The 57,671-nt window shown below is 73.1% G+C and carries 43 protein-coding genes, 1 tRNA gene, 2 pseudogenes and 1 riboswitch (1 of these 47 only partly in view); of the genes and pseudogenes, 25 read left to right on the top strand and 21 right to left on the bottom strand.

From position 1 onward, the window contains the following. Nucleotides 1–26, bottom strand: the beginning of a protein-coding gene (locus ABEA77_RS11340) for a hypothetical protein (protein ID WP_345644831.1). The gene continues 166 nt to the left of window position 1, outside the view; the window shows 26 of its 192 coding nt (coding positions 1–26); the start codon lies at nt 24–26; the stop codon falls past the left edge of the window. Then, nucleotides 23–1,915 carry an amidase gene (locus tag ABEA77_RS11335; RefSeq protein WP_345644830.1) on the bottom strand — a complete coding sequence of 631 codons (1,893 nt, stop codon included), beginning with the start codon at nt 1,913–1,915 and terminating at the stop codon, nt 23–25. Before ABEA77_RS11335 ends, ABEA77_RS11340 begins: the two co-directional genes overlap by 4 nt. A 434-nt stretch (nt 1,916–2,349) precedes the next feature. On the opposite strand from ABEA77_RS11335, the gene ABEA77_RS11330 reads away from it, so the two are divergent. The 7 genes and pseudogenes from ABEA77_RS11330 (at nt 2,350) to ABEA77_RS11300 (ending at nt 10,351) form a co-directional block, all read left to right on the top strand. Next, nucleotides 2,350–3,597 carry a cytochrome P450 family protein gene (locus ABEA77_RS11330; RefSeq protein WP_345644829.1) on the top strand — a complete coding sequence of 416 codons (1,248 nt, stop codon included), beginning with the start codon at nt 2,350–2,352 and terminating at the stop codon, nt 3,595–3,597. A gap of 181 nt (nt 3,598–3,778) precedes the next feature. Next, nucleotides 3,779–5,017, top strand: a complete 1,239-nt coding sequence (locus ABEA77_RS11325) for a transglycosylase family protein (protein ID WP_345644828.1) — start codon at nt 3,779–3,781, stop codon at nt 5,015–5,017. A gap of 322 nt (nt 5,018–5,339) precedes the next feature. After that, nucleotides 5,340–5,567: riboswitch (cyclic di-AMP (ydaO/yuaA leader) on the top strand. Between the two features lie 3 nt (nt 5,568–5,570). Continuing rightward, complete coding sequence (locus tag ABEA77_RS11320; RefSeq protein WP_345644827.1) at nt 5,571–6,257, top strand: transglycosylase family protein; 687 nt, start codon at nt 5,571–5,573, stop codon at nt 6,255–6,257. Nucleotides 6,258–6,664: 407 nt separating this feature from the next. Further along, nucleotides 6,665–7,960: a phosphopyruvate hydratase gene (gene eno / locus ABEA77_RS11315; protein ID WP_345644826.1), complete on the top strand. Its 1,296-nt coding sequence runs from the start codon at nt 6,665–6,667 to the stop codon at nt 7,958–7,960. 319 nt (nt 7,961–8,279) lie between these two features. Continuing rightward, nucleotides 8,280–8,789 (top strand): annotated as a pseudogene (locus tag ABEA77_RS11310) (FtsB family cell division protein); the annotation flags it as partial. 63 nt (nt 8,790–8,852) lie between these two features. Further along, nucleotides 8,853–9,425, top strand: a complete 573-nt coding sequence (locus ABEA77_RS11305; RefSeq protein ID WP_345644824.1) for a DUF501 domain-containing protein — start codon at nt 8,853–8,855, stop codon at nt 9,423–9,425. Then, entirely contained in the window at nt 9,422–10,351 is a 930-nt protein-coding gene (locus tag ABEA77_RS11300; protein WP_345644822.1) for a Ppx/GppA phosphatase family protein, read from the top strand. The genes ABEA77_RS11305 and ABEA77_RS11300 overlap by 4 nt, the downstream gene beginning before the upstream one ends. 5 nt (nt 10,352–10,356) lie before the next feature. Here the strand turns inward: ABEA77_RS11300 and ABEA77_RS11295 are convergent, their stop codons facing one another. Both ABEA77_RS11295 and ABEA77_RS11290 read right to left on the bottom strand, forming a co-directional pair. Beyond that, nucleotides 10,357–10,626: a type II toxin-antitoxin system RelE family toxin gene (locus ABEA77_RS11295; protein ID WP_345644820.1), complete on the bottom strand. Its 270-nt coding sequence runs from the start codon at nt 10,624–10,626 to the stop codon at nt 10,357–10,359. After that, complete coding sequence (locus ABEA77_RS11290) at nt 10,623–10,895, bottom strand: type II toxin-antitoxin system Phd/YefM family antitoxin (RefSeq protein WP_345644818.1); 273 nt, start codon at nt 10,893–10,895, stop codon at nt 10,623–10,625. The genes ABEA77_RS11295 and ABEA77_RS11290 overlap by 4 nt, the downstream gene beginning before the upstream one ends. Nucleotides 10,896–11,276: 381 nt before the next feature. Here ABEA77_RS11290 and ABEA77_RS11285 point away from each other — a divergent pair, with 381 nt between their 5' ends. Then, complete coding sequence (locus ABEA77_RS11285; RefSeq protein WP_345644816.1) at nt 11,277–12,665, top strand: NAD(P)/FAD-dependent oxidoreductase; 1,389 nt, start codon at nt 11,277–11,279, stop codon at nt 12,663–12,665. Between the two features lie 325 nt (nt 12,666–12,990). Further along, complete coding sequence (locus ABEA77_RS11280; protein WP_345644888.1) at nt 12,991–14,283, top strand: class I SAM-dependent methyltransferase; 1,293 nt, start codon at nt 12,991–12,993, stop codon at nt 14,281–14,283. A 53-nt stretch (nt 14,284–14,336) separates the two neighbouring features. Here ABEA77_RS11280 and ABEA77_RS11275 read toward each other — a convergent pair whose 3' ends face one another. Together ABEA77_RS11275 and ABEA77_RS11270 are read right to left on the bottom strand one after the other, a co-directional pair. Then, complete coding sequence (locus ABEA77_RS11275) at nt 14,337–16,871, bottom strand: ABC transporter permease (RefSeq protein ID WP_345644814.1); 2,535 nt, start codon at nt 16,869–16,871, stop codon at nt 14,337–14,339. 61 nt (nt 16,872–16,932) lie between these two features. Next, a complete protein-coding gene (locus ABEA77_RS11270; RefSeq protein ID WP_345644811.1) occupies nt 16,933–17,703 on the bottom strand; it encodes an ABC transporter ATP-binding protein in 771 nt (256 codons plus the stop codon). An 875-nt stretch (nt 17,704–18,578) separates the two neighbouring features. Between ABEA77_RS11270 and ABEA77_RS11265 the strand changes: the two genes are divergently transcribed. Further along, nucleotides 18,579–18,665 (top strand) — tRNA-Leu (locus tag ABEA77_RS11265). A gap of 30 nt (nt 18,666–18,695) precedes the next feature. Here ABEA77_RS11265 and ABEA77_RS11260 read toward each other — a convergent pair. Together ABEA77_RS11260 and ABEA77_RS11255 are read right to left on the bottom strand one after the other, a co-directional pair. After that, the gene (locus ABEA77_RS11260; RefSeq protein WP_345644809.1) at nt 18,696–19,235 is read right to left on the bottom strand and encodes an aldo/keto reductase; all 540 of its coding nucleotides are present in this window, start codon (nt 19,233–19,235) and stop codon (nt 18,696–18,698) included. Between the two features lie 191 nt (nt 19,236–19,426). Next, on the bottom strand, nt 19,427–20,320 hold the full coding sequence (locus ABEA77_RS11255) for a helix-turn-helix transcriptional regulator (protein WP_345644807.1): 894 nt from the start codon (nt 20,318–20,320) through the stop codon (nt 19,427–19,429). Between the two features lie 191 nt (nt 20,321–20,511). Here ABEA77_RS11255 and ABEA77_RS11250 point away from each other — a divergent pair, with 191 nt between their 5' ends. Together ABEA77_RS11250 and ABEA77_RS11245 are read left to right on the top strand one after the other, a co-directional pair. Further along, entirely contained in the window at nt 20,512–21,285 is a 774-nt protein-coding gene (locus ABEA77_RS11250) for an SAM-dependent methyltransferase (protein ID WP_345644805.1), read from the top strand. Between the two features lie 730 nt (nt 21,286–22,015). Beyond that, nucleotides 22,016–22,876 (top strand): Bax inhibitor-1/YccA family protein, encoded by an 861-nt coding sequence (locus ABEA77_RS11245; protein WP_345644802.1) that lies wholly within the window; start codon nt 22,016–22,018, stop codon nt 22,874–22,876. Nucleotides 22,877–23,001: 125 nt separating this feature from the next. Here ABEA77_RS11245 and ABEA77_RS11240 read toward each other — a convergent pair whose 3' ends face one another. Further along, nucleotides 23,002–23,232, bottom strand: a complete 231-nt coding sequence (locus ABEA77_RS11240) for a DUF4287 domain-containing protein (RefSeq protein WP_345644799.1) — start codon at nt 23,230–23,232, stop codon at nt 23,002–23,004. Nucleotides 23,233–23,381: 149 nt separating this feature from the next. On the opposite strand from ABEA77_RS11240, the gene ABEA77_RS11235 reads away from it, so the two are divergent. Beyond that, nucleotides 23,382–23,702 carry a hypothetical protein gene (locus ABEA77_RS11235; protein WP_345644796.1) on the top strand — a complete coding sequence of 107 codons (321 nt, stop codon included), beginning with the start codon at nt 23,382–23,384 and terminating at the stop codon, nt 23,700–23,702. 38 nt (nt 23,703–23,740) lie between these two features. On the opposite strand, the gene ABEA77_RS11230 is transcribed toward ABEA77_RS11235, so the two are convergent. From ABEA77_RS11230 to ABEA77_RS11220, 3 genes are all read right to left on the bottom strand, one after another. After that, the gene (locus ABEA77_RS11230; RefSeq protein ID WP_425588257.1) at nt 23,741–24,808 is read right to left on the bottom strand and encodes a hypothetical protein; all 1,068 of its coding nucleotides are present in this window, start codon (nt 24,806–24,808) and stop codon (nt 23,741–23,743) included. Between the two features lie 370 nt (nt 24,809–25,178). Next, complete coding sequence (locus tag ABEA77_RS11225; RefSeq protein ID WP_345644791.1) at nt 25,179–26,399, bottom strand: acetyl-CoA C-acetyltransferase; 1,221 nt, start codon at nt 26,397–26,399, stop codon at nt 25,179–25,181. A gap of 315 nt (nt 26,400–26,714) precedes the next feature. Beyond that, nucleotides 26,715–27,701 carry an SGNH/GDSL hydrolase family protein gene (locus ABEA77_RS11220; protein WP_345644885.1) on the bottom strand — a complete coding sequence of 329 codons (987 nt, stop codon included), beginning with the start codon at nt 27,699–27,701 and terminating at the stop codon, nt 26,715–26,717. Nucleotides 27,702–27,941: 240 nt separating this feature from the next. Here ABEA77_RS11220 and ABEA77_RS11215 point away from each other — a divergent pair, with 240 nt between their 5' ends. Continuing rightward, nucleotides 27,942–29,354 carry a cystathionine beta-synthase gene (locus ABEA77_RS11215; protein WP_345644789.1) on the top strand — a complete coding sequence of 471 codons (1,413 nt, stop codon included), beginning with the start codon at nt 27,942–27,944 and terminating at the stop codon, nt 29,352–29,354. Here ABEA77_RS11215 and ABEA77_RS11210 read toward each other — a convergent pair. Then, nucleotides 29,308–29,868, bottom strand: coding sequence for a polysaccharide deacetylase family protein (locus tag ABEA77_RS11210; RefSeq protein ID WP_345644883.1), 561 nt, complete (start codon nt 29,866–29,868; stop codon nt 29,308–29,310). The genes ABEA77_RS11215 and ABEA77_RS11210 overlap by 47 nt on opposite strands. Nucleotides 29,869–30,429: 561 nt before the next feature. On the opposite strand from ABEA77_RS11210, the pseudogene ABEA77_RS11205 reads away from it, so the two are divergent. The 3 genes and pseudogenes from ABEA77_RS11205 to ABEA77_RS11195 form a co-directional block, all read left to right on the top strand. Then, a pseudogene (locus ABEA77_RS11205) lies at nt 30,430–30,839 on the top strand (hypothetical protein); the annotation flags it as partial. A gap of 492 nt (nt 30,840–31,331) precedes the next feature. Next, complete coding sequence (locus ABEA77_RS11200) at nt 31,332–31,799, top strand: hypothetical protein (protein WP_345644786.1); 468 nt, start codon at nt 31,332–31,334, stop codon at nt 31,797–31,799. Nucleotides 31,800–32,342: 543 nt separating this feature from the next. Continuing rightward, complete coding sequence (locus ABEA77_RS11195) at nt 32,343–33,455, top strand: winged helix DNA-binding domain-containing protein (protein ID WP_345644783.1); 1,113 nt, start codon at nt 32,343–32,345, stop codon at nt 33,453–33,455. Between the two features lie 45 nt (nt 33,456–33,500). Here ABEA77_RS11195 and ABEA77_RS11190 read toward each other — a convergent pair whose 3' ends face one another. Then, nucleotides 33,501–37,103 (bottom strand): condensation domain-containing protein, encoded by a 3,603-nt coding sequence (locus tag ABEA77_RS11190; protein ID WP_345644780.1) that lies wholly within the window; start codon nt 37,101–37,103, stop codon nt 33,501–33,503. A 233-nt stretch (nt 37,104–37,336) separates the two neighbouring features. Between ABEA77_RS11190 and ABEA77_RS11185 the strand changes: the two genes are divergently transcribed. From ABEA77_RS11185 to ABEA77_RS11165, 5 genes are all read left to right on the top strand, one after another. Further along, a complete protein-coding gene (locus ABEA77_RS11185; RefSeq protein WP_345644777.1) occupies nt 37,337–38,659 on the top strand; it encodes an MFS transporter in 1,323 nt (440 codons plus the stop codon). Between the two features lie 99 nt (nt 38,660–38,758). Continuing rightward, nucleotides 38,759–40,645, top strand: coding sequence for a non-ribosomal peptide synthetase (locus ABEA77_RS11180; RefSeq protein ID WP_345644775.1), 1,887 nt, complete (start codon nt 38,759–38,761; stop codon nt 40,643–40,645). Nucleotides 40,646–40,672: 27 nt separating this feature from the next. Beyond that, nucleotides 40,673–41,902 (top strand): cytochrome P450, encoded by a 1,230-nt coding sequence (locus ABEA77_RS11175; RefSeq protein WP_345644772.1) that lies wholly within the window; start codon nt 40,673–40,675, stop codon nt 41,900–41,902. A 3-nt stretch (nt 41,903–41,905) separates the two neighbouring features. Next, nucleotides 41,906–42,946 carry a methyltransferase gene (locus tag ABEA77_RS11170; protein ID WP_345644770.1) on the top strand — a complete coding sequence of 347 codons (1,041 nt, stop codon included), beginning with the start codon at nt 41,906–41,908 and terminating at the stop codon, nt 42,944–42,946. 19 nt (nt 42,947–42,965) lie between these two features. Then, on the top strand, nt 42,966–43,697 hold the full coding sequence (locus ABEA77_RS11165; protein ID WP_345644767.1) for a thioesterase II family protein: 732 nt from the start codon (nt 42,966–42,968) through the stop codon (nt 43,695–43,697). 46 nt (nt 43,698–43,743) lie between these two features. On the opposite strand, the gene ABEA77_RS11160 is transcribed toward ABEA77_RS11165, so the two are convergent. Further along, nucleotides 43,744–44,769 carry an acyl-CoA dehydrogenase family protein gene (locus tag ABEA77_RS11160; RefSeq protein WP_345644764.1) on the bottom strand — a complete coding sequence of 342 codons (1,026 nt, stop codon included), beginning with the start codon at nt 44,767–44,769 and terminating at the stop codon, nt 43,744–43,746. Between the two features lie 2 nt (nt 44,770–44,771). After that, a complete protein-coding gene (locus ABEA77_RS11155; RefSeq protein WP_345644761.1) occupies nt 44,772–45,938 on the bottom strand; it encodes an acyl-CoA dehydrogenase family protein in 1,167 nt (388 codons plus the stop codon). 100 nt (nt 45,939–46,038) lie between these two features. Between ABEA77_RS11155 and ABEA77_RS11150 the strand changes: the two genes are divergently transcribed. From ABEA77_RS11150 to ABEA77_RS11140, 3 genes are read left to right on the top strand one after another with little or no spacing between them, the layout of a single operon-like run. Further along, nucleotides 46,039–49,344 (top strand): non-ribosomal peptide synthetase, encoded by a 3,306-nt coding sequence (locus ABEA77_RS11150; protein ID WP_345644758.1) that lies wholly within the window; start codon nt 46,039–46,041, stop codon nt 49,342–49,344. A 2-nt stretch (nt 49,345–49,346) separates the two neighbouring features. Then, the gene (locus tag ABEA77_RS11145; protein WP_345644880.1) at nt 49,347–50,261 is read left to right on the top strand and encodes a thioesterase II family protein; all 915 of its coding nucleotides are present in this window, start codon (nt 49,347–49,349) and stop codon (nt 50,259–50,261) included. A 28-nt stretch (nt 50,262–50,289) separates the two neighbouring features. Continuing rightward, complete coding sequence (locus ABEA77_RS11140; protein WP_345644755.1) at nt 50,290–54,066, top strand: SDR family NAD(P)-dependent oxidoreductase; 3,777 nt, start codon at nt 50,290–50,292, stop codon at nt 54,064–54,066. 58 nt (nt 54,067–54,124) lie between these two features. Here ABEA77_RS11140 and ABEA77_RS11135 read toward each other — a convergent pair whose 3' ends face one another. The 5 genes from ABEA77_RS11135 to ABEA77_RS11115 all read right to left on the bottom strand — a co-directional run. Further along, the gene (locus ABEA77_RS11135; protein ID WP_345644752.1) at nt 54,125–54,892 is read right to left on the bottom strand and encodes a sulfotransferase-like domain-containing protein; all 768 of its coding nucleotides are present in this window, start codon (nt 54,890–54,892) and stop codon (nt 54,125–54,127) included. After that, nucleotides 54,879–55,646 carry a thioesterase II family protein gene (locus ABEA77_RS11130; protein ID WP_345644749.1) on the bottom strand — a complete coding sequence of 256 codons (768 nt, stop codon included), beginning with the start codon at nt 55,644–55,646 and terminating at the stop codon, nt 54,879–54,881. The genes ABEA77_RS11135 and ABEA77_RS11130 overlap by 14 nt, the downstream gene beginning before the upstream one ends. Beyond that, on the bottom strand, nt 55,643–56,923 hold the full coding sequence (locus tag ABEA77_RS11125; RefSeq protein ID WP_345644746.1) for a cytochrome P450: 1,281 nt from the start codon (nt 56,921–56,923) through the stop codon (nt 55,643–55,645). The genes ABEA77_RS11130 and ABEA77_RS11125 overlap by 4 nt, the downstream gene beginning before the upstream one ends. Nucleotide 56,924: 1 nt before the next feature. After that, nucleotides 56,925–57,212: a phosphopantetheine-binding protein gene (locus ABEA77_RS11120; protein ID WP_345644743.1), complete on the bottom strand. Its 288-nt coding sequence runs from the start codon at nt 57,210–57,212 to the stop codon at nt 56,925–56,927. A gap of 5 nt (nt 57,213–57,217) precedes the next feature. Then, a partial coding sequence (locus ABEA77_RS11115) for a transketolase C-terminal domain-containing protein (protein WP_345644741.1) occupies nt 57,218–57,671 on the bottom strand: 454 nt, incomplete at its 5' end.

Raw genomic sequence — 57,671 nt, 5'->3', positions numbered from 1 at the left:
GGCGCGGGCGCGGGCGACGAGCTCATCGGAGGGCCTCCTGCGCCACCAGCGGATCGTTGGACAGCTCGGGCGGTGTCGGGTCCTTCCGTACGACCAGGGTGTGCGGCCTGGTCGTCGCGGTGCGCGGCTTCGGGTCGGGCGGGGCCGCGTTGTGGTACTCGGGGTAGTGCTCCTGGTAGTCGATGGCCGCCTGGACGATCTCGGGTTCGCTGAAGCGCGGGCCCCAGAACTGCGCGGTGATGGGCAGGCCCGCCTCGGTCGAGTCGTAGCCGACGGGGAAGGAGACCATCGGCCAGGCCAGCGCGTTGGGCAGCTGGTAGTAGGCGCGGTAGACGGGGAAGCCGCCGCCCTGGCGCAGGCCGATCTGCGCGCCGAGGCTCATCACCAGCATGAAGTCGACGCCCGCCGCGTCCAGCGCGGCCTGGTAGTTGGCCTGGAGGGTGCGCCTGCGGCGCTCGCCCTCCACCCGGGCCGACGCGGGCACGCCGCCGCCGAGGCGGGCCGCGGACTCGAAGGAGGCCGTGGTGTCGTTCGGGCCCTTGCGGCCGTACTGGGCGAGCAGCGCGGCCGCCTGGTCGGCCGGTCTGGTCGCCGCGAACTCCCCGACCGCCTGCCAGTAGTCGATCTCGTAGCGGTTGGGGCTGAGTACGGCGGACGACGGCGAGACGGCGGAGCCGTCGACCGTGGCGAGGACGTCGCCGCTGCTGAAGTACGGGTCGTTCTCGGGTTTCGTCACGTCCAGGCCCTCGAACTCCTTGACCTTCGCGCCGAGCGCGGCGAGCTGGCGCCGCAGCCGCTCGAAGGCGGCGCGGTGGTCGGCGTCGTAGGCCTGCTGCGGCGGGGTGCCCACCTGGACGCCCTGGGCGGTGCGCATCCAGTCGGTCTGCGGGATGCCGATGGTGATCCCGGCCAGTGGCCGCTTCCCCTTGCGGGCCGTCAGCGGCAGGGCGGGAAACGGGTCGGGTGCCGAGAGCGTCAGCGGGTCGTTCGCCGGGTCGGGCCCGTGGATGACGGAGAGGATCAGCGAGGCGTCGCGCATGGAGCGGGCGATCGGGCCGAGCACGTCGTAGCCGGGCGACAGCGGCATCAGGCCCGCGACGGACGAGGTGCCGAGCGACGGCTTGATGCCGCTCGCGCCGTTCGCCGCCGAGGGCATCACGATGGAGCCGCCGGTCTCCTCGCCGATGCAGGCGGCGGCGAGCCGCGCGACCGCCGCGACCCCGCTGCCCTGGCTCGACCCGCCCGGCACGTACGGCAGCCCCCACGCGTTGCCCGCGAACGTCCCGGTGATGGAGCCGGAGAACGCCGAGCACACGGTGTGCCCGAGGATCACCGCGCCCGCGTCGCGCAGCCGCGCCACGACGGTCGCGTCGCGCAGCGCCTTGTTGCCGTCGAAGGCGTGGCTTCCGTCCTTGGCCTCAAGGCCCTTGACGGCAACGGAGTCCTTGATGCCCATCGGGATGCCGAGGAGCGGCGGCAGCGCGTCCTGCTCCCTCTTGGTGCGCGCCCGCGTGAACCGCGCGTCCGCCGCCCGTGCCGCGGCGAGCGCGCCGTCCCTGTCGAGGCGGACGAACGCGTTGTAGAGGCCGTTGTCGCCGTACGTCTCGAAGGGGCCGTTGAGGCGGTCGATGCGGTCGAGATACGCCTTGGTGACGGCGACGGCGGTGGTGCGCCCGGCCCGCAGCAGGGCGGCGAGCTCGACCACCTCGTAGTCGACGAGCCGGCGTCTCTTCCGTATCGCGGACACCTCGGGGAGGGCTTGGGCTGCGGTCCCCGGCGCGGGGGCGGCGGTCGCGGGGGCGGCGGCCGTGGCGGACAGGGCGGCCGCGCCCGTCACGGCCGCGGCGCCGCCGAGGAGGGTGCGGCGGCTGGGGCCGTGGTGGACGGGCGGGGTGTGACTGGCTGGTGAGGGCATGCTGGCGAACTCCCGAGAGGAGCGGAATGTCCCGTACCGGACAAGCATATGAACGGGCTTGTTTCCGTCAGGTGCCGCTCATATGACGTCAGTTGGTGTGACCTGGGGTGTTCGCGGCGTCCTTGTGGGCGGGGCCCGCGGCGTCCCGGCGGGGCGCGCGACGTCTGCCCTCGTGCCCGTCCTTTCTCTAAGGGGCCCTCTGTCAGAGGCCCCCGCGGAGAGGGATGCCTCGCCCCCCCGTACAGAGGGGACACCCCTCCGGACGGGGCGCTTCCGCTCCATGGCGGAGGCCCCTCCGTAGAGGGGCCCCTATATACGGGGCCCGTCGTGATATGCGGGGGCCCTCGTGCAGGGGTGTCCCCGTATACGCGGGGCACCGGGCAGGGCACGCCTCCCGTACGGGCGGGGCGCGCGTCGCGCCGTACGGTGTGCGCATGTCCGATCCCGCCGCGCCGTCCCCCGACCTCTTCTCCTGGGAGTTCGCCACCGACCCGTACCCGGCGTACGCCTGGCTGCGGGAGCACGCGCCGGTGCGCTGGACCCGGCTGCCGAGCGGGGTGGAGGCGTGGCTCGTCACCCGGTACGCGGACGCGCGCGCCACGCTCGCAGACCCGCGGCTCTCGAAGAACCCGGTGCACCACGCGGAACCCGCGCACGCCCGCGGCAAGACGGGCATCCCGGGTGAGCGCGGCGCCGACCTGATGACGCATCTGCTCAACATCGACCCGCCCGACCACACCCGGCTGCGCCGACTCGTGTCGAAGGCGTTCACCCCGCGCCGGGTCGCGGAGTTCGCGCCCCGCGTACAGGAACTCGCGGACCGGCTCATCGACCGGTTCGCGGCCACGGGCTCCGCCGACCTCATCCACGAGTTCGCCTTCCCGCTGCCGATCTACGCCATCTGCGACCTGCTGGGCGTGCCCGCCGAGGACCAGGACGACTTCAGGGACTGGGCCGGCATGATGATCCGCCACGGTGGCGGGCCGCGCGGCGGCGTCGCCCGCGCGGTGAAGAAGATCCGCGCCTATCTCGCCGACCTCATCCACCGCAAGCGGCTCGATCTCGGTGACGACCTCATCTCCGGCCTCATCCGCGCCAGCGACCACGCGGAGCAGCTCACCGAGAACGAGGTGGCCGCGATGTGCTTCGTGCTGCTGTTCGCCGGGTTCGAGACGACGGTGAACCTGATCGGCAACGGCACGTACGCGCTGCTCACCCACCCCGCCGAGCGGGCGCGGCTGCAGGACGCGCTGCGCGCGGGCGACGACTCGCTCCTCGTCACCGGCATCGAGGAACTGCTCCGCTACGACGGGCCCGTCGAGCTCGCCACCTGGCGCTACGCCACCGAGCCGCTGACGATCGGCGGCCGGCGCGTGGCGGTGGGGGACCCGGTGCTCGTGGTGCTCGCCGCCGCCGACCGCGACCCGGAGCGGTTCGCCGCACCCGACACCCTCGACCTCGCACGGCGTGACAATCAACACCTCGGCTACGGCCACGGGATCCACTACTGCCTCGGCGCCCCGCTCGCCCGCCTCGAAGGGCGGACCGCGCTCACCTCGCTGCTGACCCGGCTGCCCGACCTGCGCCTCGCGGCCGACCCGGCCGAACTGCGGTGGCGCGGGGGACTCATCATGCGCGGTCTGCGCACGCTTCCGGTCCGCTTCGCGCCCCTGCGTGACTGAGGTCGTGTCAAGTCTGTGATATTCGCGTGATCTCCACTGGACCGACTTGTGACAGGCGTTCGACTGACGCTACGTTGCCGAGCGACCCACCGGCCCCAGTGGGCGCGTTGAGCCCCAGGGCGGCGGATCACCTCGCGCGTCGCGCATTCCATGCGCGACCACGTACACGGAAGGTAATCGCATGTCCGGGAACGGCCGACATCGTCGACCCCGCCAGGCGCCCGCGATCGTCGTGGCCGCCGGGGTGACCGGCTCCGCCCTCGCCATCCCGCTGCTCGCCTCCGCGAGCGCGAGCGCCGCGTCCACCTCGACCTGGGACAAGGTGGCCGCGTGCGAGAGCGGCGGACAGTGGGACGCCAACCTCAGCAACGGCTACTACGGCGGCCTCCAGATCAGCCAGGACACCTGGGACCAGTACGGCGGCAGCCAGTACGCGAGCCGTCCCGACCTCGCGAGCAAGGCGCAGCAGATCTCCGTCGCCGAGAAGATCCTCACGGACCAGGGCTCCCAGACGTGGGCCGACTGCGCCGACAGTGCGGGCCTGCCGCAGACGACGCCGTCCGGCGGCGACGACGACGGCGGCACCCTGGGCGACGTGGTCGGCGGCCTGCTCGGCGGCTCGGACGACTCCGCCACGCCGGACCCCTCCGCCAGCCCCACCACGGGCGACACGGCCACTCCCGACCCCTCGGCGAGCACGGACCCGGGCGACGCGCCCGCCGCCTCCGACGACGCGCCCGACCCCTCCGCCACGCCCTCGGACGGCGCGAGCCCCGACGCCCCGGCGCACGGCAGCACGCCGTCGCACGCCACCCCGTCGTCCGGCGGCAAGCACCGCGCCACACCCCCGGCTGAGCAGGGCGACGACGACGGCCTCCCTTCGGGCGTCAGCCGCGACAACGACGGCGGCGTCCTCCCGCCCACCGGTGGTGTCGGCTCCGTGGGCAACGCCGACAGACCCGGTGTCGTGCGGGACGTCATCCGCATCCCGTTCGCGCCGCGGTACACCGGCGGCGACGCCCAGGCCCTGTGGCAGCTCCCTTCCCAGGACCCGGCCCGGGCCACCGGGGAGCCGGCGGACAGTGCGAGCCCCGCGGCCACCGGGGCGCCGGCCCCGGGCGCGACCGCGGGAAAGCACCGCGGCGCGCCACCCGCCACCCACGCGTCGGGCACCTCAGCCCAGAAGTCCAAGGCCGGGCGACACGCCGCATCGGGTGACACCTCGTCAGCGGACTCCGCCACCGCGCACCGCCCCGGGGCCCGCTACACGGTCCACGCGGGCGACAGCCTCTCGGGGATCGCGGCGAGCCAGGGCGTGAAGGGCGGCTGGCACGCGCTCTACGAGGCGAACAAGACGGCGCTCGGGTCCGATCCGAACCACATCGTCCCTGGCCAGACCCTGGAGCTCGGAGCCAACTGACGTCGGTACGCGGACCGTCGCACAGCGCACGGGTGGCCATGAAGTGGCCCCCGTGCGCTGTCAGTTCGGCACCGTATGTCCGACTCTGTGAAAGTGAGACAAGCGTCTCTTCGGGGCGTTTGGTCGAAATGGGCCGCCAGATTCGCCTGTTTCGGGGTTCACCTGGGGAAATGGGTCCATGCGGGTGAACGATTTGGGCTTTACCGCCCGTATGTCCGTCTTTGAAGATCTGACAGTCGTATGTTTACGGTCTTCACCGCTCGCACCGCGGGCCCTGTCGACCGAAACGCCGAATCCTGCCGTCGGTCGACGGGAACAGTCGTCGCGTCAAGCGCCGAAGGCAGGAGCGGGGGACCCAAGGTTCCGCCGCCGGACCGGGAAGGCCGTCCGTGGATGGACGGCCCAGCGGCCCGGCTAGGGGTTAAGCCGCGAGCGGCGCGCACAGCCGGTGCGCACCGCACGGACCACGCACCACGTGGTCCATCGCGACCGGGCAACTCACTGCGCCCGAACCCGACAGCTGACCTCGCAGGCGTCGGTGAGGAGATGCTCCATGCTGCGTTCCAGCAAGGCCCACAAGCACCGTCGCCCGTCCAAGGCCGTCCGTTACGCCACGCTCGCCGGTGTCACCGGCGCCGCAGTCGCGGTGCCGCTGCTCTCCGCCACGTCGGCGTCCGCCGCCTCCGTCTCCGAGTGGGACCAGGTCGCCCAGTGCGAGTCCGGCGGCAACTGGTCGATCAACACCGGCAACGGCTTCTACGGCGGCCTCCAGTTCACGAACTCCACCTGGGCCGCGTACGGCGGCACCGCGTACGCGCCGCAGGCCAACCAGGCCAGCAAGTCGCAGCAGATCGCCGTCGCCGAGAAGGTCCTCGCGGGCCAGGGCAAGGGCGCCTGGCCGGTCTGCGGCACGGGCCTCTCCGGCCCCGGCGGCTCCGGCGCCGCGCAGGCCGAGACGACCCACACCACCTCGACCCCGCAGGCCCCCGCGCAGCCGAAGGCGCAGCAGCGCCCCGTGCAGCAGCACAGCGCCTCGCAGCCCGCGAGCCGCGGCACCGCCCGACCCACCGTGATCAAGAAGGGTGACGGCGAGTACAAGGTCGCGTCCGGCGACACCCTCTCGAAGATCGCGTCCGCGCACCACGTCAAGGGCGGCTGGAAGAAGCTGTTCGACCTGAACAAGGACATCGTGAAGGACGCGAACGTGATCTTCCCTGGCCAGCAGCTGCACCTGCACTGACGGTCCGCGCGCCCCGCACGCGGACCCCGCGGGGCCGCTCGGCCACGGCCCGCCCGCCGCGGGCCCCGGCCGGCCTCCCTGCGGCCGGGCGGCAGGAGCCGCGCGAACGGGGAGGCGCACACCACGGCGCACCGGCCGACACCGGCCGGCACGAGCGGCCCGGCCCGCACGGGGACGGGCCGCTCGGGCGTGCGGGGCCCGGCGGGCCCCGGGCCGCCCGGCCCGGACCCGGGGCCACCCCCACGGCCCCGGGTCCGGGACGGCGGCCACTCGTCCGGCCGTGCCGCGCGCCGCCGCCCGGCGTGGGGACTGCCCGGAGCACCCGGCGGCGCCCGCGCCGGTTAGGCTCTTGGCGCAAGGACTACAGACGCAGACCCTGCGCTCCCCACGTCACTTCCCAGAAGGAGATGCTCGTGCCGTCGATCGACGTCGTCGTAGCCCGGGAAATCCTCGACTCCCGAGGCAACCCCACCGTCGAGGTCGAGGTCGGCCTCGACGACGGCAGCACCGGCCGTGCGGCCGTCCCCTCCGGCGCCTCCACCGGCGCCTTCGAAGCCCTTGAGCTGCGGGACGGTGACCAGAACCGCTACCAGGGCAAGGGCGTGGAGAAGGCCGTGCTCGCGGTGATCGAGCAGATCGGCCCCGAGCTCGTCGGCTACGACGCCACCGAGCAGCGCCTCATCGACCAGGCGATGTTCGACCTGGACGCCACCCCCGACAAGTCGTCGCTCGGCGCCAACGCCATCCTCGGCGTGTCGCTCGCCGTGGCGCACGCCGCCTCCGAGGCGTCCGACCTGCCGCTGTTCCGCTACCTCGGCGGCCCCAACGCGCACCTCCTGCCGGTGCCGATGATGAACATCCTGAACGGCGGCGCGCACGCCGACTCGAACGTCGACATCCAGGAGTTCATGATCGCGCCGATCGGCGCCGAGTCCTTCTCCGAGGCCCTGCGCTGGGGCGCGGAGGTCTACCACACCCTGAAGAAGGTCCTCAAGAACAAGGGCCTGTCCACGGGCCTCGGCGACGAGGGCGGCTTCGCGCCGAACCTGGAGTCGAACCGCGCCGCGCTCGACCTCATCCTGGAGGCCGTCACCGAGGCCGGCTACGTGCCGGGCCGCGACATCGCGCTCGCGCTCGACGTCGCCGCCTCCGAGTTCTACCAGGACGGCAGCTACGAGTTCGAGGGCAAGACCCGCTCCGCCGAGGAGATGACGGCGTACTACGCGGAGCTCGTCGACGCGTACCCGCTGGTCTCCATCGAGGACCCGCTGCACGAGGAGGACTGGGCCGGCTGGAAGACCATCACCGACCAGCTCGGCGCCAAGGTGCAGATCGTCGGCGACGACCTGTTCGTCACCAACCCCGAGCGCCTCTCGCGCGGCATCGAGGAGGGCGCGGCCAACGCCCTGCTGGTCAAGGTCAACCAGATCGGCTCGCTCACCGAGACGCTCGACGCCGTCGAGCTGGCCCAGCGCAACGGCTTCAAGTGCATGATGTCCCACCGCTCGGGCGAGACCGAGGACGTCACCATCGCCGACCTCGCCGTCGCGGTGAACTGCGGCCAGATCAAGACCGGCGCCCCGGCCCGCTCGGACCGCGTCGCCAAGTACAACCAGCTGCTGCGCATCGAGGAGATCCTCGACGACGCCGCCGTGTACGCGGGCCGCAGCGCCTTCCCGCGTTTCCGCGGCACGGAGAGCTGAGACCCGCCCGTGTCACACCGTCCCCGGCCGCGGTCCCGTACCGTGTCCGGGGACGCGCACGTGCGCGGGAGCGCGCCGGGCGTACGACAGGTGACAGGGGAGTGTGGCCATGGCACGGACCGGAGACCGGGACGGAGCGCGTGACGGCGCCGGCGACCGCCGCCCCCGTGACCGCGCCCCTGGCCGGGCGCCGACCGGTGCGGCGGGTGTCCCGCGTGGCCGCGGACCCGCCGCGGGTGGGCGCGCGCCGTCCGCGCACCCCAGTCCCGCGCCCGCCCGTGCGGCGTCGGCGGGCGCCGGACGGCCGCCGCGCGGCGGCCGGGGCGAGGAGCGCTTCTCCACGGCCACCCGGCTCCGCGTCCTCGGCGAGCAGACCGCGGCGCGCGTCTACCGCTCGCAGAGCCGCAGGCAGGCGCACCGCTCCCGGCTGACCGGGCGCGCCGCCTTCCTCGCCCTCGTGCTGTGCACCCTCGTCGTCGCGCTCGCCTACCCGATGCGGCAGTACGTGTCGCAGCAGGGCGACATCGCGGACCAGCAGCGCACCGCGCGCGACGCCAAGGCGCAGGTCGAGAAGTTGCGGGACGAGAAGGCGCGGCTCCAGGACGACGCGTACATCGAGCGGCTCGCACGCGAGCGGCTGCACTTCGTCATGCCGGGGGAGAAGGGGTACACGATGAACGCCCCTACCGCGGTCAAACAGGAGCAGCAGGCGGTCGGGCCCGCCAACAGGCCCTGGTACGCGAACATGTGGGACGACGTCGACCACGCGGACGCGGCGGGCGCACCCCGGCCCCGCACCAGCGGCGCGGGCGGCGGCGCGGGACACTGAGGCCGCACACCGGCCCGCGCCGCGCGGCCCCCACCACGAGCAGCAAGGCAGCACACAGCAGTCATGGACACCCCTCCTCCGCAGACCGAACGCACCGAGCCGCCCACGGCGGACGACACCGCCGCCTTCGAGGCGCAGCTCGGGCGCCCGCCGCGCGGTCTGCGCGCGATCGCGCACCGCTGCCCCTGCGGGCTGCCCGACGTGGTCGAGACCGCGCCGCGGCTGCCTGACGGGACGCCCTTCCCGACCACGTACTACCTGACGTGCCCGCGCGCCGCGTCCGCCATCGGCACGCTCGAAGCCAACGGCGTCATGAAGGAGATGACCGAACGCCTCGGCACCGACCCGGAGTTGGCGGCTGCCTACCGGGCCGCGCACGAGGACTACCTGGCGCGGCGCGACGCGATCGAGGTGCTGGCGGGCTTCCCCAGCGCCGGCGGCATGCCCGACCGGGTCAAGTGCCTGCACGTGCTGGTGGCGCACTCGCTCGCCGCGGGGCCCGGCGTCAACCCGCTGGGCGACGAGGCGATCGCGCTGCTGCCCGAGTGGTGGCTCAAGGGCCCGTGCGTGACGGCACCCGGCGCGGGCGCAGGGTGCGGGCGGGAAGCGACGACGGAGACGGAGAAGGGCGCATGACCAAGGTCGCGGCGATCGACTGCGGGACCAACTCGATCAGGCTGCTGGTGGCGGACGTCGACCCGGCGACCGGTTCGCTGACCGACCTGGACCGGCGGATGACCATCGTCAGGCTCGGGCAGGGCGTGGACCGCACGGGCCGGCTCGCGCCGGAGGCGCTGGAGCGCACGTTCGCCGCGTGCCGCGCGTACGCGGAGGTGATCGCGGCCCACGGGGTCTCGCGCACCCGCTTCGTCGCCACCTCGGCCTCGCGCGACGCCTCCAACAGGGACGACTTCGTCCGCGGCGTGGTGGACATCCTGGGCGTGGAGCCCGAGGTGATCACCGGCGACGAGGAGGCGGCGCTCTCCTTCACCGGCGCCACCCGGGAGCTGGCAGCGGCCGAGACGGCGCTCGTCGTCGACATCGGCGGCGGCTCCACCGAGTTCGTGCTCGGCGACACGCGGGTGCGGGCGGCACGCTCCGTCGACATCGGCTGCGTCCGCCTCACCGAGCGCCACCTGCTGCGCGACGGCGAGCTGACCGACCCGCCCACCGCCGAACAGGTCGCAGCGGTACGCGCCGACATCGAGCGCGCCCTCGACCTGGCGGCCGAGACCGTCCCGCTGCGCGAGGCGGCCACGCTGGTCGGTCTCGCCGGCTCGGTGACCACGATCGGCGCGATCGCGCTCGGCCTGACCGAGTACGACTCGACGGTGATCCACCGCTCCCGCGTGCCGTACGAGCGGGTCAGGGAGATCACCGCGGACCTGCTCGCCGCGACCCACGCGCAGCGCGCCGCCAGCCCCGTCGTCCACCCGGGCCGCGTCGACGTGATCGGCGTCGGCGCCCTCATCCTCCAGACGATCATGGAGCGCGCGGCGGCCTCCGAGGTCACCGTCAGCGAACACGACATCCTCGACGGCATCGCCTGGTCCCTGACCTGACCGGCCTACAGGGTGCGGTACACGTCCCGCCGGTCGCCCACCTTGACGACGAGGACGACGAGTTCGCCGTCGTCGATCTGGTAGGCGACCCGGTAGGGACCCACGCGGAGCCGGTAGAGGCCCGAGTGGCCGGTGAGCTTCTTGATGTCGGCGTCCTCGCGGTAGGGATCGTCGCCGAGAGCCGTCAGCGCGGTGAGGACGCGCATCGCGGCGGGCCGGTCGATGGCCCTGAGCTGCCGCTGTGCCGCCGCGGTGAACCGGAACGCGTACGTCACGCCGCGCCTTCGGCCCGCTCGGTGAACAGATCGGCCAGCAGCTCCGCCATCGTCACGGTGGGGCCGCCCTCGGCCAGGACCGCCTCGGCCTCGCGCGCCAGCAGGACGTCGGCCGCTTCCTCCAGAGCCTCGAAGTCCGCGATCGGGACCACGGCCGCCACGGGGGCGCCGTTGCGCGTGATGACGGTCGGAACGCCCTGCTCTGCCTGGTTGATGTGGTCGGCGAGATGTGCGCGGGCTTCGCGTACGTTCGCGGTGTTCTCGGTCATGCGGCCAGTGTACGCGCCGGCGTGTACACGCGGTGGGGCGTGGGGCGGGGCAAAGGTTCGTGAAGTTCTTCACAAGGAAATTTGCGGCGACAGGCCCGGCGTGTACGCCAAGGGGGTGGAGGCGCTCACCCCGGAGCGGGGGGCTTCACGAACGAGCGCTTCGGGCAGGCGTCGGGACGCCGGCCCGCGCGGGGCCCCGGCGGCCGGGCGTGTGGCCAAGTGGCAGCTCAGAGCGGGTGCGGAGGGGGCGCGTACCGTCCGGTAGGGATGTGGGGGCTGTGTGCCCCTCGGTGAGGTGCCGGGCAGGGTAACACACCACGCACCCGTTCTTGTGAAGGGGCTCACGAGTGCCCCCCTGGGGGCAGGTGGATACTCGATGCCATGAGCACCACGGAGCGTCCCAGGATCCTCGTTGTAGGCGGTGGGTACGTTGGCTTGTACGCGGCTCGTCGCATTCTGAAGAAGATGCGCTACGGGGAGGCGACCGTCACGGTCGTGGACCCGCGCTCGTACATGACGTACCAGCCCTTTCTTCCCGAAGCCGCGGCCGGGAACATCTCGCCTCGGCACGTCGTCGTCCCGCTGCGACGCGTGCTGCCCAAGGCTGAGGTACTGACAGGCCGCGTCACCACCATCGACCAGGACCGCAAGGTCGCCACGGTCGCGCCGCTCGTCGGCGAGGCCTACGAGCTGCCCTTCGACTACCTGGTGATCGCGCTCGGCGCCGTCTCCCGCACCTTCCCGATCCCCGGCCTCGCCGAGCAGGGCATCGGCATGAAGGGCATCGAGGAGGCCATCGGCCTGCGCAACCACGTGCTCGAACAGCTCGACAAGGCCGACTCCACGACCGACGAGGAGATCCGCCGCAAGGCGCTCACCTTCGTCTTCGTCGGCGGCGGCTTCGCCGGTGCCGAGACGGTCGGCGAGGTGGAGGACATGGCCCGCGACGCGGCCAAGTACTACACCAACGTCAAGCGCGAGGACATGCGCTTCATCCTCGTCGACGTCGCCGACAAGATCCTCCCCGAGGTCGGCCCGAAGCTGGGCGCCTGGGGCAAGGAGCACCTGGAGAGCCGGGGCGTCGAGGTCTACCTCAAGACCGGCATGGACTCCTGCGTCGACGGCCACGTGGTCCTCAACAACGGCCTTGAGGTCGACGCGAGCACCATCGTGTGGACCGCGGGCGTCAAGCCCAACCCGGCGCTGGCCCGCTACGGCCTGCCGCTCGGCCCCCGCGGCCACGTCGACACCGCCGCCACGCTCCAGGTGCAGGGCACCGACTACATCTGGGCCGCGGGCGACAACGCCCAGGTGCCCGACATGGTCGGCCGCAAGGCGGGCAACCCCAACGCCTGGTGCCCGCCCAACGCCCAGCACGCGCTGCGCCAGGCGAAGGTCCTCGGCGACAACGTCGTCTCCGGCATGCGGGGCTTCCCGCAGCGGGAGTACAGCCACGCCAACAAGGGCGCGGTCGCCGGCCTCGGCCTGCACAAGGGCGTCGCGATGATCGTCCTCGGCAAGACCAAGATCAAGCTGCGCGGCCGGCTCGCCTGGTACATGCACCGCGGCTACCACGGCATGGCGATGCCGACGTTCAACCGCAAGATCCGGGTCGTCGCCGACTGGACCCTCGGCATGTTCCTCAAGCGCGAGGTCGTGTCCCTCGGCGCCGTGGAGACACCGCGCGAGGAGTTCTACGAGGCCGCGAAGCCGGCCCCGAAGCCCGCCGCCGCGGCCCCCGCCGAGCCCGAGGCGGCCAAGGCCGGCTGACCCGCCCCGTCCGGGCGCGGCCCCCGCAGGGGCGCACCGGACCGAGGGTCCTCAGGCCGGCTCAAGGACGCGCCGGAAACCGCTCGAAGACCGAGAAGGCCGCCCGCCATCCGTGGTGCGGGCGGCCTTCTCATGTCCGCACGCGGCCGGCTCCGGGTAGCGTCACGTCCGTACGGGAGCGGGGACGGGGCCCGACGCGGCGGCAAGGTGAGTGGTAGGGGCAGCTATTTTGCCGTCCCATTGCCCGCCGCGGGGATCGCAAGGGGGTCCGCGCGGTGTTTACGTGGTGTTGAAGAACCGGGACCTGAACACGGAGGTGTGCGCCATGGCCGACGCCGCGTCGCGGCTGTCCGCTCTGACCGAGGAGCTGATCGGGGCGCCGCCGCCGGTGCGCATCCGAGCCTGGGACGGCAGCACCGCGGGCCCCGCGCAGGGCCCCACCGTGGTGATCCGCAACCGCCGTGCCCTGCGCCGTGTGATGTGGAAACCGGGCGAGTTGGGCCTCGCGCGCGCCTGGGTGGCGGGCGACATCGACGTCGAGGGCGACCTCTACGAGGTGCTCGACAGGCTCTCCTCGTACATCTGGGAGCGCACCGACGCGCAGCGGCACGGGCTTTCCGTGCTCGACCCGAGGCTGCGCGCGGCCGCCAAGGCGTTCCTGCGGCTCGCTGGGCCGCTGCCGCCGCCCCCGCCGCCGCCCGAGGAGGTGCGGGGCCGCTCGGGCACCACGCACACCAAGCGCCGCGACAAGCAGGCCATCAGCCACCACTACGACGTCGGCAACGACTTCTACGAGATGGTCCTCGGCCCCTCGATGGTCTACTCGTGCGCCTACTGGGACGACGCGCCCGGCTTCACGCTGGAGGAAGCGCAGCGCGACAAGCTCGACCTGGTGTGCCGCAAGCTCGGCCTCGCCGAGGGCGACCGACTGCTCGACGTGGGCTGCGGCTGGGGCTCCATGGCGCTGCACGCCGCCCGCGAGTACGGCGCCCGCGTCACCGGCGTCACCCTCTCGCGGGAGCAGGCGCTCTACGCCCGCAAGCGCGTCGCCGACGCCGGTCTCACGGACCGCGTCGACATCCGCGTCCAGGACTACCGGGACGTCAAGGACGGCCCGTACGACGCGATTTCGTCGATCGGCATGGCGGAGCACGTCGGCTCCGTACGGTTCAGGGAGTACGCGGACGACCTGTACGCCCTGCTGAGGCCCGGCGGGCGGCTGCTCAACCACCAGATCGCGCGCAGGCCGCTGGCGCACGACGAGGCGTACGAGATCGACGCGTTCATCGACGCGTACGTCTTCCCCGACGGGGAGCTCGCGCCCGTCGGGCGGACCCTCGCCACGCTGGAGGAGGCCGGCTTCGAGGCGCGGGACGTGCAGTCCATCCGCGAGCACTACGCGCTCACGCTGCGCCGCTGGGTGGCGAACCTGGAGGCGCGCTGGAAGGACGCGGTGCGCGTCACCTCGCCCGGCCGCGCCCGCGTGTGGCGGCTCTACATGGCCGCGTCCGCGCTGTCCTTCGAGCGCAACAAGATCGGCGTCAACCAGATCCTCGCGGTCAAGACGCCCGAGACCGGTGCCTCCGGCCTGCCCGGGCGCACGCTCAACTGGCGCTAGACGACGGCGCGTGCGGGCCCCGGAGGCGATCCTCCGGGACCCGCGGCCGTGCGCTACTCCGTCTTGACGGCGGTCAGCATGTCGAGCCTGGCAGCGCCGCGCGCGGGCCACAGCGCCGCGAGGACGCCGACCACCGCGGACAGGCCGAGGAAGACGAGGATCCGGCCCCACGGGACGATCAGCCGGTAGTCGGGCAGGGAGCCCTTCAGCGTCTCGCCGACCGCCCAGCCGAGGAACAGGCCGAGCACGATCCCGAGCACCGCGCCGAACAGCGAGATCACCACCGCCTCCACCCGGATCATCCGCTTGACCCGGCGCCTGTCGAGGCCGACCGCCCGCAGCATGCCGATCTCCTGCTGCCGCTCGAAGACCGACATGGCGAGCGTGTTGACCACCCCGAGCACCGCGATCACCAACGCCATCGCGAGCAGCGCGTACAGGACGCCGAGCGCCGTGTTGACGGAGCCGCCGTACTCGGCGCGCACGTCGGCCCTGTCCTGCACCTTGAAGGCGGGGCTGTCGCCGAGGGCGTGCACGACCGCGCGCTCGTGGGCCGCGCTGCCGCCGCCCGCCGTCCTGACCCACACGTCCGGCACGTACGGCTCCGGCTCGTGCCCCGCGACGACGGCTGTGGAGACCACGAGCGGGGAGAGGAAGGAGTTGGCGCGGTACGTCGCGCCGAGGCGCAGCGTGCCCCTCCCGCCGTCCTGGTAGGTCACGCGCAGACTCTGCCCGACGTGCCAGCCGTTGGACTTCGCGGTGTCCTCGGCGACGGCGAGGCCGCCGTGCGCGAGGGTGTCGAGCGACCCGTCCACGACGTCCATCGTCAGGACCCGCTGCACGTCGCCCGGGGCGACCGCGGAGGCGGCGTGGTACTCGCCGTCGACCCGGAGGTCCGCGGCCTGCTGCGGGGAGACCGCGGTCACGCCGGGCGTGCGGGCCAGCTCGGTGGCGACGGACGGGCTCAGACTGTCGCCCGAAGCCATCGTGACCAGGTAGTCGGCGCCCATGCTGTCCGTGGTCATCCGGTCGACCGCGCCGCCGAGCGTCACGCCGATCACGGTGAGCCCGGTGACCAGGGTCAGGCCGATCGCGAGGGCGGAGGCGGTGGCGCCGGTGCGGCGCGGGTTGCGCACCGCGTTGCGGCTCGCCAGCATGCCGGGGGTGCCGAACAGGCCGCGCAGCAGCGGCCGTACGAGCGCGACCGAGGGCCGCGAGAGCAGCGGGATCAGCACGATCACGCCGATCAGCAGCAGGAACGCGCCCCCGCCGATGAGCGTCCTGCCGTCGCTGCCGCCCGCCGAGGCACCGCCCGCGACGGCGACCGCGCCGAGCGCGCAGAGCGCTGCGCCGCAGCAGTTGCGCACGACGAGGGAGCGGGTGGGCGCGGGGAGGTGGGCGCTGCCCATCGCCGCGACCGGCGGGATCTTCGCCGCGCGGCGGGACGGCAGCCACGCGGCGACCAGCGTGACCAGCACCCCCACGGCGAAGGCGGCGGCCACCGAGTCGGCGCCCACCACCAGCGGGCCCGCGGGCACCCGTGCGCCGAAGGAGCCCGTCACGGAGCGCAGGGCGGCGGCGAGGCCGAGGCCGAGCCCGTACCCGATCACCGAGGCGAAGACACCGACGACGCCGGCCTCCGCGAGGACCGACCTGCGCACCTGCCGCCGGGACGCGCCGACCGCGCGCATCAGCGCGAGCTCCCTGGTGCGCTGGGCGACGAGCATCGTGAACGTGTTGGAGATCAGGAAGATCCCGACGAAGAGGGCGACGCCCGCGAAGGCCAGCAGCATCTGGTTGAGCGAGGACAGCGCGCGGGCCGCGGCCCGCGCGTCCTCGTCGGCGAGCGCCCTGCCGGTCTGCGCGGTCGCGCCCTTCGGCAGCAGGGGTTTCACCGCGGCGAGCACGGCGCTGTCCGGGGTCCCGGGGCGGGCCGTGAGTGAGGCGCTCTCGTACGCGTCCCGGCCGCCGGCCGCGCCGCCCTTCGCCGGCAGGTAGAGGCGCTGCGCCTCGGCCGTGTCGAACAGGACCAGGCTGCCGCCCGCGTCCACCGCGCCGTCGTCGGTGGTGAACACCCCGGCCAGCGTGTAGGTGCGTACGGGCCCGTCGGTGGCGACCCGCACGCGGTCCCCGACGCGGTAGTGCCCGGTGGCCGCCGAGTGCCGGTCGAGGGCGATCTCGTGCGCGGTGCGCGGGCCGTGGCCCTGCCGCAGCCGGTACGCCGGGTCGGTGCCGTGCGCGCCGGGCGCGAAGTTGCCGCCCTGGTGCGACCACTCGGTGCCGATGAGCCCGCCGTCGCGGTCGGCGACCCCGGCGAAGCCGCTGACGCGTCCCGTGGCGCCTGCGACACCGTCAGCGGCGCGCAGCCGGTCGAGGTCGTGCGCGGTCAGCGGGTGCGCGGAGTCGGCGGAGACGGCGACCGCCACACCCGCGTAGTCCTTGGCGGACTGGTGGGCGTAGGCACGCCCGAGGGTGTCGGTGAACACCAGCGTGCCGGAGACGAACGCCACGCCGAGCAGCACGGCGAGCACGGTCATCAGCAGCCGCGCCCTGTGGGCGAGGACATTGCGCAGGGAGGTACGGAACATGGCGGGGTCCAGGGAGAGTCGGGCGGTCGGGTAGGGGGTGCCTGGGTGGTCCTTGCGGTGCCTAGGCGGCCCGGCCGCGGCCGTCGAACGCCTTCATCCGGTCGAGGACGCCGTCCGCGGTCGGCTCGTACATCTCGTCCACGACGCGGCCGTCCGCGAGGAAGACCACGCGGTCCGCGTAGGCGGCGGCCACCGGGTCGTGGGTGACCATCACGACGGTCTGGCCGAAGTCGCGCACCGAGCCGCGCAGGAAGCCGAGGACCTCGGCGCCCGCACGGGAGTCGAGGTTGCCGGTGGGCTCGTCGCCGAAGACGATGTCGGGCCGCGAGGCCAGGGCGCGCGCCACGGCGACGCGCTGCTGCTGGCCGCCGGAGAGCTGCGTCGGCCGGTGCTTGAGGCGGCCCGCGAGGCCCGTCATCGTGACGACCCGCTCCAGCCACTCCGGGTCCGGCCTGCGGCCCGCGATGTCCATGGGGAGCGTGATGTTCTCGATGGCGTTGAGCGTCGGCAGCAGGTTGAACGCCTGGAAGATGAAGCCGATCCGGTCCCTGCGCAACCGCGTGAGCTGCTTGTCCTTGAGGCTGCCGAGTTCGACGTCCCCGATCCGCACCGACCCCTCGCTGAAGGTGTCGAGCCCCGCGACGCAGTGCATCAGCGTGGACTTGCCGGACCCCGAGGGCCCCATGATCGCGGTGAACTCGCCCTGGCGGAAGTCGACGGAGACCCGGTCGAGGGCGACGACGCGCGTGTCGCCCGCCCCGTACACCTTGGAGACTCCGACGGCGCGCGCCGCGGCGACGTCCGTGCGTCCGAGGGGTGGCGACATGGTCATGGCGGGCTCCTGGGGGTGAGGGAGGGGAGGGAACGGCTCCATCGTTCCGTCCCCGCGCCCGCGGATCGTCCGCCTGCGTGTCCGTTCCCGGGGCCGACTCCGGTCGGACGCCCGCCCCCGGGTGTCCCCCTGCGGTATGACGGCGGACGCGGGGCCCGGCGGACGCGGGGCCGGTGCTCAGGCGGGGCCCGCGCTCAGACGGGGCGGGGCCGGGGCCGGGGGCCAGGGGCCTCCCCGGGCCAACCTGCCCGCCGCCGCGGCCCCTTCCGGACCCGGACCGGTAGGACCCACTCCGGATCCCGCCCGGATCGGGTGCCGAGACGAACTTCCGTACGGACCCTTACGTGCCTACGCTGGGTGCAGGCTCCGCACCGTTCCGTCACCACCCCGACATCAGCGGAAGGATCCCCCGTGCCCGCGACCGCCACCCCCCTGCACGACGGCCCCCGCCCCGCCCGCCCGGCGGCGCGGCCCCGGCCGAAGCAGAGCGCCGCGTACGGGTCCCCGTGCGCTCCCCGGTGCGAGCCGCCCCGCCGTGCGGGCCCGCGGGACCCGCCGGCCCGGCCGGTCCCGCCCGCGCCGTGAGGCGGCGCCGCGAGCGGTCCACGGGGGGAGATCGCGCCCGCGCGGCCGTGTCACGTGACGCACGGTGACGCATCCTCAGAGTGACCGGGCGGCGACTTTTCGTCATTCCGGTGCCCACTCCGGACGGCCGACCCGGGCGGGCCGCACGCCTCCGGCATGTGCCCATGGCCTTGCCCCCGTGCTGACGCTCCCTCAGACGCCAATAAAATAAGACAAGATCGGGTTCGCGGCTCGTTGTTGAACTGCCGCATCCCGATAGGCTCGTGAGCCAACGCGGAGCCGCGCGCCACGCCCGGATGGTGGAAAGCAGACACGGCGAGCTTAAACCTCGCTGCCCCTCAGCGGGCGTGCCGGTTCAAGTCCGGCTCCGGGCACCACCTCTCCGTCACCACCCCGGCCCGGCCGCGTCAGCCGGCCCGCGAAGGCCGCTTGTCCGTCCAGTCGATGACGAGGCGTCGGTCGACGAACAGCCGGCGGCCCTCGCGGCGGGCGAAGGTGTCGAGATCGCGGATCGACATCACCAGCAGCGTGCGGGTGCCGTCCTCCGTCCACACGTGGTGCGCGAGGCAGTGGCTCTCGCCGGTGGCCAGGTCCGGGTCCGCCGGGTCGAAGGCGAGGGTGGTCTGCCCGTTGAAGTGCGTGGTGTGGTCGCAGGTTTCGAGGACGCCGAACGACGTGGTGGCGATCTGCACCGCGTCGCGCCTCAGCGGCCCGGTGGCGACGGCCCGGCCGACGAGCACCTCGTTGTGCCCCGTCCCGTACACGTCGGCCGTGTCGAGGAGTGCCACCCCCGCTCCATGGCGCGGTGGATCGTGCCGATGGCGCCCGTCCCAGTCCGTGGGGCCGTACAACGCGCTCATTCCCATGCGGCCGAGGCCCTGCTGCGAGGTTTCGAGTCCGGTGAGGCGCACCCGGCCGAGCCGCCGGGCGCCGGTGTTCTCGCTCATTCTTCCTTCTCCGTTCGCGGACGCGGGCAGTGGAACCCGGGTGGGGAACCCGGGGCGTGGGGGATGCGGGCACGGCGAGGCGCGGCGGCACGCCTGGATGACCGGACGGCCGCCCCGAGGGGTCTGCCGTGCGTGGCGGGACGGTTTTCCCTGCGCGGCGGGACGGCGGTGGGGCGGGAGGGGCGGGAGCCTCAGTCCCCGGCGCGGTGCGCGGGCGCGTCCGCGGCGGGGGAGGGCGCGGCCCAGCTCGCCAGGAGGCGCAGGGCCTCCGCGGAGGCCGAGCCGGGCTCTGCGGTGTAGAGGCCGAGGACCTGCTCGCCGTCGGCCGCGGGCGTCAGGGCCTGGTAGTGGAGGGTGAGTTCGCCGACCACCGGGTGGTGGTAGCGCTTGGTGCCGTGGGCGTGCCGCAGCACCTCGTGCGTGGCCCACCAGCGGCGGAAGTCCTCGTCCCGCAGGGAGAGTTCACCGACGAGCTCGGCGAGCCGCGGGTCGTCGGGGTGGCGGCCCGCGTACAGGTGCAGGCCGGCGACGACGCCGCGCGCCGCGTGCTCCCAGTCCGCGTAGAGGGAGCGGGCGTGCGGGTTGAGGAAGACGTAGCGCGCCATGTTCCGCTCGCGGCTCGGCAGGGCGTCGAAGTCGAGGTAGAGGGCGCGCATCAGGTGGTTGGCCGCCAGGACGTCCTGGCGCCTGCCGGTCACCATGGCGGGCAGGTCCCGCACGCTGTCGAGGACCTGGCCGAGACCCGGCGCGAGTCTCTGCACGGGCAGCGGCCGCGCCCGCACGGGCCGCGGCCTCGCCAGGGCCACCAGGTGCTCGCGCTCCGACTCGTCCAGGCGCAGGGCGCGGGCGACGGCGTCGAGCACCGCCGTGGACACGTGCGGGCTCCGCCCGCGCTCCAGCCGTACGTAGTAGTCGGTGCTGACCCCGGCGAGCGCGGCCACCTCCTCCCTGCGCAGTCCCGGCACCCGCCGCGGCCCGGGCCCCGCGGGGACGCCGGCCTGTTCCGGGGTGATGCGCGCGCGGCGGGAGCGCAGGAAAGCGCGGAGTTCCGCCGGGCCGCCCGCCGGGGAAGGCTGATCGCTCATGCCATCAGCGTAGGTGCGCGAAAGGGGCCGAGAGGGCCCTGAAGGGGACAGGAATCACCTCCTCCGGCGCGGGGTGGCCGCGGTGTCCCGGGCCGTCGGGGACCCGTCGCCCGTGAACCCCCCACCGCCCCCCGGGCACCGGTGGGATGATGTGCTCCACAGGCGCTCGCCGCATCCACAGGAGCCGCTCGATGACCATCGACACCAGCAAGCCCCATCCGGCACGGGTCTACGACTGGCTGCTCGGCGGCAAGGACAACTATCCCGTCGACCGCGAGGTGGCGCGGCGGCTGCCGCCGCACGCGCGGGTGGACGCGCGCACGAACAGGGCGTTCATGCGCAGGGCCGTGGCCTGGCTCGCCGAGTCGGGCGTCGACCAGTTCCTCGACATCGGTACGGGCATCCCGACCGAGCCCAACCTGCACCAGGTCGCGCAGGGCGTGAACCCCGCCTGTCGCGTCGTCTACACGGACAACGACCCCATCGTGCTGCGGCACGCGGAGGCGCTGCTCGTCTCCGCGCCCGGTGGTGCCACGGACTACCTCCAGGCCGACGTGCGGGAGCCGGAGGCCATCCTGGAGTACGCGCGCAAGCTGCTCGACTTCGACCGGCCCATCGCCCTCTCGCTGATCGCGCTGATGCACTTCGTGCCGGACGGCCAGGACCCGTACGGCATCACCCGCACCCTCACCGAGGCGCTCGCGCCCGGCAGCTTCCTCGTGCTGACGCAGGGCACCGGCGACTTCCACCCGGACCTGGCGGCCGAGGTGTCCGGCACCTACCGCTCGGGCGGCATCTCCCTCGCGCTGCGGTCACGCGCCGAGGTGGCCCGCTTCTTCGACGGGCTCGACCTGGTCGAGCCCGGTCTGGTGCGGGCCACCGAGTGGTACAGGACGGGGCCCGCGCCCGAGTCCGCCGACAGCTCCTTCTACGTCGGGGTGGGCCGGGTGCCGGAGGCTCGGTAGACGCCTGACGCAGAGCGCTGCGCGGCGGCGGGGTCCGCCAGGTGGCGGGCCTCCTCCTCCTCGGTGAGCCCGCCGCGGGCCACGGCGGCGGCGCGCGGCGCCAGGTCCACGTCCTTCGCCGTCCGGCCGGCGTCCCCGCGGACGCAGAGGTGCGCGCCGCCTGCCGGCGGCGTCGCGGGCTACGTCGTGGGCCACGTCGAGGACGATGCCGCAGCCGATCCCGCAGGGCGAGCACGCCGTGCGGACCCGCTCGGCCGCCGCGACCGACTCCACCGCCTGGCCCGCCCTGCCCCGCGCGCGGGCCTGGCACCACGGGCCCGCGCCGGCGATCACGGCAGGAAGGGCCGGTTGCGCGCCCGTGCAGGAGAGGGCGCCCGCGCCGTCACGTGTGCCGCACGGCGGCCGCCGTGCGGCACAGGGCGCGGGGCGGCACGCGCAACGGCTCGGACGTCACCGTTTCGTCAGCCCCGTGCGGGCGTGGCCGCGCGGCGGATCGGAGATCATCGCGAAAGGGGCCTGCGCACGGCAGACTGGGTCCCGGCAAGGGGACACGCGAGGAAGTCATCCGAACGGGCAGGGGCGAGGGCGGTCAGGCACGGGCGGACACCGCGGCTATCGCGGTACGACGATGTCACGATCGTGCATGATCCTCCGTGGGGACGAGACGTTTCTCTTTGCCTTCGCATTACCCTTGACGCGAGACCGCGCAGGGCGGTCATGGAGGAGTGAGATGAGGAGCAGCAACCCGGTCTTCTCACGACGGGGCTTCACCCGTGACGCCGGTGCGCGCGCCGGGTACGCGGGATTCAACACGGCGCCCCAGGCCGGGGGCACCGCCGTGGGCACCAACCCGTACGCGACGAACCCGTACGCGGCGGACCCCTACGGGCAGGCCGCCGGCAGGTCCGGCGCCATGACGATGGACGACGTCGTCTCCCGCACGGCACTCACGCTCGGCGCGGTCGTCGTCACGGCCGTCCTGTCGTGGCTGCTGCTGCCGGTGGACGAGGCCAACCTCGGCAGGTCCTACGGCATCGCCGTCGGCGCGGCGCTCGTCGCGCTGGTGCTCGGCCTCGTCCAGTCGTTCAAGCGCAGGCCGACGCCCGCGCTGATCCTGGCGTACGCCGCGTTCGAAGGTGTCTTCCTCGGCGTGCTCAGCAGCGTCGTCAGCACCTACATCGCGTCGGGCGTCGTCATCCAGGCCGTGCTCGGCACGATGGCCGTCTTCGCGGGCACCCTCATCGCCTACCGGATGCGGTGGATCCGGGTCACCGGCCGCTTCTACCGGTTCGTGATGGCCGCGGCGATGGGCTTCCTGATCCTGATGGCCGTCAACCTGCTGTTCTCCGTCTTCACCCACGGGGACGGCCTCGGCTTCCGCAGCGGCGGCCTCGGCATCGCGTTCGGCATCGTCGGCATCCTGCTCGGCGCGTGCTTCCTCGCCCTCGACTTCAAGCAGGTCGAGGACGGCGTCGCCTACGGCGCGCCGCGCGAGGAGTCCTGGCTCGCCGCCTTCGGCCTGACGATGACCCTCGTCTGGATCTACCTGGAGATCCTGCGGGTGCTCTCGATCCTCCAGAACAACAACTGACGCACGGGGCACGGGCCGCGGTGTGACACCGGGGCCATGACACGCGAAGGGGTCCGCGGGCAGCACGCCCGCGGACCCCTTCGCGCGGTGTCCGTCGAGTGCCTGCGGACGCCGCGCCGCGGCGGTCAGAGCAGGCGGCGCGCCGCCCGCCGCAACTCGTGCTCGTGGACGATCGCCTTCGCGTGCCCGTACGAGAGGTCGTGCTCGCCCCTCAGCCAGCTGACCTTCTCCTCGAAGCGGACGAGGGCCGGACCCTCGTCGAGCGTGCGGAGCCATTCCGACACCGGCCTGCCGGTGCGCTGCGGGATGTGGGAGAGCAGATTGCGATGGGTCTCTTCGGAGAAGACAAGGGACATCGGCGCCTCCGGACGCGTCGCGCGTACTGGTGCAGCGGCGGCTGCCGAAGAAGCAGCCGTTAACGACACCGTGCCTGAGGGGCCGCCCGTTGGCAACAGTCCAGAACCCTTTCCCACCGTTCGTGGCAGGGGCGCGTAGGGTCGGGCCCGTGCTCGATACGACACCGCTGACGACGGCCGTCGACCGGTTCACCGACCGGCTGCGCGCCGCCCCGCAGAGCAGGCTCAGACGCGGTCCCGCGGGCGCGGCGCTCGCGCTGGCCAGGGAGCTTTCCGTGCGCGCTCAGCGCCTTGAGGACCCCGCGGCCCAGCCGCGGATCATGCCGGACGCCGGCGTCTTCGTGGTCGCCGACCAGCTCGCCGTCGCGGCGGGCGACCTGGTGGAGGCACTGCGGACGGCCCCGTCCCAGCAGGAGCTGGACGAGGCCGTCAGATCGGTCGCGCGCACCGTCGCGGAGGCGAAGCTGTAGGCGCAGGCGCGCGCCCCCGAGGTGCGGGGCCCTACGCCCTACAACGACGCGATCACCCGGTCCGCGAGGATGTAGACGTGCTCCTCGGCCGCGTCGGCGGAGCCTTCGGCCGCGTCGGCGCCGCAGGAGAACGTCAGGCTGTACGCGCCGGAGACGCCCGAGCCGCCCAGCAGGAACGGATTGCCGCCCTCGCGCAGCGCGCGGGCCAGCCGCTCCGCCGTCTCCCGGTGGCCAGGGGTCATGCACAGCGTCGTGCCGTCGGCGAACATGTACACATCCAGCGTGCCCAGCGGCCCGGGACGTACGTCCGACAGCGGCGTGCGCGCGCCTGCCAGCCGCTTGAGCCTGGCGACCGTGCGCTCGTGGTCGGTGACGACGGGCGTCCTCGTCGGCGTGAAGTCCGGGTGCGAGGGGTGCCTGCGGCGGGCCGCGGCCAGCTCGGGCGAGTCCTCGGGGAACTCGTCCGGACCCGCGGGGGCCACCGGCTCCGCGGTCTCCACCGCGTCCTCCGCGGGGCCCTCGTGCGCGGCGGTCTCCACCCCGGCGAAGTCGTCGAACGCGTCGGCGACCTGGTCGTAGGCGGCGGGGTCGTAGGCGACGGCGCCGTACGGCTCCTCGGCGGGGTGTGCGGGCCCGTGCGGGGACGCCGGGTCGGGCAGGTCGTGCCCGAGGGCCTCAAGGCCCGAGAAGTCGGCCTGGCGGGGCATGAAGAACGCGGCGTCCTCGAAGGAGGGGTCCACCCCGGGGCCGATGAGGCCGCCGAGCACGGACGGGGTGTCCGCCGCGTCGCGGGCCTCCTGCGCGGCCCAGAAGGCACGCGCCTCGGCGAGCTCGCGCTCGCGCTCCTCGGCGAGGGCGTCGGCCACGGCCGCGCGTATCGCCTCCGCGGTGTCCACCGTGGTGCTCGCCGGCCGGGCTGACAGGTCGCCGGCCTCGGCCGCACCCGTCCTGGCCTGCGGTACGGACGCGCCGAACCCGCCGCCGCGGACCTCGGCCAGGTCGCCGCGCAGGGCGGTGACCTCCTTGCGCAGCCCGTGGGCCGCGCGGAGTGCCGCCGCGCCCACGGCGGTCGCGGCGGCCGTGGTCAGCAGCAAGGCAAGAGACATGGCGCTCACTTACTACTCCCCAAACTCATCGATTCCCCCGGTCTTCCTATCTCAGCTTGTCGTGGCGGCGGGGGGAGCGTCAGTGCGTTACGTCATGAAATGGGCGGGTCTTTGGACCCATGGAAATCCGGCAGCCCGCCGCTGACCTGCACAGACGAATCTCCCCCCGGACTTGGTCACAATCCGGGGGGAGATTCCATTACGACGGGAGCGCGGGTTCGCCTACGACGGGAGCGCGGGTTCGCCGCCCGGCTCAGCCCAGCCGCTCTGCGCTCGTGGTCGCGCTGGACTTCGCCACCGCTTCGCTACGGCTCAGCTCAGCCGCGCGCTTCCTTGGTCGCGCTGGACTTCGCCACCGCTTCGCTACGGCTCAGCTCAGCCGCTCGATGACCATGGCCATGCCCTGGCCGCCTCCCACGCACATCGTTTCGAGGCCGAACTGCTTGTCGTGGAACTGGAGGCTGTTGATCAGCGTGCCCGTGATGCGGGCGCCGGTCATGCCGAAGGGGTGGCCGACCGCGATCGCGCCGCCGTTCACGTTCAGCTTCTCCAGCGGGATCTCCAGCTCCCGGTACGAGGGGATCACCTGTGCCGCGAACGCCTCGTTGATCTCGACGAGGTCGATGTCGTCCATGGTGAGCCCCGCGCGCCGCAGCGCCTGCCGGGACGCCTCGACCGGGCCGAGGCCCATGATCTCGGGCGAGAGACCTGTCACCCCGGTGGAGACGATCCGGGCGAGCGGCGTGAGGCCCAGCTCGCGCGCCTTCGTGTCCGACATGATCACCAGCGCCGCGGCGCCGTCGTTGAGCGGGCAGCAGTTGCCCGCCGTGACGCGGCCGTCCGGCCGGAACACCGGCTTGAGGCCGGAGACGCCCTCCAGCGTGACGCCCGCGCGCGGCCCGTCGTCCTTGGCGACGACCGTGCCGTCGGGCAGCGTGACGGGCGTGATCTCGCGCTCCCAGAAGCCGTTCTTGAGGGCCTCCTCCGCGAGGTTCTGCGACCTGACGCCGAACTCGTCCATCTCCTCGCGCGTCACGCCCTTCCACCGCGCGAGGTTCTCCGCGGTCTGCCCCATCGCGATGTACGGGTCGGGCAGCAGCTCGTCCTCGCGCGGGTCGTGCCAGTCGGCACCGACGGACTGGGCGACCTCGGCCGTGCGCGCCTCCGCGCTCGCGAAGAGGGGGTTGTGGGTGTCCGGCATCCCGTCGCTCGTGCCCTTCACGGAGCGCGACACCATCTCGACGCCCGCCGAGATGAAGACGTCGCCCTCGCCCGCCCTGATGGCGTGCAGCGCCATCCGTGAGGTCTGGAGCGAGGACGAGCAGTAGCGGGTGATCGTGCAGCCCGGCAGGTGGTCCATCCCCATCTGCACGGCCACGATGCGCGCCAGGTTGTGGCCCTGCTCGCCGCCGGGGAGCCCGCAGCCGAGCATCAGGTCGTCGATCTCGCGCGGGTCGAGCCCGGGGACCTTGTCGAGCGCGGTCCTGATGACCGTGGCGGTCAGGTCGTCGGGCCGCAGGTCCTTCAGCGACCCCTTGAAGGCCCGCCCGATGGGGGAGCGGGCGGCTGAGACGATCACGGCTTCTGGCATCGGGCGCTCCTGGGGGCGGGATGGTCGACGGCTCTGTCCACCTTCATCCTAAGCGGTCGCTCAGGCGGACGGAGGTCTGGTCCCCGCGCCCCGGGCCCCCGAAACCGCGTCCCGCGCGGGGGGCGGCGTGAGATGCCCCACGCCGCCGTCCCCCGCCCGTCCCGCGCCCCCACGGAGCGGTGCCTTCCGCACGGCGCCTGCGCTCCGTGTGGCCCGGCCGTCTGTGCGGCGGGGTGGTGGGGCGGCAGACGCGACCGGAGCGGCGGGACGGTACGGCGGCGGGCCCGGCCCGTAACGCGTGAGGGGTGTCCGCGGTCAGGTGTCCTGGTGGGCCTCGCGCGGCGCGGGTTCCTGCTGGGTGACGACATGGCGCCTGCGGCGGTGCTTGAGCAGCGCCCACGGCGCCCGCGCCCCGGTGACCTCGGTGCCGCCGCGCGCCGCGGCCTCGGACGCGGCCTTCGCGACGGGCAGCATGCCCTCGTCGCGCAGCACGTCGAGCCGGTCCGTCTCGGGCCACAGGCCGAGCGCCGCGCACACCGTCGGCAGCACCGCCATCGACGCCGTCGCGTACCCGTCGACCGACGGGTGGTAGTGGTCGGGCCCGAACATCTCGCTCGGGTGCGCCTCGAACTCGGGCCCCAGCAGGTCGCCGAGCGACACCGTGCGGCCGCCCTGCTCGACCGTGACGATGGTCTGCGCCGCGGCGAGCTGGCGGCTCGTGCGGCGCGCGAGCCAGCGCAGCGGCTGGTACACCGGCTCGACCGTGCCGAGATCGGGGCAGGTCGCGACGACCACCTCGGCGCCGGCCGTGCGCAGCCTGCGCACCGCGTCCTTCAAGTACCGCACCGAATGGGTCGGCGCCATCCGGTGCGTCACGTCGTTCGCCCCGATCATGATCACGCACACGTCGGGCAGCCGCGACGGATCGGACAGCATCAGCGTGACCTGGCGGTCCAGGTCGTTGGAGCGGGCGCCAGGCAGCGCCACGTTCACCAGATCCACGGGCCGCTCCGCCACCGCGGCGAGCCCCGACGCGAGCAGCGCCCCCGGCGTCTGGCCGACCCGCCGCACCCCCTGCCCGGCCGCGAGCGAGTCGCCGATCACGCCGAGACGCAGCGCGTCCGCCTCCCCGTAGGCGAGCCCGTACCAGCCGTTCCCGTTGGCGGGGACGGGCGCGTCCGGAATGCCCACCCGCCGCTTCGCGAGCTGGACCTCCGCAAGCAGCACGCCCACCCCTGCCGCGCCGATCAGGCCGATGCCTCCGCCACCGAAAGCCGCACCCGTCGCGATCCGCCGCGCCACCCTCGCTCTCGACACCGTCCGAGCCCCTTCCTCCCACACGCACCCATGTACAAGGCATATCTGCCCGCCGGAGACTCCGGCACCAACGACATCAACGGACTGATCGCGGCCCGTATGCCTGACCCGGCCCCGTTGCCCGCCTACGCTGCCGTGGCTGGGCCCGTGAGCAGGCCGTGCCTAGGCTGTCGGGACCAACACGGAGATCCCGATGGCGGCCCTGGACACAACCGGAGACATACGGTGCAATTCCACGATTCGATGATCAGTCTCGTCGGCAATACCCCGCTGGTGAAGCTGCGCAGCGTGACCTCGGGCATCCAGGCGACGGTCCTGGCCAAGGTCGAGTACTTCAACCCCGGCGGCTCCGTCAAGGACCGCATCGCCCTGCGCATGATCGAGGCGGCCGAGCGCAGCGGCGAACTGCGCCCCGGCGGCACGATCGTGGAGCCGACGAGCGGCAACACCGGCGTCGGCCTCGCCATCGTGGCCCAGCAGAAGGGCTACAAGTGCGTCTTCGTCTGCCCCGACAAGGTCTCCACCGACAAGATCAACGTCCTGCGGGCCTACGGCGCCGAGGTGGTGGTCTGCCCGACCGCGGTCGACCCCGACCACCCCGACTCGTACTACAACGTGTCCGACCGGCTGGTGCGGGAGATCCCCGACGCCTGGAAGCCCGACCAGTACAGCAACCCGAACAACCCGCTCTCCCACTACGAGACCACCGGGCCCGAGCTGTGGGAGCAGACCGACGGCCGCATCACCCACTTCGTGGCGGGCATCGGCACCGGCGGCACGGTCTCGGGCACCGGCCGCTACCTCAAGGAGGTCAGCGCCGACCGGGCCTCGGGCCCCGTGCGGATCGTCGGCGCTGACCCCGAGGGCTCCGTCTACTCCGGCGGCTCGGGCCGCCCCTACCTGGTCGAGGGCGTCGGCGAGGACTTCTGGCCGACCGCGTACGACCGCACGGTGACGGACGAGATCGTCGCCGTCTCCGACAAGGACTCCTTCCAGATGACGCGCCGCCTCGCCAAGGAGGAGGGGCTGCTCGTCGGAGGCTCCTGCGGCATGGCGGTCGCCGCGGCGCTGAAGGTCGCGCAGGGGCTCGGCCCCGACGACGTGGTGGTCGTGCTGCTGCCCGACAGCGGACGCGGCTACCTCAGCAAGATCTTCAACGACGAGTGGATGAACGACTACGGCTTCCTTGAGCACACCGGCGGCGCCGCCACCGTCGGCGACGTGCTGCGCCACAAGGAGGGCGCCATCCCCACGCTCGTCCACATGCACCCGGACGAGACGGTCGGCCAGGCCATCGAGGTGCTGCGGGAGTACGGCGTCTCGCAGATGCCGATCGTGAAGCCGGGCGCCGGGCACCCCGACGTGATGGCGGCCGAGGTCGTCGGCTCGGTCGTGGAGCGCGAGCTCCTCGACGCGCTGTTCGCCGAGCGCGCCACCCTGGCCGACCCGCTGGAGAAGCACATGTCGGCGCCGCTGCCGCAGGTCGGCTCGGGCGAGCCGGTGGCCGACCTGATGGCGGTGCTCGGCGGCAGCGGCCGCGAGGGCGCCGACGCGGCGATCGTCCTGGTGGAGGGCAAGCCGACCGGCGTCGTCAGCAGGCAGGACCTGCTGGCCTTCCTGTCGTCCGGCGGACGCTGAGACGACGGGCCCGCGCGGGCGCGCTGGTCGCGGGGGCGTACCGGATGCGGGGGTTGCGGGGCGCGGGGCGTGCGGGGTGCGGCTGTGCGCCCCCGTGGCGCCCCGGGGCGCGGATTCGCGCAAGTGGTACGAGGCCGACACGTCCGTGCAGCACGCGCTTAACACGGCACCGGCACTGTAGGACTCGCGCCTGGGAACGAAGGAGCGGCTCCCGGACCTCCCATCGGCGCCCCGGGCACGCGGGTCGGCCCTGACCCGAGCCGTGTCCCCGCGCGGGGACCTGCCGTCGTCCCGCCCCCTGTTGCACGGGGGTGCGGCGGTCCCCGCGCCTTTCCGGGCCCCGGCCCTCCTCCTGGCGCACCAGGTCCGGGTGCTTGAGGACGTGGTTCTTGCCGAGCGTCATGAAGGTGGCGTGCGCGGGGTACTTCGCCAGCGCTTTCAGGACTGCGGGCGTGTAGCGGCTCGGGCCGGCGTCGAAGCTGAGCGCGACGCACTTGGCCTTCCGGCAGTCCACGGCGCCCGGCTCGCCCGCGGCGACCGCGGCGCCGGCCCCGCGCCCCGAGGCGCTGGGCGCCGCCGGTGCGTTGCCGGCGGCGTCCCTGGCCGTTTTCGGGCTGGTCACCGGGTACGAGGCGCCGCAGGCGCCGAGCGCGGGTACGAGGCAGCCCGCGGTCAGGGCACCGGCGAGCAGCCGGAGCGCGGCGGGGCGCGCGGGTATGGGGTGCGTCGGGGCATGGCGTCACTTCCGTGGGTGCGTGACCTCCGCCGCGCGAAGGGGCGGGGCCGGGGCCGTGGCCGCACGCCGCGCGACGATCTACGGACATGGGCATGACGGATGGCCGGAGGAAGGGTCGAGCGGGACCGGTTTTTCCGACCGGCGTGCCGCACCCGTGTCAGCCACCTGGTCGAGGACTATAAGCGTCGTGTATACATGCGGTGTATAGCTGAACCGCCCGCCGTGCGTGCGAGCCCCCGGGCGCGCCCCGCACGGGGTTCACCGGGGGACCCGCACGAGGCGAAGGACGGGGGATGGCGCCCGTGTGCCGCGGGGCCGCGCCGCCTACCGTCCTGGGGCATGGACCCCCGCGACCCGGAGCTCAAGAAGGGACTCGACGCCACCCTTCAGGCCCGCCGAGAGCTCGGCGAGGAGTGCGACTCCGCGCTTGTGGACTCGTTCCTGGAGAAGGCCGGGGAGCGCCTCGGCGCCACGATGGACAGGCGCGTGCGCCGTGAACTGGCCGAGCGGCAGCTCGTCGTGGCACGCGGCGCCTCCCAACCCCGGGCGCACAACGGCTTCGATGAGCGCTACGGCTTCGGGATCGCCTCGCTGGTCCTGTGACCGTCCCCCTGTCCGCGATCGCGGCGGTGAACGCGGGACTGCCCGGCCTCGCGGTCGCCCGGCTGGGGCTCGTCGCCGTGAACGTCGTCCACTCCGCCCGCTTCCCGCCCTGGCGCGGGGCGCGCGGCGGCGGAGCGGCCCGCCGCGCCGGGAGGAGCGGGCGGGCCCGGCAGGCGGTCCGCCCACCCGGTGGGTCCCCCGCTCCATGGGAAAGGCCAGTGGGACTGACAGGGCCGCCCGCGGACGTTGCGGGGGTCACCGGCAGCGCGTGCTGACATGTCGCATCGGGCGTGGGGCCCGTCCGACCCGTCGACAGGCGCATGGTTGCAGGATGAGGAGATCGCCGTGCGAGAGGGCGGGTTTCCGGTCATCTCTTCTGATCTTGACTCATCGACGAGAGCGCACCACACCACAGAAGCGGGCAATCCGGCCGCGCCGCACACTGCGTCGACCTTTTATCCGCTTTGCCATCTGGCTCGCCGTGCCCACTCCATGACAGACTACGATGCTGCATGAGGACAATGAACGCTTCAAAGAGCCTTCACATGAGGGCTCCGACCTGACCTGATGCTCCATCGCAGGGGGGACTCGCCTTACCGGCGAGCGGCGATCGAAGCGCTCACGATTGCGAGTCGTACATGAAATGGACCATTACCGTCGAGGCGTCCGGGGATGACGCCACCGAGACGCCGGCGACGATCACGGCGATCATGCAGAGTGATCCCGACGGGGCACCGCGGATAGTCGAACTGACCGTCCGCGCTGCCCATGGGGGCGGGGTTCCCTCGCGTGCGGCCCGGGACATCGACTTCGAGATGCTGGCTCGGGCGATCAGCGGTGCCACCGCACCCGTGCCCCCACATCCGCAGACGGATTCGGGTGATGGGGGAAGGGCGCCATCGCCCCCACGGGCCGAGACGCGCACCGAGCGCCCCTATCGCAAGATGCCGGACGAAGCCGAGGTGCGAGAGGTCTTCCTCCGGACGGGAAGCGTGGGCAAGGTGGCCCGCCACTACGACGTGCCCAGGTACACCGCGCAGGCGTGGGTGGACAGGCTCCGTCGCATGGGGCATCTGGAAGACCGGAAGCCGCTTTCCTCCCGGTAGGTGCACGGCCGCACCACTGTCGCGGCCAGCGTGGCAGGGCGGCAGTCTTCGGAGGGAGGAGCGGGAGCCGGTGTGGTGTCCGGCCGTCTTCACCCCGGCTGCCCGCCCTGCGGGCGCACGGCTGTACAGAGTGTGTGGCTCCAGGTCGGCCGCATGCTCACCGGCGGATGTCCTACCGCACGCCTGGCCGGCACAGGGGCGACCGGGTGGCTGCGGCACAGGAGAGTCACCCCTGTCTGCACATGACCGCTTCTCCATGCCTTCCCCCCGTGCACTGTCCCCCGACACAGCGTGTACATCCGGACAACTGTCCCGCCCCCAGTCGCTCCGTCCCGGCAGAGGCCGACTTCTGGGGCGTGCGCGGGGTGCCTGGTGTGCGCACCGCCGGACGCAGGATTGTGCTGCCTCCGCCGAGAGTACAGTGAGACAACAGCGGGCGCCAGGTCTCTCCCCTCGTTCTCGCGCTGAAAAAGGCTGTATCGTATGCATGCTCCAGGTCCGATCCTGTTCCGGTCTTGAAGGCGCGCGGCGGAAGGGAACACCGTGGAAGTCACGTGGGATCAGGTACGTGCATGGCGGTTGAAGCGGCAGTTCCTCGAAACGCGGGGCGGGACGGGAGCGGCGGAGGTCGTCGGGAGGCTGTGCGGGGTCCAGGCACAGGTTGCCTCAGCCGCCGAGACGGCACTGGGGACCAGGCAGGCCGAGCCCCGCGGTGACGCGCTCCGCAGAGGACTTGAAGACCGTGTACTGGTGAAGACCTGGGCCATGCGCGGCACACTCCACGCGCTGCGTTCGTCGGAAGTCGCCTCCTATCTGTCACTCATCGCTTCGGCGCGCACCTGGACCAAGCCGGTGTGGCAGCGCTCCTTCGGCGCGACGCCGAAGGAGGTGGCAGCTCTGGCCGAGGCCGTCTCCACGATCCTTGACGGTGCGGTGCTCACGCGGGACGAGCTCGTGACGGCACTGGTGTCCGACGCCCGGTTCAGCGGTATGGAGGAGCAACTCCGCTCGGGATGGGGCGCGTTGCTCAAGCCGCTCGCCTGGCAGGGCGCGTTGTGCTACGGGCCGAGCCAGGGCACCAAGGTCACCTTCACCCGCCCCGCGAGCCTGCTGCCCGACTGGAAGGGCCTGCCCGATCCCGATGAGGCCGCGTCGACGGTGATCGCGTCGTATCTGGGTGCCTACGGCCCGGCGACGCCCGAGGTCTTCGACGCCTGGCTGTCCCGCAACAGCCTGCGGAAGACGGTCCTGCGCGCGTGGTTCGCGGAGATGGGCGACGACCTGACCGAGGTCCGGGTGGAGGGGCACAGCGCCTTCATCCTGTCGGAACACGCCGACGAACTCGCCGACTGCGTCCCCAGCACCTCCGTACGGCTGCTCGGCGCGTTCGACCAGTACGTCCTCGGACCGGGAACCAAGGCCACCGAGATGCTGCCGGCCGAGCACCGCGGCAAGGTGAGCCGGGCCGCCGGGTGGATCTCACCGGTACTCGTGGACGGCGGGCGGATCACCGGTGTGTGGGAGCTGACGGGCGACGAGGTCGTCGTGTCGCTGTTCCCCGACGCCGAGAAGCCCTCCGGCAAGGCGCTGGAGTCGGAGGCGGAGCACCTCGCACGGGTCAGCGGGACGAACGACCTCACGGTGCGCTTCGCCTGATCGCTCTCGTGCGGCGCCGCGGCACCCCGCCGCGGCGCCGCGGCGTCACCGGATCAGGGCGGAGAGCGGGGCGTCGGGGCACTTCGCGGCCCGGACCAGCAGCGCCAGCACCTGGTCGATCCTGGCCAGGCCCGTCTCGCGGTCCCACAGATCGGTGTTGATCTCCAGCATCACCGAGACGCCGTCCTCGCGCACGAGTGAGTGGAACGACATGTCGTAGCGGGCGGTGCCATGGGAGATCAGCTCGTAGGACGTGCGGCAGCCGGGCAGGTCGGCCGGCATCCAGTCGGCGAGCTGGAGTTCGCAGGTGACCTGGTAGACGGGGTGTGTGCCGGGCAGGCGCTCCGGGCGGACCGCGTCCACGATCTCGGCGAACGGCAGGGCCTGGTGCTCGTAGGCCAGCAACAGCTCGGTCCTGACCCGGTCCAGGAGCTCGGCGAAGGACGGGTCACCCGAGCAGTCGACCCGTACGGGCAGTACGTTCAGGAAGCAGCCGATCAGCAGCTCCGCCCCCCGGCGCCCCCGGTTCTCCGCCGGGACGCCCACCACCAGGTCGTCCTGTCCGGTGAGGTGGTGCAGCAGGGCGACGACGGCGGAGCAGAACACGGCGAACGGCGTGGTACGGCGCTCGCGAGCGAGGCCGCCGAGCATTCCGGCGACTTCGCGCGGGGCACGTCGCTCAAGGAACTCGCCGGTGAAGGTGGCCCGGTCGGGACGCGCCCGGTCGGTGGGCAGGGCCGGGCGCGGCGCGTTCGCCAGCTTCCGCCTCCAGAAGCGGCGCAGTCGCTCGCCCTCGGCTCCGGCGAGCATGTCCTGCTCGGCCCTGACCAGGTCGGCGAAGCCGAGCGTCAAGGGGGCCAGGGAAGCGGGCCGGGACTCGGTACGCGCCCGGTAGAACTCGGACATCTCCCGCATGAACACCGTCATCGACACCTCGTCGGTGACCAGGTGGTGGAAGAGCAGATGCAGGACGTGCCGGTCCTCCGCAAGGCGCACCAGCCGGGCGCGCAGCAGCGGGCCCCGGGTGATGTCGAAGCCGCCGTAGGCGGTCTCCTGCTCCAGGGCCCGTGCCCGGCGGTCGCGTTCCGGCCAGGGGAGCCCGCCGAGGTCCACCAGGGGGACGTCGAAGTCCCGGTGGCCGGCGACGCGCTGCACCGGCTCGCCGTCCACCTCGACGAACGTGCCGCGCAGCCCGGCCTGGCGGGCGACGACGCAGGCGACCGCGGCGCGCAGCGCCGACGCGTCCAGAGGCCCGTCGATGCGCAGGAGGAGGGGGATCGTGTGGGTGAGCGCCCCCGGGTTCGCCTGTTCGGCGAGCCACAGCTGCCGTTGCGCGGCCAGCAGCGGGATCGGGGTGTCCTCGCCGGGCGGCGGGGCCGCCGCGGGTACGGGGGCCGCTTCGTCGGTGCCGTCCCCGGAAGCGGAAGCGGAGGCGACCAGGGCGAGGAGCGCGTCCAGACGGGGGTGGAGGCGGCGCAGCTCGGCGGCGAGGAGGGCGGGGGTCGGGTTCTCGAACAGCGTGCGGACGCGCACCCTGACGCCCAGGGTCTCGTCCAACTCCGCGATCAGACGCATCGCGACCATCGAATAGCCGCCGAGTTCGATGAAGTCGTCGTCGGCGTGCACGAGCGGACGCTCCAGCACCTGGGCCCACAGCTCGCACATCAGTGAGACCAGGGGGTCGCCGGCGGTGGTCGCGCCGTCCTCGGCGCGTCCGGTCGTGCCCGGACGGGTGGACGGCCGCACGAAGGACACCCCGTCGAGGATCTCCAGACGGCCCAGGGGGTTCCAGCGGGCGGTCAGCGGTGTCGCGGCGGAGTCCGCGTACAGCGTGCCGGGCGCGTACGGCGACAGCGCGGTTCCGCTCCCCGGGACCCCGCCGACCTGGAGGTCCACGGGAGCACCGCCCCTCAGGACCGGCCAGGCCCCGGGCACACCGGTGCAGTCGGCGACCAAAAGCAGGCCGCCGTACGGCTGGAGGAGCCGGAGGACCCGCCGTGTCCCGCCGGCCGTCCAGCGCGCCAGATCCTCGGCGGCGACGCAGGCATCGGTGACGAGGGTCCGCGCGGTGGACCGCCCGACATACGCGCCGAACAACTCGGCCGGTACCAGAGCCGCGGTGGCAGGCAGGTCCGGCGCGTCCCCGGGGCCCGCGGGCACCACGTGTGCCCCGGCCCGCAGGGCGGCCCCGCGGACGGCGTCGGCGTGCGCGGCCTCCGGATGGATCAGAAGCGTGTCGGCGTCGGACAGGCCCAGGGCCTCCGCGAGGTGCGCGGAGGGCCCCTCCCCGGCCGGCGGCCCGGTGAGCGGAAGGGCCGATACGGGCAGACCGGGTGTACCGAGCCAGGCCGTGAGCACCCGCGCGTAGTCCTCGACCAGGGCGTCGATCCCGTGTTCGGTGTAGAGCCGCGTGTCGTACTCGACCCAGACCCGCAGCCCGTCGCGCGACGTGCCGACCTCGAAGACGGTGTCGAACCGGCCGCGCTCGCGCGGGACCTCCAGCGTCGACGTCGCCAGGCCACAGAAGGCCATGTCGCCCACCGGGTCCACGAGGGGCAGGAAGAGGTGCTGGACGACCGTGGTGCGGCGGGGATCGCGTTTCGCCCCGGCCACCTCGACGATCCTGCTCAACGGCAGACGGGCGTGGTCGACGGCTTCGGCGACGGCTCGTGTGCAACGGGCCGTGAGCTCGGCGAAGGCGGGGTCGCCCGCCACCCGGATCCGCAGCGGCACGGTGTTCGAGAACTGGCCCACCAGGCGCTCGGCCTGGGGAACGGGCCGGTTGGCGGCGAGCACCCCGAGGACGAGGTCGTCGTCTCCCGTCGAACGGGTGACCAGTGCGGCGAAGGCGGCGAGGCAGACCGCGTAGGGCGTGGTGCGCTGTTCCCGGGCGAAACCGGCGAGTGCGGAGGCGACGGCGGCCGGGAAGCTGAACGCGCGACGGCGGCCCTTGGTCCCCTTCACCGGCGGCCTCGGCCTGTCGAGCCGCAGGTCGAGCGCGGCCGGCGCGTCCCGCAGGTTCTCCCGCCAGAACGGCGCGTCCGTCCGCAGGGCCGCGGGCAGCAGTGTGTCGCGCTCCCAGATCGCGAAGTCGCCGTACTGCAGGGTGGGCTGGGGCACGGGGGAGGGAGCGTCGCGCAGAAAGGCCAGATAGTCGTCGCTGATCTCGGACAGGACGGTCCGCACGGCGGTGGCGTCGGCGACCAGGTGGTGGACGGCCAGCGCGAAGACGTGGTCGTCGGCGCCGAGGCTGACCACGAGGAAGCGGATCGGCGGACCTGAGCCCGGATCGGTGCCCTCCTCCGCGAAGTCGCGCACCAGGTCGATCGTCTGGGCGAGCGGCTCCGCGACGGAACCTCCGTCCTTCGCCGCGGCTGTGCCCCCGGCCCAGGAGAGGGGCGGGGCGCTGGGCGCGGGACGGACGCGCATCACGGGCTCGCCGTGGTGGTCGACGAAGGTGGTGCGCAGAATCTCGTGCCGCGCCAGTACCGCGCGAACGGCATGGGCGAGCGCCGGCCGGTCGAGGCGGCCCCGGAGGCGCAGGGCCACGCATTCGGTCAGGAACCCGTCCGTGGGACCGTGCTCTCCCGCGGTCCAGAAGTGCTCTTGGATGGGTGCCAGCGGGATGTAGTCTCGCGAAGAATGCACGGGGACACGATATCGTGTTTGGGTCCACGGCAGTGGAGTGGTGACCTGCCGAGGCCCTCCGGAGAGCGGACGCGCCGCCGGGGCGGAGCGTTCATGGGCCCTACTTCCCCGTCACCCAGGGCGCTTTCGGCAGGTGGCGAAAGCGTCGCGGAAGCAGTGTGGAGACTGCTATCGTCTCCGGTGCCGACAGTTGTTGACTCTACGACATGTTGTCGTGTTTCGGAGTGATGCATATGGGTCCGCGCGGGGCCGCCGAACAGTCCGTCGCCGACGATCCGAGCGCCCCGGTGAAGAAGCCCAGGTCGGTGCTCTTCCGTGAACGCAACTTCGCACTGCTGTGGTCCGGCGAGTCGATCAGCCTGCTCGGCAGCGAGGTCAGCGTCATCGCTCTGCCCTCGCTCGCCGTGCTCGTCTTCGGCGAGGGCGCGCTGGGCGTCGGTGCCCTGGTGGCGCTCCAGTGGGTCCCGTACGTACTGCTGGGACCGCTGATGGGCGTGTTCACCGACCGGCTGCGCCGCAAGCCGCTGATGCAGGTGGCGAACGTGGCCCGGTTCGTCATCCTGGGCTCCCTGCCGCTTGCCGCCGCCCTGGGCCACCTCACCGTGGCGCACCTGTACGCGGCGGCGCTGCTCAAGGGCGTCTTCGACGTCGTCTTCCAACTCGCCTACCAGGCCTACCTGCCGCAGCTCCTCGCCCGTGAGGACCTGATCGACGGCAACGCCAAGACCCAGCTCAGCCGCTCCACGGCGCTGGTCCTCGGCCGGTCCTTCGGCGGTGGCCTGGTCAGCTGGCTCGGCGCGGCCCGGGCCGTCACCGCGGACGCGGTCTCGTATCTGGTCTCCAGCCTCGCCCTCGCCTTCGTGCGCCACCAGGAGCCCCGGCCCAGGCCCGCCCAGCGCGGCGTCGCGGCGACCGTGCGGGACCTCAAGGGCGGCATCGCCCTCACCTTCGGCAACCGCCTGCTGCGCTCCCTGACCCTGATGGCCACGTTCGGCAACATGGCCGTCTCGCTGACCCTCGCGATGATCATCGTCTTCGCCTACGACGACCTGGGCTTCTCCGCGGGCCGGATCGGTCTCGCCCTGGGCGTGGGCGCCGTCACCACCGTCGTCGGGGCGGTGCTGTCCCGGCGGATCAACGAGCGGCTGGGCATGGGACGCACCCTGGTCCTCACCCATGCCCTCCTGGGACTGGCGTTCGTGCTGCTGCCGGTCGCGTCCGCGGCCGGCAAGGGCTTCGCCTTCACCGTCATCGTCGTGTCCCAGGCCATCTCGTCCTTCACGACACCCGTCGCCAACGTCGGCATCATGACCATGATCCAGAAGGCGACGCCGCCCCAGGCGATGGGCCGCGTCGGGGGCGTCTCCCTGCCGCTGGTGTGGGGAGCGAACGCCGTGGGCCCGCTCCTGGGCAGCGCGGTCGCGGCGCTGGCCTCGGTACGGGTCACGTTCTTCTTCGCGGCCGTGCTGGCCTGGTGCGCGGTCGTCTGGATCCTCCTCGGCTCGGTGCAGCGGATCACCGACGACGTCCCGGAGGAACTCCGCGTGCCCGCGTAGGGCACGTCATCCACCTTCCCGCGCCGGTCGGTGCCGGCCGTCCGCTGGAACGGCCGGAGCCGGGCGACGGACGACGTTCGACCCGGAGGGACACGTTTCATGGGCATCCCCGAAGACGCCACGTTGCCGGAAATCGTCCAGAGCCATGCCCGGACCAGGCCCGACGCCCTGGCGATCGAGCGCGGTCCGGTACGCATGACGTACGGAGAGCTCAACCGGGCGGCGAACCGGCTGGCACGGGCCCTGACCGCCCGGGGGGTGAACCGGGGCGCGGTGGTCGGCATCCACCTGGGGCGGTCCGTCGCATGGGTGACCGCCATGCTGGCGACGCTCAAGGCGGGCGCGGTCGTCATGACGCTGGACCCCAAGGCGCCGGCGGAGCGGGCGCGGCGCGCGGCGCGCGCCGCCGAGCTCGCCGCCGTCGTCACGGATGCCGGCGGCGAGCCGGAGGCGTCGGCGTACTCGGTGCCGGTGGTCGTGGTGGGCGACGGCGGCCTGAGGACCGCGGCGGAAGGGGAGTCCCGGCACACGGCGCTTCCGGGCGGGCCCGAGGACACCGATCCCCACACCCCCCTCTTCCCCGACGACCTCGCCTACGCGGTCCACACCTCCGGCTCGTCCGGCAGACCCAAGATCGTGCTCGCCCAGCACCGCTGGCTCACCGGGGGCGCCGCACCGGGCTCCGCGCTCAACCGCACCACGCCGGCGGACCGGGGCGCCTGGCTCGGGCCGGCCGGCGCGGGCATAGCCATCCACGAGGTGTGCGGGCTGTTGTGGCGGGGCGCCAGCATCCACGTCGCGGAACAGGACGTGATCACCTCGCCCCCGGCCCTTCGCGACTGGCTGATCGCGAACCGGATCACCCAGGCCTTCGTGATCACGCCGCTCGGGGAGATGCTCCAGGCGCTGCCCTGGCCCGAGGACTGCACCCTGCGCCTGATGACGCTCGGCGGCGCCAGGCTCAACCGGTGGGCGCCTGCGGACCTGCCCTTCGAGGTCGCCGTCTCCTACGGCTCGCTGGAGGCGTTCCAGATGGCGAACACGCTGCACCCGTGGGAAGCGCGGTGCACCCCCGCCACGGCCACCGCCGCGGACCGCGCGGTGCCGCCGCCCGTCGGACGGCCGCTGCCGGGCGTACGGATCCATGTGCTGGAGGACGACCTGGCCGAGGTGCCCGCCGGAGCCCTGGGCGAGCTGTGGATCGACTCGCCATCGCTCTGCCTCGGCTACCTCGGGGACCCCGCCCTGACCGCCTCCCGGTTCCGCCCCAACCCCTTCGGCGCACCGGGCAGTCGTGTGTACCGGTCGGGGGACGCCGGCCGGTACCGGCAGGACGGGGTGCTCGAACACCACGGGCGCATCGACGACGTCGTCAAGATCCGCGGCCACCGGGTGGAACTGGGTGAGGTCGAGTGGGTGCTCGGCAGCCATCCGAAGGTCGCGCAGGTGTGCGTCGTCACCGTGCGGGACGGCGACCGGTCGCAGCTCGTGGCCTGCTACGTCACCGGGGGGCCGGCGTCCGTGAACGCGTCCCTCGCCGTCGAGCTGCGTGCCCACGTGGCGCGGAGACTGCCCGACTTCATGGTTCCGGCCGCCTATGTGCGGATGGACCGGCTGCCGATGAACACCTCGGACAAGGTCGACCGGCTCTCCCTGCCGCCGGCGGACTGGCGGGACTGGCGGCCGGTCCAGCCCTACCGGGAGCCCCGGGGCGACACGGAGGTCCGCCTCGCGGAGTTGTTCTCCGAGCTGCTCTCGGTCGAGCGGGTCGGAGCCGACGACAACTTCTTCGAGCTCGGCGGGGACTCGCTCCTCGCCGCGCGGTTGCGCTCGGCCGTCGAGGAGGCGTTCGGCCTCCCGCTCGCCCTGTCGACCGTGCTGACCGCCGGGACGCCGGGCGAGCTGGCCGGACACCTGGAGTCCGCGCGCCGGGAGCCGTCCGGCACCGAGACGCTGCCACCGATCGTTCCGCGCGACCGTTCCTGACCGCGTGTCAGGCGAGGGGGAGGGAACATGACGACAACACCACCGCAGGACGTCATCACACGGCTCACCGGAGCCTTCGACTTCCACGACCCGGAGTACACACCTCAGACGGCCGAGGACATCAACGCGGCACTCCGGGAGAAGACACCGGTGGCGTACTCGCCGGCGCACGGCGGCATATGGGTGCTCTCCCGGTACGAGCACGTGAGGGCGGCGCTCAGGGACCACGAGACCTTCAGCTCCGGATCAGGCGTGCACTTTCCGCGTGCCGCCGGCATGCCGAAGTTCTCCCCCATCGACTACGACCCGCCAGAGCACGGGGAGATCCGCAGGCTGATGGCGCCACCGGTGGACCGGGACGCGGTGGCCCGCCTGGAGCCGGCGGTCGCCCGGCTGGCCGCGGACCTGGTGGCGCCGATCGTCCGCCGGGGCCACGGCGACTTCGTCGCGGAGCTGTCCCGGCCGTTCGCCATCGGCGCCCTCGCCCTCGCCATCGGCCTGTCGGAGAGGGCACAGCGGGAGATCCGCGAACTGACCGCCGCCATGTGGCGCCGCATGGCGAAGGACGGCGACTCGTCCGCCTTCTGGCCCGCCTACCGCGACCTGCTGTCGGGGGAGATCGAGCGGGCACGGCGGGAGCCGGGGGACTCCTACCTGTCGTGGCTCGTGAGGGCGCGGATCGACGGCGAGCCGGTCTCCGACGAACTGCTGTACTCCGTCATCGTCTCGTACTGCGTCGCCGGCCACGACAACACCATGAACACGGTCAGCCGCGTCCTGTGGCACCTGGCGGGCGACCCGGCGCTGCAACGTCGGATCAAGGCGGAACCCGGCCTCGCGGCCCAGGTCGCGGAGGAGACGCTGCGCAGATGGTGCCCGACCGACCGGTTCACCCGTGTCACCGCGCGCGACGTCACGGTCGACGGTGTCACCATCCCGAAGGGATCCCGGGTGGTCCTGCTCTTCGACGCCGCCAACCGCGACCCCGACATGTTCCCCGACCCGGACGCCTTCCGCCCCGACCGCGACAACGCCCACCGGCACCTGAGCTTCGGCAACGGCCTGCACCACTGCCTGGGAGCGCGGCTGGCGCGCGCCGAGTTCGGCGCCGTCCTCGGCGAACTCGCCCGGCATCCCGAGTATTTGCTGACCGAGGAGCCCCGGCTCTCCTTCGAGAACGGGCGGCACATCATGTTCGACCGCGTCCCGGTCCGCTTCGAGCGAACCGGGACGACGGCAGGGAAGGCGGGGGACTGAACCGTGGAGGACGCTTCGACCGGGGCACCGGGCACCGGTGCCCCTTCACTGGAACCGCTGCTCACACTGGCCTCAGGACTGTGGCGCTCGCAGACCCTCGTGGTGGCCGAGGCCCTCGGCATGTTCACCTTCCTCCACCAGGAGGAAGGGGCGACCGCGCACGAGGCCGCCAAGGGACTCGGCATATCCGAGCGGCCCGCGGAGATGCTGCTGACCGCGGCGGCCGCCCTGGGGCTGCTGCGCAAGGACGGTGACCGCTACGTCAACAGCCCCGTGTCCGACGCGTATCTGGTACGCGGCAGGCCGTACTACTTCGGCGACTACATCCGCATGCTGCAGGAGTACGTCTACCCCGGATGGATGCGGATCACCGAGGCCGTCCGGACCGGCCGGCCCACCAGAGCGACCCCGGAACCCGGCAAGGGAATCTTCGCCGAGGACAACCGCCCGGCTCTCTTCTGGGACGGGCTCTACCCGGTGTCGGCGCTCACCGCCCAGGCCCTGGCCAGGGCGGTCGACCTGGACGGCGCCAGGCTGCTGGACGTCGGCGGTGGCGGCGGCGCCTTCACCGTCGAGCTGTGCCGCCACCACCCGCGGCTGCGGGCCACCGTCTTCGACCTGCCGCACGTGTGCGCGCTGACGGCGGGCCGGATCGCCGAGGCAGGGCTGGCGGACCGGATCGCGGTGCGCCCCGGCGACTTCTTCGCCCCGCAGGACCTGCCCGAGGGCCACGACACGGTCCTGCTCTCCATGATCCTGCACGACTGGGACGAGACACAGGGCCGCGAACTGCTGGCCAAGTGTTTCAGGGCGCTGCCCGCGGGCGGAAGGATCGTGATCAGCGAACTGCTCGTCGACGACGACAAGGCGGGACCGCAGGACGCCGCCCTGATGAGCCTGAACATGCTGGTCGGCACCCCTGGGCGCAACTACACGGCCGCCGAGTACACCGACTGGCTGCGCGCCGCCGGCTTCCAGGGCGTACACACCGAGCGATTCCGGGCACCGGTGGCGAACGGCGCCGTGGTCGCCCACAAGCCGTGACGCGAAGGGGGCGAGGTCTGTGACGACCCGGGGGAAGTGGCTGCTCAGGGAGCCCGCGCCGGACGCGCCGTACCGTCTGTTCTGCCTTCCCTACTCCGGCTGCGGGGCCTCGATGTTCCGCGAGTGGCCCGAGCGGATCGGTCCGGTGGAGGTCCTGCCGGTGCAGATGCCCTGGCGCGAGAACCGGATGCGCGAACCGCACTTCCAGACCTACGAGCGGCTGGCCGCCGACCTCGTGGACGCGCTGGCCGGCCATCTCGACCGCCCCTACGCCGTGTTCGGGCACTGTGGCGGCGCGCTGCCGGCCTTCGAGACCGTGCTGCGGATCGAAGGGCGCGGGCTGCGTCCGCCCGCCCGCTGCTTCGTCTCCTCGCAGGTCGCCCCGCAGGACGGCCCCTACGGCCGGTTTTTGGGGATGACGGACGAGGAGCTGCGGGCCGAACTGAGGGGCCTGCTCGCGGAACTCGGCTCCCCCGCCCCCGCGCCCGACCTGCTCGACCTGCTCCTGGAGATCCTGCAGGCCGATCTGGACGCGAACCGCGCGTACCGCAGGGAGCGGCCGGTGCGGGTGTCCTGCCCGATCACCGTCATCGGATGGGACGAGGACACCGAGGTCCCGCACGGGCTCATGGCCGGCTGGAGCGCGTGGGGCGAGGCCCGCAAGCACGTGCTGTCCGGGACGCACTACACCTTCCTGCACCTGCCGGACGCCCTGCGTGACCTGCTGATCACGGACCTCACCGAAGCCTGACCGGGGCGCGTACACGTGGCCGGCCTGGGCCGGTGGGCAGGGGGTGTCAGCGGGAGCTGGTCAGCCCGGGGGCCGCCGGGTGCGGCGTCGCGCCGTCCCAGAGCGCGGCGGGGGCGCCCATGCGGGCTGCCTCCACCGAGGCCAGCCGGTAGGCGGTGGCCGCGGTGGAGTGCGCCAGCATTCCGCGCACACCGTGGAGTTGCAGCGCCTTCCGGGTGCACAGCAGGGCGTGCTCCGCGGCGACGGCCAGCAGGCGTGCCGCGTCGGCGGGGTTCTCCCGCCCCTGGTCGCGGTGCCAGGCGACCTCGTGCAGCAGCAGACGCCAGCCGTCCGACTCCCCGACGAGCCGGGCCAGGCCGTGCGACACGGTCTGCAGGTTCACCAGCGGACTGCCGTACTGCACCCGGCGGTTGACGTGCGAGCGGGCCACGGCGAGCGCCCGGTCCGCGAGGCCGAGGAGGACCGCCGCCTGACGGACCCGGGCCGCGTCCAGCGCCCGGCTCCACCGCTCGGCGGGCAGGTCGAGGGCCTCGGCCCGGGCGCCGCCGAAGTGCAACCGCACGGTGGGCAGCCTCAGCAGGGAGCCGGCCTCGACGGCGCAGGTGGCGGGGTCCTGGCTCACCACGTACGGGCGGGTGGTGCCGTCGTGCGCCGTGGCGCGGGCGACCACAAGACCGAAGTCGCCGGCCGGCAGGTGCTCGCTGTCGCCCCAGAGCCGGCCCTCCGCGTCGACCCGCAGCCCGGTGCCGGTGTGCACACCGGCGGTCGTGGCGTGCCGCTGGCCCTTGAGTACCTCTTTGAGGAGCGGTTCCGCGACACCCGTCTCCTCCAGCAGTTCGAGGACGAGCACCGTCTCGCGGTAGGCGCCGAGCGGTTCGAGCCCGTGACCGAGCCGGGCGTTGACCACGATGTCGGCACTCAGCCCCAGTCCGAGGCCGCCCAGGGACTGCGGGGCGCCGAGTACGGGAACGCCGATCGCGGCGAGTTCGGCGTACACGTCGCCCGTCCTCGTCAGCGCGGTGTCCACGGCTTCGGCGAGCCGGGTCTGGAGCGGGTCGATGCGCAGATCCATGTTCAGCCCCCGGTCCGGGTGTCGTCCAGCAGCCGGGCGCCGGCGACGATGTCGAGCAACACCTCGGAGGCGCCGCCCGAGATGGTCATGCCGGGTGCTTCCCGGTAGGCCGCCTCCAGCACCGGGTCGTCCGTGCCCGGCTCCGGCTCCAGCAGTTCCGGTCCCAGCGTCTCGAACGCCCACCACGCGATCCCCTGTGCGGTCTCGCTGCAGTGCCACTTGGCGAGGGACGCCTGTGCGATGTCCGACTCGCCCTCGTGCAGACTCTGCAGGGCCCGGCAGGTCAGCAGTCTGCTGGCATCGAGCCGTGCCTGGTGCCTCGCGAGCCCGGCGAGTTCGCTCCCGGTCGGTCGCCGGCCGTCCGCGACGAGCCGGTCGGCGGCGCGTTCGAGCCAGTAGCGGGCGCGGACGTAGTAGTCCAGCCCGTTCCGCTCCGCCGCGAACATCCGGGTGATCAGCGACCACCCGGCGCCGACCGCGCCGAACACGGCGTCCTTCCCCACGCGCACCTGCGAGAAGCGGATGTCGTGGAACTGCTCGTCGGCCAGGCTCGGAAGGGGACGGACCGAGACGCCCGGGGTGTCCAGCGGCACCAGGAACAGGGTGATGCCCTCGTACCGGCTGTTCCCGCTGTCCGTGCGCACCGCGCACAGGGCGACGTCGGCGTAGGCGCTCTTGAGGTTGTAGGTCTTGCGGCCCTCGACGACCCAGCCCGAGCCGTCGGACGCCGGGATGGCGCGCGTGGTGACGCTCGCCAGGTCGGACCCGTGCTCAGGTTCGGTGAACAGGATGCACGCCGTCAGGTCCCCGGAGGCCAGCCGCGGCAACAGCGAGCGCTTCTGCTCCTCCGTGCCCGCCTGCAGGATCAGGGAGCCGACTATCTGCACAGAGATGTAGTACAGACTCTGTGGTATTCCGTGGCTCACCATCCGTTCGAGGAGGACCACGGTCGCGGTGAAGTCCGCGTCCCGGCCACCGTAGCGGCTCGGCCAAGAGGGCGCCAGCACGCCGGCCCGGCCCAGGTGGCGGTAGAGGTCGCGGACGTCTCCGTCCATGTGGTCGGCTCGGCTGCGCGCCGTTCGGCGGAGCCGGCGTGTCTCAGGATCGGCGAACAGCGCGTCCACCTCTTGCTCGAACGCGGCTGTGGATTCCGGCACTTCGAAGTGCATGGGCGATCCTCGTCAGTCCAGTCGCAAGCGTCAATGTAGAGTGTTACTGTGCGGACTCGATGAGGACTTTATAGTATCCCGGCGCTTTCAGGGCGGACGTATGAGTCGACAAAGTGAACTGCTCCGCCGGCTGCGTCGCCTGCCGGCGGAGCGCAGGGAAGAGTTTCTCGCCCAGCTCGACGGTGTCACCCGGGGCACCCGGTCCGCGCCGCTGTCCTGTCGTCAGGAACAGCTCTGGCTGTTCGACCGGGTGGCGCCGAGCGGCAGGGCGTACGGCCTGGCCTTCGTGCTGACGCTGACCGGTCCGCTGGACGCCACGGCCCTGGAGGCGGCGGTGAACGACGTCGTCGCACGGCACGCCGTGCTGCGGTCGGTGTTCCCGCACGAGCACGAGACGGGCGCCCAGGTGGTGCAGTCCCCGCCCCGTGTGCGGCTGCCTGTGGAGGAGCCGACGGAGCCGGGGCCGGACGGGCCGGTCCGCCAGGTCGTCCGTGCCGAGCTGGGCAGGGGCTTCGACGTCAACACCGATCTGATGGTGCGATTCCGGCTGCTGCGACGCTCGGAGCGGGAACACCTGCTCGTGGTGGTGACCCACTCCCTGGTCATGGACCCGCGCTCGGCCGGCGTGCTGTGCGCCGACCTCGCCGCCGCCTACCGGGGGCGGTGCGCGGGGCGGGCCCCCGACTTCGGCACACCCGCGGCGCACTTCGGCGACTACGCGGCCTGGCAGCGCGAGTGGAGCCGGGGCGACGACGCCGAGCGCATGGCCGCCCACTGGCAGCGCGCGCTGGCCGGCTGGGAGGACACGGCGTTCCCCACCGACCTGCCGCGGCCCAGGCTGCTGGCTCTGGACGGCGGGGTGGTGCGCGAGCCGTTGCCCGCGCGCTCGGCGGAGCGGGTGCGGGGCGTCGCCCGCGACCTGGAGGTGAGCCCGGAGGATGTGCTGCTCGCCGCCTACGTCGCCACGGTGGCCCGGCACACCGGCACCACCGACGTGCTGATCGGCGTGCCGCACGACGTCCTCGGGCCGTTCGCACCCGACACCCTCGTCGGCGACTGCGGCAACCTGCTTCCGCTGCGCGTCGAGGTGGACACCGGAGCGTCCTTCGCCGACCTGGTGCGCACGGTGTCCCGCCGGCGCGCGGAGGCCGAACACCACGGCGACCTTCCCTTCAAGCTCGTCCTGGAGCGCCTCGGCGTCGACCCCGATCCCAGCCGGCTGCCACTCGTCCAGCTCGGGTTCACCGCCGCGCCCCGGGCCGTGGAGCCGGTGCGGGCGGGCGACCTGCGGATCGTCGCCGAACAGGTGGACACCGGCGTCGGCACCTTCGAACTCTCCCTGGAGGCCGCTCTCGACGGACCCGCCCCGGCGGTCGCCGTGCGGTACGCGTCCGCGCTTTACCGCGAACCGACCGCCCGGCGGGTGGCCCAGCGCTACCTGCGGCTGCTCGACGGCGGCTGCCGCGCCCAGGCACAGCCCGTCAGCGCCCTGCCGTTCGGTGAGCCGGACGCGCAGGACCGCATCCTCGGCGAGTGGAACGAGCCGATCGGCTCCTGCCCCGACGACACCGTCCACGGGATCTTCGAGCAGGTCGCCCGCGCGTACCCCGACCGGGTCGCGGTGGTCTCCCGCAAGGGCGGGACGACGTATGCCGAACTGGACGCCTGGGCCAACCGCGTCGCCCGTGGCCTGCTCGACCAGGGTGTCCGGGCCGACGCGCGGGTGCTCGTCATGGTGGAGCGCGGGCCGGCGCTGATCGCGGCGATGCTCGGCGTGCTGAAGGCCGGGGCGGCCTACGTGCCCGTGGACCTGACCCTGCCCGAGGAGCGCGTCGACGCCATCGCCGAGGACTCGGGGGCCGGCTGGGCACTGGTGTCACCGGGGTCCCCCCGGCCCGCCGCCGAGGGCGTACGCACGGTGGACGTCGAGGAGGACGTCGCCGGTCTGCCCCAAACCGCCGTGGACGCGTGGGCCGTTCCCGAGTCGCTCGCCTACGTGATCTACACCTCCGGGTCCACCGGACGCCCCAAAGGGGTGCTCATCGAGCACCGCAACGTCACCAACTTCATCAGGACGGTCGGCGAGATGTTCGGGCTCGGCCCGGACGACCGCATCCTGCAGTTCGCCTCCCCGGGATTCGACGTCTCGGTGTTCGAGGTCTTCGGCGCCTTGCTGACCGGCGCCCGCCTGTACGTCGTCGACGAGGAGCGCAGGTCGGTCGACGCCCTGGACGAACTCCTGGTGGAGGAGCGGATCACGGTCGCCGACCTGCCACCGGCGATCATGGAACTGCTTGAGCCCGAGCGGTACGGGGACCTGCGGGTGGCCTTCGTCGGCGGGGAGGCGTTCACCGGTGAGCTCACCACCCGCTGGGCGCGGGGACGCGCCTTCTACAACGGGTACGGGCCGACCGAGACCACGGTGACGGTGGTGGCCAGGAGATGCGAGGGGCAGTGGACGTCGTCGCCGCCCATCGGCCGGGCCATGGCGAATCACCGCGCGTACGTCCTCGACGCGGACCTGGGGCTGCAGCCGCCGGGCGCGGTGGGCGAACTCGCCATCGCCGGGCTCGGTGTGGGGCGCGGCTACCTGGGCCGGCCCGACCTCGGCGCCGAGCGGTTCCGCCCCGACCCGTACGGTCCGCCGGGTTCGCGCATGTACCTGACGGGTGACCTGGCGGTCTGGGACGACGACGGCGACCTGCGCTTCCTCGGCCGGATCGACCGTCAGGTCAAGGTCAGGGGAGTGCGGATCGAACTGGGAGACGTGGAGGCCGCGTTGCAGACCGTCGCCGGGGTGGCCCGCGCGGTCGCCGACGTCGCAGTGGACCCCCGTCTGGGCACGCTGCTGATCGCCTACGTCGTCCCCGAGGACGGTGCCGACCTGCAACTGGACGCGGTACGGGCCGCGCTCGGCACCCGGCTGCCGCCGACCATGGTGCCCAACGTGCTGGTGCCGCTGGACGAGGTGCCACTGACCCAGAGCGGCAAGGTCGACCGGCGGGCGCTGCCGGCCGTGGAGTTCGCCGGCGTGGAGGACGAGGCGGACATCGACGACGAACACAGCACGCCCACGGAGCGGCTGGTGCGCGGGGAGGTGTTCGCGCCGCTGCTGGGGGTGCGCACCGGCAACGCCGTCAACTTCTTCGCGGCCGGGGGAACCAGCCTGCAGGCGATCCGCATCGCCTCGCGGGTCAAGGCCGTCTTCGGGGTCGACGTGCCGATCGCGGACTTCTTCGCCGATCCCACGGTCGGCGGACTCGCCCGTCTGGTCGACGAGTCCACCGAACGCGACCGGGAGCGCCGAGGCGCCCTCGCCAAGGCCCTGGACATGGTGGAGGGACGCACCGACGAGGAGATCGGCGACCTCGCCCGGCTCCTGGAGGCGAGTGAGGGGGACAGGTGACGATGTCGGTGACGGGCTCGCACAGCACGCACGGTGCACGGGGCACACACGGCAAGCAGACCGCATCAGACACACCGGGCACACCGGGCGCGCAGACCGCACCGGGCACACACGGCGCGCAGACCGTACCGGGCACACCGGGCGCGCAGGGCACACCGGCAGGTCCGGCCGCCTTCTCGGCGGAATCCCGGTGGATCAGGAGGGCGGCCCGGCCGTCCGCCGCGCTGCGGCTGATCTGCCTGCCGTTCGCGGGCGGTGGCGCGTCGGTCTTCGCGGACCTGCCCGGACTGCTGCCGGAGTCGGTGGAAGTCGTCGCCGTGCAGCCTCCCGGCCGCGAGGACCGCTCCCGGGAGGACGCGCCCGGCGATCTCGGCGCACTGGTGCGGGCCTGCGCCGTGGCACTGCGCCCGTACTGCACGGTGCCCTACGCCCTGTACGGCCACTGCGCGGGCGCCCTGCTCGCCTACGAGGTCGCACAGACCATGGGCGAGCGGTTCGGCGTATGGCCCCGGACGCTGGTGGCCGGCGCGCAGCCCGCCCCGCACCTGCCCCCGTCCGGGCCGGTGCTGCACGAACTGCCGGACGCCGAACTCCTCGGCGTCGTCCGGGCCAGGGGCGGCATCCCCGACGCGCTGCTGGGCACACCCGCCTTCCTCGCGTTCCTGCTGCCCGTCCTGCGCGCCGACTTCAGGCTGTGGGAGCGCTACGAGTACCACGCCCGTCCGCCGCTGCCGGTGCCCGTCACGACACTGCGCGGCCGGGACGACCGGCTCGTCGGGCCGCGGGACGCGCAGGCGTGGCGCGAGCACACCTCGGTGGGGGCCTCGGACCGGCTCGTGGACGGCGGCCACTACTTCATCAAGGACATGTCCCTGGACGCCGCACGCACCCTGGCGGAGGCCCTGCTCACGCAGTGAGCGGCGACGGAGGAGAAGGAGGGCGTACATGCCCGACAGCGGGGATCTGGCCAGGATCGACCGGGCCGCGCTCGGCGTCGAGGGGGTGCGCGAGGCGGTCACCGTCATCGACCGCAGACTGCGGGAGCACGACGCCCCCGGCGAGGGCCCGGCCACGGCCCGCCCGCAGGGAACGCCGATCACGGGAGAGCGGCCGGCCCTGGTGCGCGGCCCGGAGCCGGCCGTCCCGCGCGACGCCCCGCGGACCCTCGGCGAGGCCCTGTTGCGGGCCGCGTCGCTGGCACCCGGCCGAGGACTCACCTATGTGCTCCCCGACGGCAGCACCGACCGGCAGACCTACCCGGAACTGGTGGACGGGGCGCTGCGAGCGCTCACGGGACTGCGGGCGCTGGGGCTCGCGCCGGGCGACTCGGTGCTGATGCAGTGCGCGGACAGCCGGACGTTCGTCACCGGGTTCTGGGCGTGCGTCCTGGGCGGCTTCGTCCCCACGCCGGTCGGGACCGGCCCCGACTACCGCACGGAGAACGCCGTCGTCCGCAAGCTGCGCGCCGCATGGGAGCTGCTTGACCACCCGGTGGTGCTGACCGACACCGGACTCCGCGACCGGGTGGCCGGTCTGGCCCCGCGGTGGGAGGCGGAAGGGCGGCTGCGCGTCGTCTCCCTGGCCGAGTCTGCCTCGGCGGGAGAGCCGGCCGAGCCGTTCGCCGCGACCCAGGACCACCCCGCGGTCAACCTGCTGACCTCGGGCAGTACGGGGACGCCGAAGTGCGTGCGGCACGGCCACCGCACGATCGTCGCCCGTACCCACGCCGCCATCGCCGCAGGCGGCTTCACGGAGGACGACGTCTCGCTGAACTGGATGCCGCTCGACCACGTCGGCGGCATGGTGATGTGCAACGTGCGCGACGTGTTCCTGCGCTGCGAACACGTCAACGCCCGTACGGAGAGCATGATCCGGCGGCCGCTGGACTGGCTGGACTGGATGCACCGCTTCCGGGCCACCACCACATGGGCGCCGAACTTCGCCTTCGCGCTCGTCCTGAAGCACCGCGAGGAGATCGCGGCCGGACGGTGGGACCTCTCCCGCATGCGCCACATCTGCAACGCGGGCGAGGCGGTCGTGGCCCGGACGGCGTTCGCCTTCGTGGAGGCGCTCGCACCGCACGGCCTGCCGGCCGACGCCATGGTGCCGTGCTGGGGCATGTCCGAGACCTCCTCCGGGGTCACCTACGGGCGGCTCGACATCCGTGACCGGGCGGTGGGCACCGTCACCCTCGACTCCGGGTCGCTCGACGGACAGCTGGTCGGGACGGCGCCCGGCACGCCGGGTGCGGTGACGCTGGCCGAGGCCGGCAGGCCGGTGCCGGGAGTGGCGCTGCGGATCACGGACGACGAGGGACGTGTGCTGCCGGAGGGGCGGGTGGGCCGCCTGCACGTCACCGGCACCACCGTCATGGAGGGCTATCTGCGCAACGAGGCAGCCAACGCCGCGAGCTTCACCGACGACGGCTGGTTCGACACCGGTGACCTCGGCTTCGTGCGCGAGGGGCGGCTGACGCTGACCGGGCGCCGGCAGAGCATGGTCGTCGTCAACGGCGCCAACTACCCCTCGCACGAGATCGAGGCGGTGATCGAGCAGACCGAGGGGGTACGGCCCGCGTGCGCGGCCGTGTGCGGTCTGCCGGACGAGAACACGGGCACGGAGGCCGTGTACGCGTTCTTCGTCCCGACCCCGGCCGCCTCGGCGGACCTGGACCGCACGGTCCTCGGCATCCGCACGGCGCTGACCCGCACACTCGCGCTGCGTCCCAAGGCGATCGTGCCGGTGAGCGAGAAGGAGTTCCCCCGGGCCGCGGGCGGCAAGATCCAGCGCGGGCACCTGGTGGACGCGCTGCGGCAGGGACGCTTCGACCACCGCATGTACGGCGGGGTACCGGCACGGGCCGAGCGGGGCGGCAGCCGCATGCTGGAGTCCGCCTGGTCGCCGGTGGACGTCCTGGCCACCGGGCCGGGGGACCGGCCGACCGTCGTCTACGCGCCCTGCACGGCCGACTGGGCGTGGCGGGTGCCCGGCGTCACGGGAGTCGTCACGCCCGGTGAGCGGTTCCGGACGGGAGAGGGCGGCCATGTCGTGGCGGACCTCGCCGACCCGGAGCAGCAGGACCGCGCACTCGCCCACCTGCTCGCCGTCTCGGGGCCGCCCGAGCGGGTCGTGTACGCGGTGGAGAGCGGCGCCACGGACGACGCACCCGAGGCGCCCGAGCGTTTCCTGGTCACCCTGGCCGCCCTCGCCCGTGCGGTGCCCGGCGCCGACCTCGTCGTCCTGACCCGGGGCGCGCTGCACGTGCGCGAGGGGGACGAGGTGGCCCCGGGGCGTGCGGCACTGACGGGGATGGTCCGCACCGCCGTCACCGAGGGCGTGTGCGCGTCGGTCCGGCTGGTCGACGCGCCCCTCGACGCCGACGGCAGGGCCCTGGCGCAGCTGGCGGACACCGGCTACGGCGCCGATGCGGTCGGTGTGCGCGACGGCGTCGGATACGCGTACGGACTGCGGGTGGTGGAGCCGGCTGGGGACCTGGACGTCCCCGGAGAGTTCCTGCGGCCGGGAGGCACGGCCCTGGTCACCGGCGGACTCGGCGGCCTCGGCCGGGCGGTCTGCGAACACCTGCTGGTCGCCGTCGGCGCACGGCTGGTCGTCGTCGGGCGCACCCCTGAGGCCGAGCTGGACAGGACCGGAGCCGGCGAGGTCCTGGCCGCGCTGCGCGACCTCGGAGAGGTCCGCTACGTGGCCGCCGACGTGGCCGACGCCGACGCGCTCTCCGCCGCGGTCGCCACCGCGGAACGCGACGGGGGACAGCGGCTCGACCTGGTCGTACACCTCGCCGGGAGCCCGATCGCACCGCAGTGGGACGACCTGAAGGCCCACCATCTGACGCGGGAGTCGGTGACCTGGCTGCGCCGTATGCTGCGCCCCAAGGCGGGCGGCTGCGCGGCCATCGAGGAACTGCTGAAGGACCGCCCGGACACCGCCGTGGTGCTGTTCTCGTCCGTCAACGGCTTCCTCGGCGGCAGCGGTTTCGGCGCCTACGCCGCCGCGAACGCCGCCGTCGACGGCTATGCGCGGCGGTGGGCCGCACGCGGGCGGAGGGTGCGCTGTCTGGCGTGGAGCATGTGGGCGGGGCCGGGCATGAACGAGGGCAACCCGCTGACCGCGGCGGCCCGGCGCCGCGGACTCGGCCTCATCGGCCCCGCCGAGGGCATGTCGTCACTGCTCCGCGCCCTGCACCACCGCGGCCCCCACCTGTTGATCGGCGCCGATCCCGCGAACCCGCACATGCGGCCCCATCTCGCGTCCGACCAGTTCGCCGGGGGCAGCGTCGTCGTCGCGGTGGTGCCGGAGCCGGAGGCGGACGTCGACACGGTGCGCCGCGAGGTCGCCGCGGCACTGGCCCGCGAGGGGGTCTTCGCCCAGATCACGGTCGCGCCGCGGCTGCCAAGGGACGTGCTCGGCGCCGTCGACCCGGTGGCGGTCCTGGCCTCCCGGGAGACCGCGCACGTCGCCCACGCCGCTCCCCGGGGTCCGGCGGAGACGCTGGTGGCGGACGTGCTGGGAGAACTCCTCGGCACCGACCGGATCGGCCGGGACGTCTCCTTCTTCACCCTCGGATGCGACTCCATCAGAGCGGTGCGGGCGGCCGACAAGCTGGGGACGCGCTTCGGCCGCGATGTGCCGGTGGAACTCCTCTACGCCCACCCGACGGTGCGCGAGCTGGCCGACGCCCTCGGCCGGCCGGCCGGCCCCTGAACCGGCGCCCGGCCCGCGTCGTCGTACGCGGGCCGGGCACCCGCCCGCCACCGGCTGCTCACCGCCCGCCGGCGAGAGGGTGTTCAGGACCGCGCGCGATCCGCAGTCGCCGCTCCCGCAGCCACTGGTAGTGCGGCAGGTGGTAGCGGTAGTACGGGCCGAGCACCGGGTGGTTCTCGACCTCCGCCGCTCCGGCGCTGGGGCGACGCGTGACGCCGGTGCTCGCGGCCACCTCGGTGTGCCAGCGCATCGTCTTCTCCCAGCCGGGGAGCACCGAGGGGGACCAGGACAGTGCCTGGGGCCTGAACTCCAGGCCCACCGCCCGGCAGTACGCGTGGACGGTGGCTTCCGGGCGGTCCACGAAGTCGTCGGAGTCGATCACCACTGGTTCGCCGCCGCCCGCGCCGCGCACCGCTTCGTGGATCTCCCGGACCCGGTCGAAGCCGATCTCGTCGCGGGTGAGCCGCGGGTTGAGCCGGTGATGCGACGCAATGGCCTCACGCGGATGCCGCACGATGAACGTGTGCGTGGCCTCCCGCAGGAAATCTTCGGCGGCGAGCACACCCGGGTAGGGAAAGTCGGTGGTGTCCTTCACGAACACCGGCGTGCGCTCGGCCAGCGACAGCAGCTCGTCCATCAGCGTCCGCTCGTCCGTGTGGGACACGCCGGCGACCTCGGTGGTGCCGAAGTCCTTCAGGTGGGAGAACGGCTCATGGAGCACCGTGAAGTCGCCGCGCTCGTGCATCATGCGGGCGAAGGCCGTGGAGCGGCAGCGCGGCGGACTCCACAGCACCAGCAGCCGGGGTCCGGACTCAGACAGTGGCATCGCGTTCTCCCGTCGTCCCGCGGCGTGCCGCGTGCCGGACGGCCTGCGCCACTTCCTCGCGGTGCTCGGTGACGAAGAAGTGACCGCCGGGGCGTACCCGCAGTTCGAACCCGGAGCAGGTCTCGTCTCCCCAGCCCCGCATGGCCTCCGGTGGGACCTCGGGGTCCCGGTCGCCGCACCAGGCCAGGATCGGGCAGTCCAGCGGCGCGCCCGGCCGGTAACGGTACCGCTCGATGAGCGAGAAGTCCGAGCGCATCATCGGCAGCAGCAGGTCCAGCAGTTCGTCGTGCGCGAGGATCTCCTCGTCGATGCAGCCGTAGTCCCGCAGGACCCCCACGAACTCCGGCAGGGGCAGGGAGCTCACCGGCCGCAGCGGCCGCACGACCGGGGGCGCGGGCCGCCCGCTGACGAACAGGTACCCGACCCCGCGGCCCCACGCCCGCAGGCGCCGCGCGGTCTCGAACGCCAGGATGGCCCCCATGCTGTGCCCGAACAGCAGCGGCACGGTCGGCGCCGCCGCGATCAGCCCCGCGACCTCGTCGGCGACCGCGTCGAGCGATGTCGCCAGGGGTTCCGTCATGCGGGCTCCCCGCCCCGGCAGCTGAACGGGCACCAGCTCGACTGAGCCGTCGACGTACGCGGCCCAGTCGGCGTAGTAGCTCGCCGAACCGCCGGCGAAAGGGAAGCAGTACAGGCTGTGGCGCGCGGTGGGGGAACGGAACCTCTGGTCGAACCAGGAGCCGGCGCCGCTCACCGGCCGGCCTCCGCGCTGTCGGGCCGCCGCCCCGGGCGGGGGAGCAGCCGCACCGGCATCCGCTTGTACCCCGCGACGAAGTTCGACGCCAGATGGGCGACCTCGCCCGCCGGCTCCACCGACTCGACGAGGTCGAGCAGTTCGTCCAGGAGGACGCGCAGGGCCAGGGTCGCCAGGCCGGCGCCGATGCAGTAGTGCGGCCCGACGCCGAAGGCGACGTGGCGGTTGGGGTGCCGGGTGACGTTGAAGCGGTACGGGTCCGTGAAGACCCGCTCGTCGCGGTTGGCGGACCCCAGCCACACACTGACTGGCTCGCCCGCGCGTATCAGCTGTCCGTGCAACGTGACGTCGCGCACGGCGTAGCGCATGAAGTGGCTGGCGGGCGACGCCCAGCGCAACACCTCCTGCACGCACCGTTCGCGCAGTTCCGGGTTGTCGCGGACCCTGGCGAACTGCTCCGGGTGCTGTCCCATCATCGACACCATCGTGCACACCGCGTGCGGGGTGGTGACGTTCGCTCCGAGCAGGAGCGCGTAGCAGTTCAGCATCAACTGCCGTTCGGTGAGCGGGTTCTCGTCGAGGTCCATCGAACGCAGAATGCCGATCAGGTCGGTGCCGGGGTCGGTGCGCGAGCGCCGGAGGACCTCCGTACGGAAGAAGTCGAACAGCTCGTGGTGCGCCTGGCGGACGGTGTCGGTCGGGGAGCCGGTGGAGTAGTCCGGGTCGTCGTAGGCGACCGTCGTCGTGGTCAGCTCAGCCATGCGCGGCCAGTGTTCGCTCGGCAGCCCCATCAGCGTGCCGGTGAAGGCCATCGGGAACATCAGGGCGGCCTGGGCGACGTCGAAGACCGGGCCGGCGAGCGCCGGCTGCAGCAGCCGGCGCACCTGCGCCCGGATGGAGTCCTCCTGGCCGGCCACCGCACGCGGGGTGAGGGCGCGGTTCAGCGGCTCCCGCAACTGCCGGTGCCGGGGCGGGTCGGTGTCCGGCATCATGTCGTCCGACGCGATGTCCGGCATGCTCAGGTCGACGATGCACAGCATGGTGCCGCGCCGGGAGGAGAACGCCGCGTGGTCCCGCAGCACCCGGTGCACGTCGTCGTACCGGGTCAGCACCCAGAACGGCTCGCGTCCGTCGCCCGGGTCGCAGCGGTAGGCGGGGCGGTGCTCCCGCAGGTGCGCCCACAGGGCGTGCGGGTCGCCCGACGCGTAGTACGCGGAGTCCAGCAGGTCGGCGTCGCGGAACGCTACCGGAGCGAACGGGGGGGTGGACAACAGCATCTCAGGCTCCTCCCGCCCGCTCGGCGGTCCGGGCGTCCACCACGTCGGCGAGCTCCGCGACACCGGTGGCGCGGTAGAAGTCCCCGACCGGCACCCGGACCCCCAGCTCCTCGGCGATCGTGTCCAGCAACTCGATCGCCGACAGGGACGTCCCGCCGAGGACGAAGAAGTCGTCTTCCTGCCGGACGTCCCCGACCCGCAGCACACGTTCGTAGAGTTCGGCCATCCGTTCGCCGGTGGGGCGGGCGGACCCCTGCGCAGGGGTGCCCGCCTGTGCGGGACCGTGCATGTCGATCACCTTTTCCCGGTTTTCCCGATCTCGATCACCTGCGTCGCGGCGGCGCGGATCGCCGCCGCGCTGACGCCTGACTCCTCCAGCGCCTCCCGGTGGCCGCGTACCACCGTCCCGACCGGCCCGTTCACGGCCACGCGGCGGTGCGGCACCGGGCAGTGCGCGCCGACTGCCTCGGCGACGGCGTCACCGAGGCCGCCCCGCGGTCGGTGCTCCTCCACCGTGACCAGCGCCCCGGTGGTCCGGGCCGCCGCGAGCACGGCCCGCGAGTCCAGCGGACTGAGCGTGTGCACCTGGATCACCTGGCAGGACACACCGTCGCCGGCCAGGGCGTCGGCCGCCTCCAGCGACATGAGCACGGGGTGCGGCCCCATGGCGATCACCGTCACGTCGGGCCCGGGCCGCAGCCGGACGGCGTGGCCGAGGCGGAACGGCGGCCGTCCGCCGTGCACCGAG

Source organism: Streptomyces tremellae (assembly GCF_039540215.1).
GTDB lineage: Bacteria > Actinomycetota > Actinomycetes > Streptomycetales > Streptomycetaceae > Streptomyces > Streptomyces tremellae.
This window is presented reverse-complemented; position numbering and strand designations above follow the sequence as displayed.

Excerpts from the sequence above, each read along its gene's own strand:
- ABEA77_RS11335 (WP_345644830.1), bottom strand. The coding sequence starts at position 1,915 with ATGCCCTCACCAGCCAGTCACACCCCGCCCGTCCACCACGGCCCCAGC.
- ABEA77_RS11330 (WP_345644829.1), top strand. The coding sequence starts at position 2,350 with ATGTCCGATCCCGCCGCGCCGTCCCCCGACCTCTTCTCCTGGGAGTTC.
- ABEA77_RS11325 (WP_345644828.1), top strand. The coding sequence starts at position 3,779 with ATGTCCGGGAACGGCCGACATCGTCGACCCCGCCAGGCGCCCGCGATC.
- ABEA77_RS11320 (WP_345644827.1), top strand. The coding sequence starts at position 5,571 with ATGCTGCGTTCCAGCAAGGCCCACAAGCACCGTCGCCCGTCCAAGGCC.
- eno (WP_345644826.1), top strand. The coding sequence starts at position 6,665 with ATGCTCGTGCCGTCGATCGACGTCGTCGTAGCCCGGGAAATCCTCGAC.
- ABEA77_RS11305 (WP_345644824.1), top strand. The coding sequence starts at position 8,853 with ATGGACACCCCTCCTCCGCAGACCGAACGCACCGAGCCGCCCACGGCG.
- ABEA77_RS11300 (WP_345644822.1), top strand. The coding sequence starts at position 9,422 with ATGACCAAGGTCGCGGCGATCGACTGCGGGACCAACTCGATCAGGCTG.
- ABEA77_RS11290 (WP_345644818.1), bottom strand. The coding sequence starts at position 10,895 with ATGACCGAGAACACCGCGAACGTACGCGAAGCCCGCGCACATCTCGCC.
- ABEA77_RS11285 (WP_345644816.1), top strand. The coding sequence starts at position 11,277 with ATGAGCACCACGGAGCGTCCCAGGATCCTCGTTGTAGGCGGTGGGTAC.
- ABEA77_RS11280 (WP_345644888.1), top strand. The coding sequence starts at position 12,991 with ATGGCCGACGCCGCGTCGCGGCTGTCCGCTCTGACCGAGGAGCTGATC.
- ABEA77_RS11275 (WP_345644814.1), bottom strand. The coding sequence starts at position 16,871 with ATGTTCCGTACCTCCCTGCGCAATGTCCTCGCCCACAGGGCGCGGCTG.
- ABEA77_RS11270 (WP_345644811.1), bottom strand. The coding sequence starts at position 17,703 with ATGACCATGTCGCCACCCCTCGGACGCACGGACGTCGCCGCGGCGCGC.
- ABEA77_RS11260 (WP_345644809.1), bottom strand. The coding sequence starts at position 19,235 with ATGAGCGAGAACACCGGCGCCCGGCGGCTCGGCCGGGTGCGCCTCACC.
- ABEA77_RS11255 (WP_345644807.1), bottom strand. The coding sequence starts at position 20,320 with ATGAGCGATCAGCCTTCCCCGGCGGGCGGCCCGGCGGAACTCCGCGCT.
- ABEA77_RS11250 (WP_345644805.1), top strand. The coding sequence starts at position 20,512 with ATGACCATCGACACCAGCAAGCCCCATCCGGCACGGGTCTACGACTGG.
- ABEA77_RS11245 (WP_345644802.1), top strand. The coding sequence starts at position 22,016 with ATGAGGAGCAGCAACCCGGTCTTCTCACGACGGGGCTTCACCCGTGAC.
- ABEA77_RS11240 (WP_345644799.1), bottom strand. The coding sequence starts at position 23,232 with ATGTCCCTTGTCTTCTCCGAAGAGACCCATCGCAATCTGCTCTCCCAC.
- ABEA77_RS11230 (WP_425588257.1), bottom strand. The coding sequence starts at position 24,808 with ATGTCTCTTGCCTTGCTGCTGACCACGGCCGCCGCGACCGCCGTGGGC.
- ABEA77_RS11225 (WP_345644791.1), bottom strand. The coding sequence starts at position 26,399 with ATGCCAGAAGCCGTGATCGTCTCAGCCGCCCGCTCCCCCATCGGGCGG.
- ABEA77_RS11200 (WP_345644786.1), top strand. The coding sequence starts at position 31,332 with ATGAAATGGACCATTACCGTCGAGGCGTCCGGGGATGACGCCACCGAG.
- ABEA77_RS11185 (WP_345644777.1), top strand. The coding sequence starts at position 37,337 with ATGGGTCCGCGCGGGGCCGCCGAACAGTCCGTCGCCGACGATCCGAGC.
- ABEA77_RS11180 (WP_345644775.1), top strand. The coding sequence starts at position 38,759 with ATGGGCATCCCCGAAGACGCCACGTTGCCGGAAATCGTCCAGAGCCAT.
- ABEA77_RS11175 (WP_345644772.1), top strand. The coding sequence starts at position 40,673 with ATGACGACAACACCACCGCAGGACGTCATCACACGGCTCACCGGAGCC.
- ABEA77_RS11160 (WP_345644764.1), bottom strand. The coding sequence starts at position 44,769 with ATGGATCTGCGCATCGACCCGCTCCAGACCCGGCTCGCCGAAGCCGTG.
- ABEA77_RS11155 (WP_345644761.1), bottom strand. The coding sequence starts at position 45,938 with ATGCACTTCGAAGTGCCGGAATCCACAGCCGCGTTCGAGCAAGAGGTG.
- ABEA77_RS11150 (WP_345644758.1), top strand. The coding sequence starts at position 46,039 with ATGAGTCGACAAAGTGAACTGCTCCGCCGGCTGCGTCGCCTGCCGGCG.
- ABEA77_RS11145 (WP_345644880.1), top strand. The coding sequence starts at position 49,347 with ATGTCGGTGACGGGCTCGCACAGCACGCACGGTGCACGGGGCACACAC.
- ABEA77_RS11140 (WP_345644755.1), top strand. The coding sequence starts at position 50,290 with ATGCCCGACAGCGGGGATCTGGCCAGGATCGACCGGGCCGCGCTCGGC.
- ABEA77_RS11135 (WP_345644752.1), bottom strand. The coding sequence starts at position 54,892 with ATGCCACTGTCTGAGTCCGGACCCCGGCTGCTGGTGCTGTGGAGTCCG.
- ABEA77_RS11125 (WP_345644746.1), bottom strand. The coding sequence starts at position 56,923 with ATGCTGTTGTCCACCCCCCCGTTCGCTCCGGTAGCGTTCCGCGACGCC.
- ABEA77_RS11120 (WP_345644743.1), bottom strand. The coding sequence starts at position 57,212 with ATGCACGGTCCCGCACAGGCGGGCACCCCTGCGCAGGGGTCCGCCCGC.